Genomic DNA, 57,671 nt, shown 5'->3' on the forward strand with positions numbered 1-57,671 from the left:
TTAATGCTAAAGTAGATTTACTACTAGTAAAAACGCCTTTTTATAATGATGAAGACTTTAATGTTAGTAGTGAATTAGAAAGTATTATAACTAATATTACAAAATCTGAAAACCCTACTACTTACCAAGGTGTTTTAGAAAACTATAAAGCTAGTAATCCAGATATGTTATGCGTTGTAAGGCGTAAGCGTGGTTTTTTTAAAAAACTATGGGAGAAAAATATTATGCTTAAAAAAGATTTTCATGTAAGCGAGTTTCCAGTGCTTGTACTTAGTGGTTTAAAATAACCATTTTTACAGGTGTCTCTAATTTTATTTACATTTAAGCCATGATGGATAGGCTTTAAACCTTCCGCTTGTATAACATAAAAAAAATCAGTTTTGGAAATCTAATTACACGTAGCAATTGTTTTTAGCTTTTTCTATGATTTATTATTTTTAGTGACAGTAGTTTACTTGTTTTCTTTACAAGCTTATCGAATAAATGATTTCTATAGTATTTCCTTGTTTTCCACTGCGTTACTGTGGTCTGCTCTCGATGGTATGTTTTTCAATACCGATTGACTTTAAGAGGCTTTATAAATGAACAGACTATTTTAATTACTGTATTGTTAGCAATTTTTAAAAATAGAATATATAAGTAGAACTATTAAAAGTACTTTATGGTGTAATAATAGTATAAGGAGTGTTAATGTTTATTAATAACGAGACCAAAGCTTTTGTGATAGTGTTACGTATGTTTAATATTAGTTATGAATTAAGAATTTTTATTAATTCAATTATTGCTGTTACTGCAGATGCTACAGATGCGGCAAGGCAAAAAGTAATGGATGTTTGAATGGATAATTATATTACAAAACCTGTTAATAGAGAGATGCTATAAAGAAAGATTAATGAGTATATTAAAATGTTTTAAAGGTAGCATAGTCCTTATGAAATTTGCCCTATACACTTTTCTATAACTTGTGTTAGCGCTTTTGGAGGTAACTCTTCTATCCAAGGATGTTTAGCTCCAAAAACATGATCACTATTTTCAATAGGAATTAATATGCTTTTCGGATTCCATGAATGAAGAGATTCTGCTTCATAAAACTTAACAGATGGATCGTCTTTTGCATGAATTATAAGATGCGGAATTTGTAATGATTTTTCAGCCTTTTCTATATTTAACCTTTTTTCGTTTGCCTTAAAATTCGTGTAAAATTGATAGTTATGAGGCATTTGTTGTTTAGTTCTTCCATTTAAAACATATTTAACACCATCTATTTTCCATTGTTTTATATCTCCAATTGTTGCTGTGCGTTTTGCAAGGTCGCAAACACTAGCTAAAGTTATTAAATTTGTAATTCTTGAGTCTTCAGCAGCTTTAATAATAGAAATTCCACCACCTCGAGAGTGCCCAATTAGGGTTATGTTTTTTGAATCTATCTCATGTTTGTATTCGTAATTTTTGGATAAAAAATAATTTAAAATAGAATCTATATCGTCGAGTTCTTTAGTGTAATTGTTTTCCGCGAAAGCTTCTAAATCTGGAAAATCTATAGGATTTTCAGTTGTGCCTCCATTATGTGAAAAATTGAATTTAACAAAGAATGTTTCTGATTCTCTAAAAAGTTCGGCCATTAAATTCCAGCTTCCCCAATCTTTAAAACCTTTATAGCCATGACAAAAAATAACGAGAGGTTTTGGTTTTTTATTTTCATTAAAAAATACATCAAAAACAATTGGTTTTTGCTCTTTTCTGCTTAAAACTTGATTCTTTACATTCATTATACCTCTTTTTCAATAAAATTAACATCTGGATTACAAATTTCAATAATTAGGTTTTTTAATTCTTCAAAATAAAAATCTAAAGTTTCTTGGGTAATTAGAGTTTGTTTATTTCCGCCTCTTTGTTGTTCTTTTTTTGTGAATTTTAAAAAGCCTGCACTAAGGTTTTTAAATGAAATGATACCTGCCTCGATTGGGAAATCTAAAGGTTTCAATGCATTCATCATATAGGCATAAGCTAAAATTTGAAAACTCTTACTAAATTTTTTGTAATCTGAATTTATATCTTCCCAATCTACTATTGCAACCTGTCCAGAATCTACCTTTCCTGTTTTGTAATCAATAATCCTAGTTATCCCATTGTACTCGTCTACGCGATCTACAGTCCCTTTTAATTTAACTTCAAAATCTAATTCTGGAATGTTTAATGGTATTTCTGTACGAGACTCTAGAGCTATTATTTTAATTGTATTACCTGCTGTTAGGTCTTCGATTTCTAAATTTAAAAAGTTTAGAACGTAGCGTTTTGCAATTTCAAATACAATTAAATTTTTACCTTTTGTCATGTCTCCATCTGCATAAGCCTTTTGGAAAAATTTAGTAATATTACTATCGATTTTAGGTTTCATGTTCTTAATGTCCTGTACTTTTAGCTGCATACCAATAAAAGGTAAGTATAGTGCTTCTAGACTATCATGAACTACGGTTCCCATGGTGTTTGCTGCTACAGTTTCTTCTACATCTTCAAGATCCTTTATCCCTAATAGTTTTTGGTAATAAAAATCTAATGGGTTTCTTGTGTAATTTGTTAATGATGAAGGAGAGAAGCCTTGTTTAGCAATTTCTTTTAATTGATTTATAATAGCTTCTGTTTTAACAATTTCCTTTAATTCGACATTAAAAGTAGGTACTTGAGGTGTCATTATCTTATGGTTAAAATCATGAATATCTTCCAATTCTAATTGATTTATAAAACGACTTTTTTCTCCTCCAGTTAACACATCTGCTTCAGTGTTATAAAGTATATAAACGTTTTTTGCACGTTGAAGCAATCGGTAAAAGTGATATGTGTAAACGGCATCCTTTTCTTTGTATGTTGGTAGCTCGTTTTCTATTTTAACATCAAACGGTATAAATGAATTGTTAGATTTACCAGATGGTAATACGCCTTCATTAACACTTGAGATTATTACAGTCTCAAAATCTAGTACTCTAGATTCTAACATTCCCATGACTTGGAGGCCTTCTAGAGGTTCTCCTTGAAAGTCTAAAGTTTCGCTAGAAAGTAACTCTTTATAGATGCTAAATAATGCTGATATATCATTTATATGCTTATAGCTTTCATTAAGTCTAAAGAGCTCGTTAAATAGCTTATTAAAGCGATATAAGTATTCTAAAGAGATTAAGTTTTCTTCTTTTTTAAATGATAAGTGTTCTTTTACCTTATTAATTATTTCGAAACAGTTATTAATAGATTGATTTGCATTATTCTTCCAATTACTAAACAGAAGTTCTAATATTTCAGAATTACCATTGTTATATGTTTTTAAATCTTCAAGCGATAAATATACTAGGTTATTCTTTTTTATTATTTCTATTAGAATAGAGGCGTTGTTAGTTTCTTCATTAGCAAATAAAGGTCTTATAAACTGATGAGATAAAAGGCTAATAATATCTTTGTAATAGTATTTGTCTGATACTTTTTTATGGATAGCAAATAATTGTTCAAAAAGTGAGGCAAGTGGTATTGAGCTTAAAGGAAAGCCCATTGTAATATTAAGTTTATCTATAGTTTCGGGTATAGAGTTCAATACAGGGATCAAAAGGTTTTCATCGCCAAGAATAACAGCTGTACTTTTTAATTTTGGATTTTTTGTTTCTATTAATTTTAAAATAGAACCAATGGTTTTTGCTTGTCCAATATTTTTAGGAACACCTAATATTTCAATATTTTTAGATTCCGAATAATGATTAGTTATCCAATTAAATGGATTTTTTTCGAAATATTTCCAATTCTTTTTATGTGCTCTAGTAAATAATCCTGCATCATGAATTGGGTTTTCTATAAATACTTCGTCTATATCCCAAAACACTTCTGCTAATTCACTTTTAAGTAAAGCTTGGATAATAGTTTCCTCAGCAGTATTTAATGCGTTAAAACCTAAAAAAATGTGTTTTTGTGTACTTGCTAAGCAATAGTTATCTATGTTTTCTACAGCCTCTCTATAAATTAAACCTTGATAGCCTGTTTTTTTACTTATTAAGGCTTGAGTATAATGTTTGTAGTATAGTTTTAATTTGTCCCAAAACTTTAGATAGTTTTTTACAACTTCTGTTTTGTCATCCTCTAAAGACCAATGATCTAGTTCTTTAATGGCTCCTAAATAATCGAATATTTTATCTTGAGGAATAAGATAACGATCTATTTCATTAAAATCTTGAAGTAATATTTGTGCCCATTTAGAAAAGCTTTCGAATGGTTCTTGTTCCTTCTTTGGAGTTAATGCTAAGTAAGAGTTGTAAAACTCGAATAATAGTTCTGTATTCGTAATAGATTTTAACTGCGCTAATTCTTCTACAAATTCCTCTATACTAATAATAGTTGGAGAGAATATGGTTTTGTTAACAACAGTAGAAAGTTCTTGCCTTAAAAATACTCCAGCACGTTTACTAGGTAATACAAAGGTAAGAGTAGATAAGTTTTCTCCTTTGTCTTTAAGGTTTTTTAATACATCGAAAATAAATGATTTCATTGTATAAAAATAAAAAACGCTTCGGTAAACCGAAGCGTTTTTAAAAACTTATTTGAAAGTATTGAGAAACTTATTTTTTAAGTTTAATCTCAGTACGTCTGTTGTTAGCTCTACCGTTTTTTGTAGCATTAGAATCTACTGGGTAATCTTCACCAAAACCGTAAGATGTTAATCTAGCTTTAGAAATACCATTAGCGACTAAGTAATCTCTTACTGCGTTCGCTCTTCTTTCAGATAATAACTGGTTAGAAGATTTTGCTCCTACACTATCAGTATGACCTTCGATAGAGAAGTTAGAGTCTGGGTATTCTTTTAAGATTGCTGTAATATCTTTTAAAGATTGGAAAGCTTGTTGTTTGAAACTTGATTTTCCAGAGTTAAATAAGATAGTTCTAGCGTATGCATTTAATTTTTCGATTACTTCTTGAGTTGGTTGAACAACTTCAACAACTTCAGGACAACCGTTGTTTGCAACTGTACCTACAACTTTAGGACATTTGTCAACATTATCAGTTACACCGTCACCGTCAGTATCAGGCCAAGGACATCCATTGTTTGCAGCTGGACCAGCTTTTTTAGGACATTTATCTTTAGCATCAGTTACACCATCGCCATCAGCATCAGGACAACCGTTTAAAGATTTAAGACCTTTAACAGTAGGACAATCGTCGCTACCATCTACAACTCCGTCACCATCAGTATCAGGACATCCGTTAAACTCAGCTAAACCAGCTTCGTTAGGACAAGAATCTTTAGAATCTTCGATTCCGTCACCATCAGTATCAGGACAACCGTTGAAAGCTTCTAAACCAGCAACTTCTGGACAAGCATCATTCTTATCGAATATACCATCACCATCAGTATCAGTTCCTCCAAATTTCACAGCTATTCCTGCAGAATGTTGAAAGTGAGTATCTAAGTAATCTTCAAAAGCGTGCTTGTATTTAGACTCTACGAATAATCCAATGTTATCAGATACCCAGTAAGTTAATCCAACAGAACCATTTAAAGTACCAGCACCATTGTTGTTGCTACCACCATATCCGTTGCTATTTAATGGACCTTCTTCAACCCACGTGTAACCACCACCAATACCAACTGTAGGGTCTAATCTTTTACTTTTGATTATTTCAGCGAAATGATATCTTACGTTACCATCTACAGCATAATAATTTAAATTTGATACAGATACATCACCGTACTTTTCAATTTTGTTGATAGAACCACCAGCTTGTAAAGAAAAGTTGTTACCCATATACTTAGATACAGATATTGTAGATAATGAAGGAAGAATATTCCAGTGATCTTCTACATTAAAGTATTCATCAAATACTCCAGCATCAAACGAATCCTCTCCTGAGAAAAAGTCTACCGCGTTAATTCCAAAATTAATAGCCCAAGGATTGTCTTGGTCTTGTGCATTCACATTACTAAAACTTACTACAAGTACTAGAGTGAATAATAATCTGCTAAGATTTTTCATATTCAAAAATTTAATTTTTAAGTGTTAATTAAAAGCAAAAATAAGTTGTTAAACATTATTAACAAAGATAAATATATAAAAATATTTATTAATTTATTAAAATATCTTAATTATTGGTGCCTATTTAATAATTTTAAGTGTTTTTCCAACCTTTATAAAAGCTTCAATAGCCTTGTCTAGATGGATTTGTTCGTGTGCTGCAGAAAGTTGAACTCTAATACGTGCTTTTTCTTTAGGCACTACAGGAAAGAAGAAGCCAATAACATAAATACCTTCTTTTAATAGCATGTTTGCCATTGTTTGAGATAGTTTAGCATCATATAACATTACAGGAACAATTGCCGAGTCACCATCAATAATATCGAAACCAGCAGATTTCATTCCTTTTTTAAAGTAATTGGTATTGCTTTCTAGTTTATCTCTTAAAGAGGTATCGTTTTTAAGCATATCGAATACCTTGATAGAGGCGCCAACAATAGCAGGAGCTAAAGAATTAGAGAATAAATAAGGTCTTGAACGTTGACGTAAAAGGTCTATTACTTCTTTTTTTGCAGTAGTATAACCACCCATTGCTCCACCTAATGCTTTACCAAGCGTTCCAGTAATAATGTCTACACGACCCAATACTCCTTTTTCTTCTAAAGTACCTATTCCTGTTGCGCCAATAAAACCAGTTGCATGGCATTCGTCAATCATTACCAATGCATCGTATTTATCTGCTAAATCACATATCTTATCTAGAGGTGCTACTAATCCATCCATAGAGAAAACACCATCTGTTACTATTATTTTGTGTCTTGCTCCATTTTTATTAGCATCAATTAATTGTTGCTCTAAGTCTGCCATGTCGTTATTTTGGTAACGGTAACGTGCGGCTTTACATAAACGAACACCATCTATAATTGAAGCATGATTTAAAGAATCTGAAATTATTGCATCCTCTTTTCCTAATAAAGGTTCAAAAACACCACCATTAGCATCGAAGGCTGCTGCATATAATATTGTATCCTCTGTACCGTAAAAATCGGCTATTTTTTGTTCTAATTCTTTGTGAATGTCTTGAGTACCACAAATAAAACGAACAGAACTCATTCCAAAACCATGAGTATCCATAGCATCTTTTGCTGCTTGAATTACATCTGGGTGAGACGATAAGCCTAAATAGTTGTTTGCGCAAAAGTTTAATACTGTTTCTCCTGTACTTAAAGTAATCTCTGCACCTTGTGGTGATGTGATTATACGTTCTTCTTTGTAAAGTCCGTTATCTTTAATGTCTTTTATTTCTTGTTGTAAGTGTTGTTGTATTTTACCGTACATGCTTATTTTTTATTAATTGATTGTACAAATTTATAAAACATTAATTATAAGTTTTAATTGTTATGCCCTTATTAATGTATAAAAGGAGTTTTTTAGTGACTTTAAAATCCATTTCTTCTAAAACGTCTTGGTAATCGTGTAATTGGTGTTGGTATTTAGGATTATGTAATCCTGTTTTGTAATCTATAATTACTGCTTCATTTTTGTTGTTTATTACCAAGCGGTCTGGTCTGTATAATTTACCAGTTTTAGAAATAATATCACGTTCGTTATAAATGGTGTTACCTTCTGTATAATAAGATTTTAAATCAGGATGATTTATAATTTCTAGTATTGATGTTTTTAAAGCTTTTGCTTGGGTTGTATTTATTGTTCCATTGCTTTCAAAATCGTTAATTGCAAAATCAACATCGTTTTCTGTTTTTATGTGTTCCATAATATCATGGACCAAGTTCCCTTTTTCTATAGCATCTTCGTGTTTGGTGTCCCAAAGATATCCAGAGTTTGCAATTACTTTAATATTATGATCTTCTTTTGCTGTAGATATAAATTCTTGTTGTTCTATGGTTTTAATACTTAGTTCTTTCTCTTTTGATTCTGTTTTTTGTGGAGTTCCAAAACTATAAATGGTTTCGGTGTCTTTCCAATGTCCAGTATTCATTAAATAATCTATTAGTAGACCAGAGTAAGATTTTAAGTTTAATTCTCCTTTTTTATTAATGTCTTTTTTTCCTATAATATATAATTGTTCTACAGGCCTAGTTAATGCTACGTATAATAAATTTAGACTGTCTAGCTCTAATTCGGCTTGATGTCTTGCATAAATAGATTTGCCTTCTTCTCCATAAGATTCGAAAGTTTTATTGTAATTTAATAAAGCGTATTTAAAGCCGTTATAGTTTTCAGGATTTAAAGTAAACCATTCTTTAGGCTCAATGTCTTCATATATATTAATATCAGCATACGGGAAAATAACAACCGGAAATTCTAAGCCTTTAGATTTGTGAATAGTCATTATTTGTATCGCATCTTGCTCTTGTGGTGAAACAATACTAAGCTTATCTTTTTTAGAGTTGAAATACTCTAGGTAAGAAGATAAGTCTGAAATATTTTTTTGTGAATATTCTAAAACTGTATCCAAATAAAATTGAACATAAGCGTTTGATGTTTCTACTAATTTGAAGCTTCTTACAACCGTTTCAGCTAAATCGAATAACCCTTGTTGTACTAATAGGTTTGGGTTAATGTTAATTTCGAAAGTTTCAAAGCTTTTGAAAAAATCTTCTGAATCTAAAAATAAATGTTTCTTAAAAAAATCATGTTTGTCTTTAATGGCATATTTATCAGCTAAAAAATCTAAAATATTAACTTTGCATTCTGTATCATTTGGGTTTACTAACACCGTAAGTACATTATTTATTAGTTGTACTTCTGGTGCATTATTAATAAGCATTGTTTCACTAGACGTAATCTTTAGATTTTGACCACTAAGAAATTCAGCAATAGCAATTCCATGTTTTTTCTTTCTAACAAGAATACAAATGTCTTTTAAGGCGTAGCCATTTTTTTGACAAGCTTTAATTGTATCGTAAACGTGTTGCGTGTAAATTTCATCCTTATCAGTGTCTTCATCTTGAAAATCGATAAAATTAAGATTTACATATCCTTTTGTGTCTTTAGATGGTTCTTGATGTGATTGTTCATAAAGATTTGAATAGTCTTCCTTTGAGAGTGCATGAGTAGAAATATGCTTAAACAACGCATTATTAAAATTAACGATAGTTTCAAAACTTCTAAAATTAGAGCCTAGGTTTTTAACATCTTGTTCTATATAGAATGGTTTCGAAGTTTTATTAAACAACTCCATAAACTGTTCTGCTTTACCACCTCTCCATCTGTAAATTGCTTGCTTAGCATCACCAACAATCATGGCAGTTCCTTTTTCAGATTTAATATTTTCTCCAGATAAAGTGCTATCCACTAATGGTGTTAAATTTTCCCATTGCATTTCCGATGTGTCTTGAAACTCATCTATAAAATAATGCTTGAATTTTTCACCCATTCGTTCGTATATAAAAGGCGTAGGCTGACCTTTTATTTCCTTGCTAATAATTGCGTTAAACTCGCTAATTAGCATTTTGTTTTCTTCAGTTTTAATATCTATTAATTCCTTGTTGATAACTGTTAAAACAGATAGTGGTGTAAGATTTTTGTATATGGCTATTGGTAATAAATAGCGTTCTGGTAAGGTTTTAGATTTGTAAAACAATGTTTTTAGCTCTTCAATTATGCTTTCAATACTTTGTTTAGTGTCAGCTGTGGCTTTTGCTGTATAGTATTTTTCGTTCTCTAAATCAGTAGCTAACCTGCCTTCAAAATTTAAATCACTTATTTTGATGTTTTTCAGTTTAATAAAATGTTTTGGAAGGTCGCTATATCTAAAATGATTTTGAGGAATGTTATTATTTTCAATTAGAGTTAAAGCCTTTTCACCAATATCTATACATTCTTTTTCAATGTCTTTAATGGTCTCTTTTAAAGTTGTTTTAAGTAATGAGAAATCATTAAGAGATTTATCATTCAAGGTTTTTACATATTCTAAATCACTTTCTTTAGTTAATAGCTTTGCTATATTATTAAAATCTCTAGAAACGTCCCAACTTTTATCATCGTCAGCTTTTTCTATAGCAAAGTCTACTAGTATTTTTGTTAGCTCCTTATTGGTTCCTGCTTTAGCTATTAAACGATCTACAGCTTCATTTAATAAGGACTCTGTATCTAATTCTACTTCAAAATTTAATGGTAAATTTAAATCGTGTGCAAAGGTTCTAATTAGTCTGTGGTTAAAACCATCAATAGTAGAAATATCGAAAGCAGCATAATTATGCATAATGGTGTTTAAAATATCTTTAGCTTTTTTTTGAAGCACCTCAGGTTTCATCTTTAAATCTTCAACAATATTTGAAAACATTGGATGCGGATTTTTTAAAGAATCGTCTTCAGAAAAAGTCTTCAACATCTCTAAAATACGTGCTTTCATTTCACCAACTGCTTTATTGGTAAATGTAATGGCAAGAATATTTCTGAATTGATAATTTCCTGAAGCGGAAAATAAAATTTTAAGATATTCCTTAACTAAAGTGAACGTTTTACCACTTCCTGCAGAGGCATTATAGACTTGAAATGAAGAGTTTGACGACATTTAATATTTTTAGTACAAGATAAAAACAATTCGGGTGAAGATTGCTGAAATTTCATTTTTTTAAGAAGAAATCAGAACCGTTTAAAAATCACGTTGTTAAAGTATTATTAAAACAAAAGACATAATATGGGTTTAATTTTTAATTGATTTGTTAAAGTGTTAAATTTACACTCAAAGAATTATTAACATAAACATATAAAATTATGGCTTTCGAATTACCGAAATTAAAATACGCTTACGACGCTTTAGAACCAAATATCGACGCTCGTACAATGGAAATACATCACACTAAACACCACAATGGATATACATCTAAATTAAATGCAGCTATTGAAGGTACAGATTTAGAAGGAAAGACTATAGAAAACATATTAACTAATCTTGATATGGAAAATAAAGGCGTTAGAAATAATGGTGGTGGTTTTTATAATCATTCATTATTTTGGGATGTAATGAATCCAGAAGATAAAGGGCGTTTATCTGGAGATTTAAAAGATGCAATTGAAGCAGCTTATGGCTCTGTAGATGCTTTTAAGGACGCTTTTAGTAGTGCAGCTGCAACACAATTTGGTTCAGGTTGGGCTTGGTTGTGTGTGCATAAAGGAGGAAAGGTTGAAGTGTGTTCTACACCAAACCAGGATAATCCATTAATGCCAGGTGTAACTTGTGGAGGAACTCCAATATTAGGTTTAGATGTATGGGAACATGCTTACTACTTAAATTACCAAAACAGAAGACCAGATTATATTAATGCATTTTTTAATGTAATTAACTGGAACGAAGTTGAGAGACGTTATGCTTTAGCAAAATAATCTAAACATACTTTTAAAACAATATTTTAAAGGAGCTAATAATTTTATTAGCTCCTTTTTTTTGGATTAAATTAAGTAAAGTGAGGTTGTAATAAAAAAAGCCACAACATATGTTGTGGCTTTTTTCTGGTTTTAATAAAGTTGGTTAAACAGGTTATTAAGTTCTAATTGGTAGATGGTCCACCACTTATAATTTTAAAATCAGAACGTCGATTAAGTTGATGATCTTCTTCTGTACATGATTTTTTACAATCTATTAAAGGCTCGCTTTCTCCTTTTCCATTACCAGAGATTCTTTCAGCATTGATACCTTTTGAAATTACGTAAGCAACTGTTGATTGTGCTCTTCTTTCAGAAAGGCGAAGGTTGTATCCATCTTTACCTCTATTATCTGTATGAGAAGTAGCGTAAATAACCATATTAGGATATTTATTCATTACTAGTATTAACTTATCTAATTCGTTTGCTCCTTGTACTGTGATGTCAGATTTATTAAAGTCAAAATAAATAGGCTCTAATACTACACGGTCTTCAATAATAATTTTTTTAATTGGTGTTAAGTCAACACTTACATTTAAGGTTTCTTCTTTTGTACCTGAAACAGTTTGAGATGCATCTTCAAATTCTTCTTTTGTTATTTTTAAACTCGTTTCAATTTCACAATCTGTTTTAAAGCTTACAATACCTTGTGCATTTGTAGTTGCAGTATCTAACACGGTTCCTTTATCGTCGTGAAGTGCAACTGTTGCGTTAGGGATTTTTTCTCCTGTTTCTGCATTTTCTACACTTACAATCATGTCAACATCGCATAAAGGCTTTATTTCTTTTATTGCATAAATGTCATCGTTTCCTTTTCCTCCAGCCCTGTTAGAAGAAACATATCCATCTTTATCGTTGTTGATAACAAAAGCAAAATCATCGGCTTTACTATTAATAGGTGCTCCAATGTTTTTTACAGATTCTGTTCCTGATAAGTCTGTATAGAAAACATCAAGATTTCCTAGGCCTAAATGACCGTTAGAAGAGAAGTATAAATATTCACCATCACCTGCATAAGGAAACATTTCTTGTCCTTGAGTATTTACTTTTTCTCCAAGATTTATAGGTGTGCCAACCATTCCGTTATCTTGAATAGGAGCCATGTAAATGTCGAACATTCCAGAACCTCCTGGCATGTTAGATGCAAAATATAGTGTTTTTCCGTCTAAACTTACAGATGGATTTTTTACAGAGTAATCTTTATTATTAATACTTAAAGGCTGTATGTCTTCCCACTTGTTAACTCCAGATTTTGTAGCTTTAAATAAATGAATGACACTTATTTTAGTATTAGTTAAACTGTCTTTTTCGTATAGATTTTCAAAGAAACTTTCTCTTGAGAAATACATAGTTTTGCCATCTGGAGAAAAAGTAGTAATACCTTCATGGTATTTTGTGTTAATTTTACCTCCAATTAATACTGGTTCTGCATAAGTGTCTCCTGGAGTTGCCTCTGAAGTATATATATCTAAAAATGGCTCTTCGTTCCATCCATATTTTTTTCTACTATTATTTCTAGCAGAAGAAAAATATAATTTTCCATCTTGTATAACACCGCCGAAATCTGAAGCAGAAGAGTTAATGTCTAGGTTTTTAGCTGTAAACTTTTCTTCTTTGGCCTGAAGTTTTGTTAAATAGTCTGGATTGGCTAAAAACATAGTAGCTCTATCATCTTGAGGTTGCATCGCTGCAAACTTGCGCATTTGTACATTAGCCTCTTTATACTTTCCGTTTGCTTTTAGCATTTCAGAATATTTAAAAAGCATTTCTGGTTCTTGAGAGGTTTCTAAGGCTTTTGCATACCACTTTTCTGCTTCTACGGTGTTAAAAATATTGTAATTAGACTCTGCTAAGCGTCCATAAACGTAAGCATCTGCCTCTCCTTTTTCTGTTAATTTAGTATAATCCTCTATAGCTTCTACAAATTGATATTTCGCAAAATGCTTATCGGCTTTCTTTGTTGCCTTGGTTTGCGCTGTCACGCTAAAGCTACTTAGAATGACTAGTGTTATAATTAATTTTAAGTGTTTCATCTGGTCCTATCTTTTTTGTTAGCTTAAGTGGTTTAGAAATAACGTGGTGAACGTGATACTTTTTTTGGTAAATCGATATCGAAGTTTATAAAGATCTCGTGAGAAGCATCTGTAACGACGTTTAATTCTGATTGAATAGCATCGTAAGCATAGCCAATTCTCATTGATGGTGAAACCATAAAGTTTACCATACCACTAAAAGAATCGTCTAGTCTGTATCCTGCTCCAATTTCTACAACATCGTACATGAATAGATTTAGGTTTACATCATAACTTATTGGTGCATCGAAAGCAAACTTCATTAAAGCGTGTGGCTTTAATTTAAAGTTTTCTGACAAATCAAACACATAACCTGCAGCTGCAAATAAATGTTCCGTTTCAGATCCTATTTTTCTACCATCTTTATCTAAATGTGTTCCATTTAAAATGTTAGGCATCGAAGCAGATAGATACCAACGGTTAGGTTGGTATAAGTATAAACCTGCACCTACATTTGCTGTAGTCTCATTAACATCTTGCGAGAAAAATGGATCATCAGCATCTATAGTTTCTACACTTGTTAATCCAATATCATGGAAAGTAGCTCCGGCTTTTAAACCGAAAGCTAATTTTGTAATGTTTCCTACTGGTAATGTATAAGAGAAATCTACATAAGCGTTGGTTTCTCTTACTGGTCCAACTTCATCATTAATTAATGATAAACCTAATCCTACTCTGTTTCCTACTGGAGAATGAATCGCTAATGTTCCGGTGCTTGGTGAGCCTTCTAAACCTACCCATTGACTACGGTATAATGCGCCTATGGAAACACTTTCGCTTGATCCTGCGTATGCAGGATTAATGACATTCATGTTGTACATGTATTGCGTGTACTGCGGATCTTGCTGCGCTTGTACGCCTATAACTACTAGGAATACTATATATAGTATGTTCTTCATCTGTATTATTATTGGTTTCTAGTTGGTTTGATTATTTGTTTTCTCTATTAACATATACCCAAGCTGTTTTGCTTTTGTTTCCTTGGTAATCAATTACATAGTAATAAGTTCCTACTGGTAACTCATCACCATCTGAAGATTGACCATACCATTCGTTTGTATAATTAGTCTTCTCGTAAACCTTAACTCCATTTCTATTAAATATTGTTAAACGTTGAACATCAAAACTACTTAAATCAAATGTATCATTTAATCCATCACCATTTGGCGAAATACCTTGTGGTATAACACAAGATTCTAATTCATAAACCGTTACTTCTTGACTTGATGTACATTGAGCACCGGCTCCATTAAATGTTACCATTATTTCGTAATCTCCTGCTAAAAGCACTGTATCTAAAGTAAGACCTGTTTCTCCTGGAATCACAACACCTTCGTAAGACCATTGTATATTAACTTCAGATTCTGTATAGTTATCTGCAGTTGGCGCTAATGTAATAGGAGCGTTAGCATTAGGACATACCTCGTAAACTGTACTAGCATTAAACGTAGTACTAGGAACATCTTTAACTATTATATTAAAGGTTGTTGTTTTATAACAATCTGACGCTGCGTTATTTTGTATTCTAACAAAAATTGTTTGAGTACTAGAAGTATTCGAATATGGAGATACTAATGCATTTACTCCTGCATCTGCGTCTACTTCAGATTCATGGTAAGTAACCACAAATACAGTTGGATCCTGCCCATTAAGAACAGTTGCTGTGTTTTGTTCAAGATCGAATTCTTCAACACCATCTCTAGATTCGTCATCACATAACTCTAAATCATCTACATCAGTAATGTCAGGAAGTGCTCCTAAAACTACTAATTCGAATGTTGTGTTAGTACTTGCACAACCTGATCCTGATCCTACTGAGTCAACATCTTCTACTCTTACAAAAATTATTGTTCCATCTGTAGCAGAATATGGTGATACTAATGGGTTATTACCTGTCTGCGCATCATTTAAAGTTGCATGGTATGTTACTAAAAAGTCATTTGGATCTTGACCTGGAGCATTTAATATAATGCTTGAAAGTCCATTTAAATTAAAGTCTTCTACTCCATCACCAGATTCATCATCACAGGTTGTAATTGATACTTCATCTTGAGGAACAATATTTACTGTTGCTGCTTGGTATAAGTTAACAATTACTGTTTTGGTATCGTTACCCATACATTGATTATCGTAAGCAGTTACAGCATAAGTATTAGATTCTGTAACCGTAATTGAAGAACCTGTTAAAGCTGGATTTAAGATACCGTTTTCATACCACTCGTATGCATCGGCAAAAGGAGAATCTGCTTCTAAAACAATAGAATCATATCCGCATAAATTAGCTATAGATGGTGTAGTTTCATCGTTATCTTCGTCAATAAACACCGCATCAGCACTAATTATATCTACCTCTATTTCACCACTTAAAGTTCCTGCATTTGGATCTGGGTTATTAGGATCTAAATTTGTTTGGTTTATTTGTATAATTCCAGGATCTTGATCATAATTAGTAATAAGTACAATATAAATATCTCCTGCCACGGCACCAGTAATTATAAAATTCTCTACTGCTGCTGCAGAAAAACTACATGCAAAAACTGGAGTTGAAGGATAATCACCACCTGAACAATAATCATCTCCTGCATTGAATGGTCCCCAAACTGCAAAATCAACATCTAACTCATCTCCTATAGGGTTTCCTAAAGCATCAAATGCTGTGTTCTGGACCATTTCTATATCTATATCTCCCGAAGTACCAATTTCAACAATACTAAATGTTGGATTAGGCGAAGAACCTAAACAATCTATTGCACCAAGACCTGGAATAACACCAACAGTGTTGAAAGTATATAAATCGTCTCCTCCTGGACAAAGATTCTCTGTCGCATCACATGTTATGTTTGCTGGTGCTTCATATGGTGTAATACACAAATCGAAAGTTGTTGTTTCAGCATTTGAACCGCCAGAAAAGATTCTAATAAAATATGTATCTCCTATTGTTAAAGCTGGTGTAACACTTGCTAATTCTGCATCAGTACATGCTATCTCTACTAAAGCATCACAAGCACCTTCGTATAATGCATGATCTATATCAAAAGTATTACTTCCTTGTATGTTTGCTAATGCTATTAGTTGAAATTCGCTTGTAGCTACAAATTGAAACCAAACATCATCATCTGCATCACCTCCACAAGTAGAGTTAGGAACTCCAGAAGGCGTTGCTTCTAATAGCGTTCCTGGTGTACTCATTTCGCATAAAAAACTATCATTTACAGCAGCTACTGTTGCATTACCACAGTTATCATTTGCTGGCGGACATGCTGCTAATTGTAGTGCAGAACTTGTAATTATACAATTTACATCTTGATCGTTACTTACTGTAAAAATAATATCAACGTTAAAAGGATAAGGTCCAAATTGCGTTATTCCTGTTGCAGAAACTGACACAGCCGGATTACCTTGGTTATCTTCTATAGAAACTGAAGCTGCGTCTCCTAAAGATGTTACGCCTACATCTACTAAGAATTGATCACCATTAGCACAATCATCAACTACTTGATAAGTTGCTGTTGGGTTTATACAAGTTGCACAAGACACAGTAATATCTAAAGGATTAATGGTAGTACTACTTTGACAACTAACAGAACCATCTGATGCTATTGTGAAAGAAATAGTATCTCCTGTTGATTGAAAAGTTAAACCTCCTAAATCACCTCCGTTAGTATCATTAAATAATTCTGTACCATCAGTATCATAAACAACTAATTCATCACAACATGATTCTACATTTCCAGAATTAATTGTAAAGTTTAATGCAGAGCCATCTGTACTTGTAAATGTAAATACGTTAGTATCGTTACTGTCGTAACAATAGTTAATATTTTGTGGACCTACAGCACAATCTACCGCGAAGTTAAGTTGCACATCTGTATTAAAATTATAAGGTCCAGCCCAAACACTTTGAGCTCCTCCGCAATCTGCTAGTACATATACTTCGTAAACAGCAAGTCCAGATAAGCCTGAAGCCATAAATCCTGGCGTATTAGTTACTGTTCCTGGTCCTGTTGGAGTACCTGTTCCGGCTGGTTGTATTACATATTCCCATTGTGTTTCTCCACTGTTTGCTGTCCACGAGATATCAGCAGTTGTATCTGTTATATTAACTGCAACTATATTACTTGGTGCAATACAGAAACTACCACAAGTTTCTACTGTAATTTGATCTAGAGCAATATCACCCTCAAAACCATTACCTGTAGCGCCATAGCTAAATTCTAAATAAACTACTTGTCCTAAATAAGCATCTAAATTAATTCCTATAGGCACCCAAACTTCTGCATCTGTAGATTGATAATCTCCAATCCATGTGTATTCTGTTGTAAATGGTCCTGCAACACTTGTTCCTACATTAACATTTAATGTTCCAATATCATCACCAAAAGCATGCATAAAGAAGGCTAATTCTGCTCCATCTACTGCTGTAGTTAAATCGATTGCTGGTGATATTGCCGAAGCTATAGTAGATGCATTTCCAGAAGACTCATATTCTAAATGTACTCCTGCATTTCCGTCGAAAGAATTTGCTGGGCCTGTTCCTGTAGAGTTAGCATTTGAATTTGTAATTCTCCAGCTTCCATTTGCTCCGTCGAAACCAGTTCCTGTCCAACCTAATGGATCTACATTTTGAGTATCTCCAAAAGTTTCTGTAAATATAGTTGATGAAGTTCCACTTGCACAATTAACACCTAATGGTGCTGGTGGTGGCGTGTTTAATGTTGTAAAATTAATTGGGCCAAAATATTGACTTTGTCCATTACCACAATCTGCTAATATATAAAACTCGTAAGCTGTACTTGCGATAAGAGTTGTTACTGAGGTAGGATTTGTTGTAGTAACAGTTCCTGCTCCTGTAGGAGTTCCTGTTCCCGCTGGTTGAACAACGTATTCCCATTGTGTTTCACCATTGTTTGCTATCCATGAGATGTCTGCATTTACATCTGTTACATTAGTTACAACAATATTACTTGGAGCAATACAGAAGTTACCACAAGTTTCTACTGTAATTTGATCTAAAGCGATATCGCCTTCCCAATCATTACCTGTAGCACCATAACTAAATTCTAAATAAACTACTTGTCCTAAATAAGCATCTAAATTAATACCTATAGGTATCCATGCTTCTGCATCTGTAGATTGGTAATTTCCAACCCAAGTATATTCTGTTGTAAATGGTCCTGTAGCACTTGTTCCTACATTAACATTTAATGTTCCAATATCATCACCAAAAGCATGCATTAAGAATGCTAATTCTGCTCCATCTACAGCTGTAGTTAAATCTATTGCTGGTGATATTGCTGAAGCTATATCAGATGCATTTCCCGAAGCTTCATATTCTAAATGTACTCCTGTATTTCCATCGAAAGAATCTGCTGGGCCTGTTCCACCAGAATTCCCACCTGCGTTTGTAATGCTCCAATTACCATTTGATCCGTCAAAACCAGTTCCCGTCCAACCCAATGGATCTACATTTGGAGCATCTCCAAAAGTTTCTGTAAATATAGTTGATGATGTTCCACTTGCACAACTAACCCCTAATGGTGCTGGTGGTGGTGTGTTTAATGTTGTAAAATTTATTGGCCCTACCCAAATACTGTTACCATCTGCTCCTGTACAATTTGTTCTTACATAAGCTTCATAAGCTGTACTTGGTGTTAAGCCTGTAACATTGTATGGCATATTATTAGTTGTAGAAACACCTGTATCTGTATCTGCTGGTGTTCCTGTTCCTGCAGCTTGCACTACAATTTCCCATGCTGTTCCAATTCCCGCTACCCATGAAACATCGGCAGTAGACTCACCTAATGTCGTTGCTGTTAGACCTGTTGGACTTGGGCATGTTACATTAAAAACCGATACATCATCGAAAGCTACTCCTTCATCAGGAACAGATCCATCTGATCCAAAAGCAAAACGCAATATTACACTAGATTGCCCAGCTAAACCTGCTAAGGCATTATTAGCTGTTACCCAACCATTAGAACCTCCGCCATCTCGTCCAGTCCATCCTATTTGCTGACCTCCTGGATTTCCGTTTATAGTTCCATCGTTGTACCAGTTACCTGCATCTCCTAACGCCCCAACATTTACCCATGTTGTTCCTCCATCTATTGAAGATTGTAAAACTGTACCATCCCAACTATTTTCTGATTCCCACCAAATACTAAAAGAAATAGCAGGTGCTGTTACTGTAGAAAAGTCAAAAACAGGACTAGTAACTGTTGACGACTCTGAACTATTATAATTCCCAGTTAAATTTGTTGCCCAAGAATTTGCTCCTGAAGCTGCACTATTAATAACTGCAGAGGCTGGTGTTCCCAAAGCCCATGTTCCGCTTGTTGCATTATCTGCAACCCATCCTCCATCTCCAGATTCGAAATCCTCAGAATAAGGATAAGTAGTAATTTGTGCATTGACATTGAACCCAAAAAGCATGGTTGCAATTGCCAATAAAAGTGTAATTTTTTTCATCGTTGCTAATTTCAATTAGTTTAAGTAATGTACTAAACTAAATAAAAATTTAATCGTAGGTTATATAAGTTTGCCTTTATAGATTAAATACTCTTATTAACGATTAAAGGTGTTAATTTAAAAACTATTCGATTCCCTTATAAAAAAAAAAAAAAAAAACACACACACAACTGCTAAATTCTATTTTATGGTGCAGGATTTGGTAATATATTATGAATCTCATTGATAGCATCCAATAGCTCTTTACTTAAATCTATATTTATACTATTAATATTTTCTTTAAGTTGCTCTAAATTTGTTGCTCCTATTATATTACTTGTTAAAAATTCTCTTTGATTTACAAACGCTAAAGACATTTGAGCTAAAGACATATTATTAACTTCGGCTAACTCTAAATATTGCTGCGTAGCTTTTGTTGCTTGTTCACCACTGTATCTTGCAAATCTTGGAAACAGTTTTAATCTTGAATTTTCTGGTGCTGTATTTTTAATGTACTTTCCAGACAGTACACCAAATGCCATTGGAGAATACGCCAGTAGTCCTATATTTTCTCGCATTGCTATTTCGGCCATATCTCCTTCGAAAACACGGTTAATAAGTGAATATGCATTCTGGATTGTTATTGGTCTTGGTGCGTTATTTTTTTTAGACTCTTCTATAAAACGCATAGTTCCCCAAGCTTTCTCATTTGACAAACCAATATGACGAATCTTACCTGTTTTAATAACAGCATCTAAACTTTCTAAAACTTCTTTAAAGTTATCTTCCCATTTATCGTTTGGGTTATGTTTATAATCTCTAACTCCAAAAGTGTTTGTCTCTCTTTCTGGCCAATGCAATTGGAATAAATCTATATAATCTGTTTGCAATCTTATTAACTCATTGTCTACAGCTTCCTTAATACTTTGCTTAGTAAAACCTGATGTTCTAATATGTGCTGTATAATCTCCGTTTCCGGCAATTTTAGAAGCTAAAACTACTTTATCTCGATTTCCATTTTTTTTAAACCATGTTCCAATAATCTTACTTGTTGCTCCTTGTGTTTCTTTTGTTGCAGGCACAGGATACATTTCGGCTGTGTCTATAAAATTTACACCTTGATCTATTGCGTAATCTAACTGCAAATGCCCTTCGGCTTCTGTATTTTGGTTTCCCCAAGTCATAGAACCTAGGCAAATTTTACTCACTTTTATATCTGTGTTTGGAAGTTTTGTGTATTTCATAGTTTTAATAAATAGTAATTTTTCTCTAAATATAAAAAAAGACCTTTCTTTAATAATATAAAGAAAGGTCTAAATGTTTGTTAAGGTATATTTTTGTTTAGAAAATATCTGCTGGTAATCGCGTTAAGGATGGAGGCATTGTTGAAGCTCCTCGCAGAGAGCGACTGCCGAGAGCCTGACCGAGACAATGCTTTTTTTTAGCATTGTCTTGGTAACGCCTAAAAATTAAATTTCGTTTAACAACTTAGAAATCTTATCTAATTTTGGAGTTAAAATAACTTCTATACGTCGGTTTTTGGCTTTCCCTTCTGCGGTATCATTACTTGCAATTGGCAAAAACTCTCCGCGTCCTGCTGCTGTAAGATTTTCTGGATTGATATTATTATTTTCTCTAAGAATTTCTACGATTGCAGTTGCTCTTTTTGTAGATAAATCCCAGTTTCCTTTAATTTGACCTGACCCAGAATAAGGCGCATTATCTGTATGCCCTTCTATTAAAACAGCAATTTCTGGGTTATCACCCAATACGTTACCCAATTGTTTTACTGCCTTTTTTCCTTCTACACCTACTGCCCAACTTCCTGAATTGAACAACAATTTGTTTTCCATAGAAACGTAAACTTTCCCGTTGCGTTGCTCGATGGTAAGACCTTTTCCTTCGAAATCTGTTAATGCGTTTGAAATTGCATTTTTTAAGCTAGTCATTGCTGCATCTTTTGCTGCGATAACGCTTTCTAATTCTGCAACTCTATTAGATCGTGCTTCAAGTTCTTTTTTTAATTGTTCTAATCTCGCATTTTCTGAAGCTAATGCTTGCTCCTTCGCTTCTAACTGAGCTAATAATTCTCTATTTTTTTTAGAATTGGCTGCAATTGCAGATGAGCTATTAGATTCTAAAGCGTCGTAAGATGCTTTAAGGTTTTCATGCTCTTTAACTAATACCTTATAGTTGGCATTCAAAAGATCTTTATCTGCTGTTGTATTATCGAAATCTTCTTTCGTGAATTTTAGTTCGTTATCTGCTTTGGTTTTAGCTTTTAGTAAATCGTTATAATCGTCTTGTAAGCTTCTATTCTCTTTTTTTAATGCAGCGTATTTGTCTTCTAAATTTTTATAAACTTTTGGAGACACACATGATGTTGCTACGAGTAATAATAAGGCTATGACTGTGAATTTGTTTTTCATTTTTGGGACTGTTTTTATTTTTTATGCGTTTAAGTTTTCTAGTTCTACTAGTATAGGACAATGGTCACTATGTTTAGCTTCTGTTAGTATAACGGCTCTTTTTATTTTTTCTTGTAATGGTTTTGTAACCATTGCATAATCTAAGCGCCATCCTTTATTGTTTGCTCTAGAATTTGCTCTATAACTCCACCAGCTATACTCTACTCTTTCTGGGTTTAAGTATCTAAAAGAATCTACTAAACCACTTTCTATAAAATCGCCTATCCACTCACGTTCTACCGGTAAAAACCCTGAAACATTTTTCATTTTTGGATTATGAATATCTATTGCTTCGTGACATATATTATAATCCCCACAAACAACAAGATTAGGTACTGTATCTCTTAAACCTGTTATGTATTCTTGAATTTCTGCCATATAATTAAGCTTAAATTCAAGTCTTTCTATATTGGTTCCAGAAGGCAAATACATGCTCATTACAGAAACTCCATCGTAATCGGCTCGAATATTTCTACCTTCAAAATCCATGGTTTCAATGCCTGTACCGTATTCGACATGGTTTGGTTCTGTTTTACTTAAAATAGCAACACCACTATATCCTTTTTTTTGTGCGCTATACCAATAATTGTATTTGTAACCTGCCTCTACAAACAACGATAAATCTAATTGCTCTTCCATAGCCTTAGTTTCTTGAAGACATACAACATCTGCATCCGTACTAATTAACCATTCTATAAAACCTTTTTTAATTGCAGCACGAATTCCATTTACGTTATAAGAGATTATTTTCATGTGTTTGTTTTTTTTATTTTTTCTACTATTACATGTTGTTTGTTATTAATTGTAAATACAAGATAATAACGTTTTAACATGCGCGTTTCATTATATATTGTTGTTATTTCTGCTAAAATAAATAATGCGTTACTTTTACAACATTAAATAACTCCTAAATTAAACACAAACTATTAACAAAATATATTGCCTTGTTTTTAGTTTAACTACCATATGAAGTTTACCGCTACTCTTTTTATTTTTTTATTTGGAATTGCTGCTTTCTCACAAGATCGCAATGTTAATTTTAGACAAAAAACGGTAGCTAAAACCGAAACGATTACCATAGACAGTGTAAGCATAAACTCTAACAACTTCTCTATTAAACTTAAAGACTCTACAATTATAGACAGTACTTATTATTCTGTAGATTTCTCTAAAGCTATTTTAACTTTTAAAAAACCGATTACAGCCGATTCGTTAATAATAAACTATCTTAAATATCCAGAATATCTTACGAGAGTTTATCAGCAATTTGACGAAGCTATTATAGTAGAAAACAATGATAAAGTTAACAGGCTTTACAAAATAAAACAATCTAACACAGAAAATGATTTCAAACCTTTTGATGGCTTAACAACAAGTGGAAGTATTTCTCGAGGCGTTACTATTGGAAACAACCAAAACTCTGTATTAAATAGCGAGCTAGATCTACAAATTACAGGAAAACTAAACGATAAAGTTTCACTTCGCGCCTCTATTCAAGACGCAAATATTCCTTTACAAGAAACTGGTTATTCCCAAAGACTAGATGAATTTGATCAAGTTTTTGTGGAGATTTTTAGCGACCGATGGAATATAAGAGCTGGAGATGTAGATTTAGAAAATAACGATTCTTATTTTGCTGAATTTTCTAAACGCGTACAAGGTCTTTCGTTAAGAGCAAAATTAGGAGAAGAAGATGCCGAAACTAATCTTTTTGCAGCAGGCGCTTTAGTTCGTGGGCAGTTTACTACAAGCCAATTTACGGCACAAGAGGGAAACCAAGGTCCTTATAAATTACAAGGTCAAAATGGCGAATTGTTTGTACTAATTGTTTCTGGAAGTGAAATCGTTTATGTTAATGGGATTATAGTAGATCGTGGCGAAAACGAAGATTATATTATAGACTACAACGCAGGCGAAATTATCTTTAATTCTACATTTCCAATAACCAGCGAAATGAGAATTACTGTAGACTACCAATTTAGCGATAGAAATTACTCGCGATTAGTAGCTTATGGTGGTGGAAATTATCAATCTGAAAAATTTAAAATTGGAGCTTCTGTATATTCTGAAAATGATGCTAAAAACAATCCTTTACAACAAAATCTATCCACAGACCAAGTTAATGTTTTAAGCGAAGCCGGAGACGACAGATCTCAAATGGTAGCGCCTTCTAGCGTTCAAGAAGCCTTTAACGAAAACCGCATTTTATACAAAAAAGAGATAGTTAATGGTGTGGATATTTTTGAGTTTTCAAACAATGAAGACGATACTTTATTTAGTGTTCGCTTTACAAATGTTGGAGATAATATAGGTAATTATGTAATAAGTAATATTAATGCAATAAATACTATTTACGAATATATTCCACCAATTGCTGGAACTCCTCAAGGTAATTTTGAACCAATTATACAATTAGTTGCGCCTGTAAAACTTCAAGTTGCCGTTGTAAATGGAAGTTATACACCTTCAGAAAAAACAACCATAAATTTTGAATTTGCAGGAAGTAAAAACGATTTAAACTTATTTTCTAGTTTAGATGATAATGATAATAATGGCTTTGCAGGAAAACTTAGTGTTAACCAATATATTATTAAACAAGATAGTTTGTGGAATTTAGATGCTTTTGTTGACACCGATTTTATTCAAGAAGAATTTAGAAATATTCAAGGTCTATACAATCCAGAATTTAATCGCGATTGGAATATTAACGCAACAACCTCTAATGGATTGAACTCTAATTTTGGTGACCAAATTTTATTTACCGCTGGAACAAGAGCTTTTCACGATAAAAAAGGAAAAGCTGACTATTTGTTCGAGCACCTTGGTTTTCCTAATAATTTTAATGGTAATAAACATACCGTAAATGCTAAATTATTTCTGAAGGAAAAACTAACGTTAACTACAACCACTAGTCTTTTAAATAGTAACGCTACAGAAACAACCTCAACTTTTTTACGTACTTATAATGAAGCCCGTTACAGCCTTAAAAAGAGTTGGATTGGTGGAAGACTTTCTGCCGAAAATAACGAACAAAAAGATGTTACAACAGATGAATTTACGGAGTTGAGCCAACGTTTTAAAGCCTACGAAATTTTTACGGGAATTGGTGATAGCACTGGTGTTTTCACCGAAATTGGCTACAAATACAGAGTAAACGATAGTTTACGAGACAACAACCTACAGCGTGTTAACCAATCTAACACCTATTATTTAAACTCAAGATTAATAAAAAACGAGCGCACAAACCTCTCTTTATTTGCGAACTATAGAACGTTAAAAAACACTGACGAAAACGCAGAGGACGAACAATCCATAAATTCTAGATTATTATTTAGTCAGCAATTTTTCAAAAACATTATAAATTGGAATACGGTTTTCGAAACCAACTCTGGAACCTTAGCACAACAGGATTTCACTTACGTAGAAGTAGAACCTGGTCAAGGCGCTTACACCTGGAACGATTATAACGGTAATGGAATACAAGAACTTGAAGAATTTGAAATAGCACAATTTCAAGATCAAGGCTTATACATAAGAGTACTATTGCCAAACCAAGTTTTTATAAAAACACATCAAAATAGATTAAGTCAAGCATTAACTTTAAATCCAACCAATTGGATAAACGAAGACAATAAAAGCAAAAAATTCCTGTCTCATTTTTATAATCAAAGTAGTTATTTAATAGATCGAAAAATTAAACGCGAAGGCAATGCTTTTAATATTAATCCGTTTGAAAGTGATGAAGATAACCAACTAGGACTTCAGCTTAATTTTAGAAACGTTTTAAGTTATAATCGCAGTAAACAACATTACACAACCTCTTATACGTATTTAAGTAACCAATCTCGAAATGTATTAACTGTTGGTTTTATTGCTAACAGTTTAAAAAGTCATCAATTAAATTTCAATCATAAATTTGCCACAAGTTGGTTGGCTAATTTTCTTGCAGGCTTTGATAAAAACGAAAGTGAAAGTGAAAATTTTGTTACTAAAAACTTTAAAATAGATGAAGAACGCTTCAATCCAAAATTATCCTATTTACTAAACGACAATATCCGTTTCGATGTATTTTACCAATACACAAACAAAGGAAATACTATTGGTGATTTAGAAACTTTAAACCAACAAAAATATGGCTTCTCTTTTGCCGTAACTAAAAACGTGAAATCTGCTATTTCTGGAGAGTTTAATGTGTTTTCTAACGCTTTCGAAGGCAATGCTAATTCACCTGTGGGCTACCAAATGCTTGAAGGTTTACAACCAGGAAAAAACCTTACTTGGAGTTTATTAGCACAACAAAAAATTACTAAATTTTTAGATTTGAATTTGACTTATTATGGTAGAAAAACGGAAACTAGTAAGACTATCCATACTGGCAATGTACAGTTAAAGGCTTATTTTTAGTAATATTTTATTTTACGAGTCCAAACATAAAGTGATTTTCCATTAACTATCTTGGTGATTTTAGTCCAGTTTCCTTTACGGTCGAATTTATATTTAAAATCTAGTATTTTTGCTTTGTTATTTTCTAAAACGATTGTTTTTATTATGTAATCATCTTGATTGTAAAATGTTTTAACTGAATTAAAAATAGAATCCTTAGTTGCAGTTTCTTCTTCATATATTTTGCAACCTTTATCATTATAGCTGTATTTATCTGTTTTGTAATCGGTTGTGTCATTCATTATTCCAAAACGCTTCATCTCTATTAAGTTGTTTTGGTTATCATACTTCCATACAGTTTTTGAGTACACTTTATTTGAAGATTCATTATAATTTAATTGAAGAATTTTATTTCCGTTTTTATCGTAATCATACTCAAAGAGATTTCGCTCTTTCTCTTTAAATTTTAATTGAATATATTTCCTATACTTTCTAATAGTTTTCCCTTGCGTATTTAGCTCATTTATTAATGAATAATCTTCACCATCTTCATCAATAATTCTTGTTTCAATTATATTACCATTTTTGTCTAAAACAAAATACCAATGTGAAAACTCATTTGGTTCGTCGCTATAATAATAACTCATAACTATTGGTCTATTCTTTTTATTATAATGAAACTTAGTTAACCAAAATTCATCGTCCCAATACACTTCTTTTAATTCTATTAAGTTTTTATTTTCATCATAAGAATAAAGAAATGTTCTTTCTAATTCATTTGAAAAATCAAACCAAAATTCTTTTTCTTTTACACCTGTTTTTTTAAATATTATTTCACAATTTATGTAACTCATATCTCTATCTGTAAAGAAAGTCTTTAAATTAATATTTCTATACCTTATGGTGTTCCTAAATATATTGGAACGGTATTCGGTAAGTCTTTTAGGTACAGTTTTCTCTAAAAAAAACTAGTTCTTCTTTGACGGACCTAGGATTCCCATAAATTGTATCCATATTCTTTTGCGCAAATACAATTGAAACAAAAAAGAAGATAAAAAGGTTTAAAACTGATTTCATAACTGGTTTACATTAGTCTTTCAAAGATTGTAAAACTATTCAATTTTAAAAAGCTTTAATGAGTTAACAATCCTTTTTAGTGAGTAAAAGCTTATTTTTAAGTCATTTGTAACCTATGTTACCATTAAACATTTCAAATTTTGTAAATTTGTGTATAATTATGAGCAAAATTTTAGCCATCGCATATTCATTTTTGATTCTCATTCAGAGTTTCAACATAAATTTGGAAGATATTTCTAAGTTTAGTGCATTGCTAGAACATGCCGAATTTCATGAAGAAATGTATGGAGATACATTTTTTCAATTTTTAGCAGAACATTATGGAGATGCTAGAGACACACACGAAAATGACCACAAAGAGCATGAAGACTTACCATTTAAAGATGGTCATCACATGTGCACGCATATTAACACCTCTTTTATAAGCGTTACTAATAATTTTGAACTCATCTATCACGAGTTTATCGAAATCCCTTTCAACTTCAACTATAACGAATCAATTACAGATTCTGAAAAAACAGCTATTTTTCAGCCACCCAAATACGCATAATTTATTTTAGATTTTAATCCTGTTTTATAAAACAGGCATTTATTATTTCTTAAATTATTATGACTTATGTTAACAAACATTATCAAATTCAGCTTACATAACAAGCTGATTATATTCCTATTTACTGCCTTTATTGTAGGCTTCGGTATTTTTTCTTTAACCCAAATACCCATTGGTGCAGTACCAGATATTACCAACAACCAAGTACAAGTTATTACAACGTCTCGCAATCTATCTACTCAAGATGTAGAGCAATTTATCACCTATCCCGTAGAGCTAGAAATGGCAAATTTACCCGGTGTTGAAGAAATTCGTTCGGTTTCAAAATTCGGGTTATCTGTGGTTACTATTGTGTTTAATGATAACATGGGTACTTTTTTACCTCGTCAACTTATTGCAGAAAAAATAAAATCAGCATCAGAGCAAATACCAGATGGGTTTGGCTCTCCAGAAATGGGACCAATAACTACCGGTTTAGGCGAAATTTACCAATATATTTTAGATGTAAAACCTGGTTATGAAGATACATATACCACTACCGATTTACGCACTATTCAAGATTGGATTGTTAGACGTCAACTCTCAGGAATTCCTGGCGTGGTAGAAGTCAATACTTGGGGAGGTTTTTTAAAACAGTATGAAGTTGCCATTAATCCTAACAAGCTAACAGCAATGCATATTTCTATAGCAGAAATTTACGAAGCCTTAGAAAAAAATAACAGTGTGTCTGGAGGTGGTTATATTGAAAAAAACAACAAAGCTTTTTTTATTCGTGGAGAAGGTTTAGTGGGCTCGCTAAAAGATATTGAAGATATCGTTGTAAAAAATGATGGCTCACCTATCTATATTAAGGACATTGCAAAAGTTGGTTTTGGCAGTGCTACGCGTTTTGGGGCCATAACAGGAAATGGTGCAGGCGAAAAAGTATTAGGACAAATAATGATGATTAAAGATGGTAACTCTAAAGAAGTTATCGACACCGTAAAAAAACGCGTTGCATCTATACAAAGTACATTACCCGAAGGTGTTTACATCAATGGTTTTTTAGAACGTAGTGAATTGATTGGAAAAACCACTTTCACCGTTGCTGAAAATTTAATATTAGGATCCCTCATCGTCATTTTTGTAGTGGTATTACTTCTTGGTAATTGGCGTTCGGGTCTAGTTGTGGCTTCTGTAATCCCATTAAGTTTATTGTTTGCTATTATACTAATGAATCAATTTGGTGTCGATGCTAATTTAATGAGTTTGGGTGCTATCGATTTTGGTATTATTATAGATGGCGCAGTAATTATTGTAGAATTCATTGCGTTTCAAATCATGTCTAAAACGGAACATCTAAATGCCATAAGCAGGAGTGAAAAACAAACTGAAATTGATCAAATAACATTAAAAAGTGCTTCAAAAATGATGAATTCTGCCATTTTTGGGCAGTTAATCATCTTAATAGTGTTTATCCCAATACTCTCTTTAACCGGCATTGAAGGTAAAATGTTTAAGCCCATGGCCATGACCTTTAGTTTCGCTTTAATAGGCGCTATGATTTTGTGCTTAACGTATATCCCAGTGGTATCATCATTATTCTTAAAGCCTAGCAAACAATCTAACAAGAATATTTCGGTTAGATTAATGAAATGGCTAAACACTATTTACCAACCCATTATTAATTGGGCATTATCAAATAAACGTATAGTGCTTGTACTTTCTACATTTTTACTAACGTCTAGTATTTGGATATTTAGTAAAATGGGAGGTGAATTTATTCCCACTTTAGATGAAGGTGATTTTGTTATCCAACCTGTTTTAAAAACAGGAACTTCTCTTGGAAAAACTATAGAAGTTACCACTAGAATAGAACAAATACTGCTAGATAATTTTCCCGAAGTAGCTCAAGTAGTGAGCAGGATTGGAGCTGCAGAAGTACCCACAGACCCAATGTCTATGGAACAGAGTGATGTTATAATAAAACTGAAACCTAAAAGCGAATGGACGTCTGCCAAAAACAAAGATGAATTAGCCGATAAATTTAAAGAGGCTCTTGCTGTAATTCCAGGAATGGAAGTTGAGTTTACACAACCCATAGAAATGCGATTTAACGAACTAGTTACTGGAGTTAGAGCTGATGTTGCCATCAAAATTTTTGGTGAGGATTTAACTATTTTAGCTAATAAAGCAAATGAAATAAGGGAACTTATTGAAAATGTTGCTGGCGCTACAGATCTTTCAGTTGAAAAAGTAGAAGGCCTACCTCAAATGAGCGTAAAATTTAACAGAAATAAAATTGCACGTTATGGTCTTAATATTGCCGACGTTAACAATGTTATCTCAATGGGATTTGCAGGTGCAACCGTTGGAAATGTTTTTGAAGGCGAAAAACGATTCGATTTAGTCCTTCGTTTACAAGAAGGTAACAGAAAAGATATAGAAAGTCTTCAAAATTTATATGTGGATACACCTAACGGAAATAAAATTCCGCTAAGTGAATTAGCTACAATCAAATACACTACAGGTCCCGCTCAAATATCACGTGATGACACTAAAAGACGTATAGTGGTTGGTGTAAATGTGAGAAATCGAGATTTACAATCTGTGGTTCATGACATTCAAGATATACTAGATACCAAACTAAAATTACCTGCTGGTTATAGTATTACCTATGGCGGACAATTTGAAAATCTACAAAGTGCGAAAGACAGATTATTAATCGCTGTTCCTGTTGCATTATTACTGATTTTTATCTTGCTGTATTTTGCCTTTAATTCTGTTAAAGATGCATTAATTGTATACTCCGCCATTCCGCTTTCTGCAGTTGGAGGCGTACTATTACTTTGGATTAGAGATCTACCATTTAGTATATCTGCCGGTGTTGGTTTTATAGCGTTATTTGGAATTGCGGTTTTAAACGGAATTGTATTAATCGAACACTTTAAAGAACTAAAAGAACAAGGTTTCTCCAATATTAATGAGCGTATTAAAAAAGGAACTACCGAGCGTTTACGGCCTGTATTACTAACAGCCGCAGCCGCAGCGCTAGGATTTTTACCTATGGCTATTTCTACAAATGCTGGAGCAGAAGTACAACGTCCTTTAGCAACCGTTGTAATTGGCGGTTTATTTACTGCAACATTATTAACCCTAGTTGTTTTACCTGTTTTATATGCTTGGTTTGAAGAAAAAAAGACTTTAAAATGAAGAAAAAGAGTATAATCACAATTATAATATTACTACTTACATTTAACATTCAAGCGCAAAACAAACCATTAACAATACACGAAACTTTAGAATTAGCACTTGAAAATAACGCGAGTTTAAAAGCAGAAAACCTCAAAATTAATCAAGCAAACACACTAGTTCGCTCGGCTTTTACTTTTGATAAAACGAGTATCTATTATAACTATGACGAAAGTAATTTAGCAATAAACAACAAACCTTTAAAGGTTTTTGGTATCTCGCAAAACTTTAAATTTCCAACCGTTTATTTTGCTGAAAAAAAATTAAACGAATCTAAAGTTACCATACAAGAAACTAATTACAACTTGCAGTTACAGCAAATTAAAAAGCAGGTTTATGCTAATTATTATCAATTAAGTTATGCGAAGAATAAAGCAGAAAACTACAAATATTTAGATAGTCTATATCAAGATTTCGCAAGAAAAGCAGAACGCAGATTTGAACTTGGTGAAACTAATTATTTAGAAATGATTACTGCACAATCTAAGCAAAAACAATTAGAAACGTTTTATAAACAAGCCCTTCAGGAAGTAAACCTATCTAAAGCCCATCTTACAAAAGTGGTTCAAACAGACTCCATTACTATTGCAAATGGTTTACTTGAAAAACTTGAGATAGAGAATTTATCGGTAAATCAAAATATTGGTCTATCGGTTTTTGATGCCTCAATTAATTATCGAAAAGCAGAAACGAAATTAGAAAAGCAGAGTCTGTTACCCGATATATATGCTGAGTATTTTCAAGGGACAAACGCTAGTTTAAACGGCAATATAAAAGGTTATCAATTAGGCTTTAAAATCCCTATATTATTTGGTGGTCAACGTTCAAAAATTAAAGCTTCAAAAATTGCGAAGGAAGTTATTGTTGAGCAAAAACAAGATTACAAAGCGCAGTTAAATGCCGAACATCAATCGTTATTGGCGAAGCTTCAGCAGTATGAAGAAGCTATAACCTATTACGAAACACAAGGACAAACGCTTTCTGAAGAAATTATAAAAACAGCAAACAGAACCTTTAAAGAAGGTGAAATTGATTTCTTTCAATACATACAGAGTTTAGAAACTGCAAAAGATATTCAACTTAATTATTTAGAGCAATTAAACCAATACAACCAAACCGTTATCACCATCAATTACTTAATATTATAAAACTAACATGTTTTAACGTTTCTTATTAATTAAAAGGAATAATAGATAACAACTTGCGACCATTAAAAAACAATAAACATTCAACACATGAAAAACATATATATAATACTATTTTCAATACTTTTAGTAGCCTGCGGAAATTCAGAAAAAAAAGACACTAATATTCCTGAAACAGATACACATAATGACGAAATCACCATTACAAAAGCACAATTTAAAGGTGAAAAAATGGCATTTGGAACTTTGGAAGAATACGCTTTTAACCAAATCGTAAAAGTTAACGGAATGATAGATGTGCCACCACATAACAAATCTAGCGTGACAACTTTTATTGGTGGATACATTACCAAAACACCTTTATTAATTGGAGACAAGGTAAAAAAAGGGCAACTTTTAGTCACTTTAGAAAACACCGAGTTTGTCGAAATTCAGCAAAACTATCTAGAAGTTTCAGAACAATTAAGTTATTTGAAATCCGAATTCAACAGACAAAAAACGTTATTTAATGAAAAAATAACTTCAGAAAAAAACTATCTAAAAGCCCAAAGTACTTACAAAAGTAATTTAGCACATTACAACGGGTTACGTAAAAAACTACAAATGTTAAATATTAACCCAAGTAGCGTAGAACAAGGACGCATCTCTTCCTCTATAAATTTGTATGCTCCCATAAATGGAAGCGTTACAAAAGTAAATGTAAGTAACGGAACGTATGTGTCGCCAAGTGATGTGATTCTTGAAATTGTTGATATCGATCATATTCACTTAGAATTATCTGTCTTTGAAAAGGATATTATGAAAATAAAAAAAGATCAGAAAATCCAATTTAAAATCCCTGAAGCTTCTGATAAAACATACGATGCAGAAGTCCATTTAGTTGGAACCACTATTGATGAGCAAACCAGACGCGTAAAAGTACATGGGCATGTTGAAAATGATAAAGACAACTTTATAGTCGGCATGTTTGTAGATGCTGATATTATTATTGACAGCGTAAAAAGTCTGGGACTACCAACAGAAGCTGTAATAGAAGTTGGTGACGACTATTATGTTTTAATTTTAGAAGAACAAGATGATGCTGAATTTCATTTAGAAAAAATTAAATTAGAGCTTGGAAAGCAAGCTGAAACTAACGTAGAGATTTTAAATCCAGCTGCTTTAAAAAACAAACAAATAGTAGTTAAAGGTACAAGTATGCTATTAAATGATAGCGAAGGCGGACATAGTCATTAGTATTTATAAAAAATTAAATGAATAATCATAAAACAGAAGCACACAACCATAATCATAATATGATTTTTGGTAAAAAAACCGAACTTTATTTTGCTATACTTTGTGGCACTTTTTTAATACTTGGTTTTGTTATTGAAAAACTAACCAATTTATCAACATGGACGTCATTAACAAGTTACATAATCGCCTATTTTTTTGGAGGTTATTTTATATCTATTGAAGCCTTTCAAAAAATACGTAAAGGTGGTTTTGATATAGATTTTTTAATGATTGCAGCAGCAGTTGGCGCTGCATATATTGGTAGTTGGGCAGAAGGTGCTTTACTTCTGTTTTTATTTAGTTTAGGTCACGCACTTGAACATTATGCTATGAATAAAGCTAAAAAAGCTATTAAAGCTTTAAGCGATTTATCTCCCAAAACAGCACTAGTAAAAAAAGGTAATCAAATAATAGAAACAGTCATTGAAGACTTAAAAATTGGTGATATAATAGTTGTTAAACCAAATACAAAAATAGCAGCAGATGGTGTTATTGTTTCTGGAAATAGCAGTATTAATCAAGCACCAATTACAGGAGAAAGTATGCCTGTTGATAAAACTGCAATTACAACACTCGAAAACTTACCAGAATTTAAAAATATTGATAAAAAACATATTGCATTTACTGGTACAATTAACGGAGATAGCAGTATTCAAATACACGTTTTAAAACTAAGCCACGACTCTACTGTTGCAAGATTAATTAAAATGGTTAGCGAGGTAGAAACGCAGAAATCACCAACACAACGTTTAACCAAGAAATTTGAAAAATGGTATGTGCCAATTGTTATAATTGTGGTTATTCTTTTATGTTTTTCCTACTTAATTATAGACGAAACATTTAACGAAAGTCTATACAGAGCAATAACCGTTTTGGTAGCAGCCAGCCCTTGTGCTTTAGCAATATCTACACCAAGTGCTGTGCTTAGTGGAATTGCACGAGCAGCACAAAAAGGTGTTTTAATTAAAGGTGGAAAAGCGTTAGAAGATTTAGGAAGTATTACCACTATTGCTTTTGATAAAACAGGAACTTTAACCGAAGGAAAACCGAAGTTAACTAACGTTATTACTTTAAATAATTTTGATGAAAACAAATTTTTACAAATAGTTTTAGAGGTAGAAAGCTTAAGTAATCATCCACTCGCAAAAGCAATAGCCAAAGACATTGCAACACTACATAACATTAGTTTTAAAAACACTGCTACAAATATTGAGGCCATACAAGGCAAAGGAATTACTGCTTTATATGAAAACACTAAAGTTTTTATTGGAAATTTAAAATTGATGCAAGATGAAGCTATTACTGTTACTAATTCTGTAACCTTAAAAATGGACAGTCTTTTGCAAAATGGACATACAGTAATGCTTGTGGCTTTTAAAAAAGAAATTATTGGTATTATAAGTGTTATGGATCTACCAAGAAAAACAGCTGAAGCTACACTTAAAAAATTAAGCACTATTGGTATAAAACGCATGATTATGCTAACTGGAGACCATCAAAACGTTGGAAATACTATTGCACGGCAAATTGGCTTAACAGAAGCAAGAGGTAACTTACTGCCAGAAGACAAAGTTGCTGTTATTAAAAACTTATTAGCAACAGATGGAAAAATAGCAATGGTTGGTGATGGCGTAAACGATGCTCCTGCAATGGCCTTAAGTACGGTTAGTGTTGCAATGGGAGCTGCGGGAAGCGATGTGGCTTTAGAAACTGCAGATGTAGCCCTAATGTCTGATAAAATTGAAAACCTACCGTTTGTTATTGAATTAAGCCGTGCTTCTAAACGTATTATAAAAGAAAACATTTTTATAAGCTTAGGTGTTGTAGCTATACTTGTTCCTGTTACTATTTTAGGACTAACCAATATTGGTTTAGCAGTTATATTTCATGAAGGCTCTACTGTTATAGTCGTTTTAAATGCTTTACGATTATTAGCCTATAAGGAACATTTATAAAAGCAGAAAACAGCTTTAATAAAAACGCCAAATAATGTGCGTTTTTTATTTTTAATACTTCTGTTTCCACATAAGTTTTACATTTTCATTAACCACTCTTTTACATCAACTTCTTTTTTTATGATGTCCTTAAGCTCTGAAATAGCAACGCGCCTTTGATCCATTGTATCTCTATGACGAATAGTAACTGTTTTATCTTCTAACGTTTGGTGATCTACTGTAATACAAAATGGTGTACCATTTGCATCTTGACGACGGTAACGTTTACCAACGGCATCTTTCTCATCGTAAAACACGTTAAAATCCCATTTTAAATCTTCAATAATTTCTTTTGCTACTTCTGGTAAGCCATCCTTTTTTACTAAAGGAAAAACGGCTGCTTTTACAGGAGCTAAAACTGCTGGTAATTTTAAAACGGTTCTTGTTGTATTGTTTTCTAATTCCTCTTCCATTAAAGCATTAGAAAATACTGCTAAAAACATACGATCTAAACCAATAGAAGTTTCTAAAACATACGGTGTGTAGCTTTTATTTTCTTCGTGGTCGAAATACTGTAGTTTCTTACCAGAGAACTCTTCGTGTTGTTTTAAATCGAAATCTGTACGAGAATGTATTCCTTCTAATTCTTTAAATCCGAAAGGGAATTTAAATTCTATATCTGTTGCAGCATCTGCATAATGTGCTAATTTTTCATGGTCATGAAAACGGTAATTATCTTGTCCCATTCCTAAAGAAAGGTGCCATTTCATTCTCGTTTCTTTCCAGTGCTCGAACCATTTTTTCTGTGTTCCTGGTTTGATGAAGAATTGCATTTCCATTTGTTCAAACTCACGCATTCTAAAAATAAACTGTCTTGCAACAATTTCGTTTCTAAATGCTTTACCTGTTTGCGCAATACCAAAAGGAATTTTCATTCGTCCTGTTTTTTGAACATTCAAGAAGTTTACAAAAATACCTTGAGCTGTTTCTGGACGTAAATATAAATCCATTGCTGTTTCTGCAGAAGCTCCAAGCTTGGTTCCAAACATAAGGTTAAACTGCTTAACGTCCGTCCAGTTTCTACTTCCACTTAATGGACAAGCTATTTCTAACTCTTCAATTAATGCTTTAACATCTGCTAGATCTTCAGCTTCAAGAGATTTACCTAAACGTGATAGGATACTATCAATTTTTTCTTGATACCCTAAAACACGAGGATTAGTGGCTATAAATTCATCTTTATTAAAAGCATCTCCAAAACGTTTGGCTGCTTTTTTAACTTCTTTATGAATTTTCGCTTCAATTTTAAGGCAATAATCTTCAACTAAAACATCTGCACGATATCTTTTTTTAGAATCTTTATTGTCTATTAACGGATCGCTAAAAGCATCTACGTGCCCAGAAGCTTTCCAAGTGGTAGGGTGCATAAAAATTGAGGCATCGATACCTACAATATTATCATGCATTTGCACCATGGCTTTCCACCAATAGTCGCGAATGTTTTTCTTTAATTCTACTCCATTTTGTGCGTAATCGTAAACTGCACTAAGTCCATCGTAGATTTCACTACTTTGGAATACGTAACCGTACTCTTTTGCGTGAGAGATTACTTTTTTAAATTGATCGTCTTGATTTGCCATAGCTACAAAAATATAAAACCGTTCCAAATTTGGAACGGTTTATTTAATAATATTAATGGATAATTTTTATTTTAACTCAATAGTCGTTCTTCCTAATTTATTTCCTTGATGAAATATACTAATAAAATACGTTCCTTTTACTAGCGTTTCTGTTCCTTTTTCTATTAAAGCACAAACCTCTAAATCTTTATTATTATACGCTACTGTTTCTACATCAGAATAAATTAAAGAGGTATTACCAAAGTTAACTGTCCCCTTATCTGCAATAACATTCATTTTAGAATCTAACACTTGTATATATAATGACTTGTCTCCTTTAGCCAATAATTCATTTTTTAGCAATGTAAAGCACACTTGAAATTGATTTGTCTTAATTGCTTTTTTAGTATCTATTACCTTATTAGAAGACGAAACTCTTTTAACACCTTCTGCAACGATATTGATAATTTTAAACTGCTTTGCGATTTCTAAATCTTCTTTTAAATTTATATTTCTTTTTGAAAGCGTTTTATTTTTAGTCTGCAACGTATTCGCGACTCCTTTTGTCTCGTCTAAATTAGCTACAATACTATCTGTTACTAATTTAAGCTCGGCATTTTCCGACTCTAAAGAATCAACCATTGATAGTAATAGTAGATTCTCTTTTTTTAGCACTTTAATCTGTGCCTTATACTTAGAAATTTCACTAAAATTAAGGTCTGTTTGCTTAACAGAATCTAAAATTTTTATGATTTTATATTTTGTTTCCTCTAACTGTTTTCCTATCGATTCATTACTTACATCTATAGCATTGTAACTTGAAATCATTTCGGATAATTCACTTTGAACAAGATGTTTTTCTTGCTCAAGAAAAGCATTACTTTCTTTAGCGTTATAATAACTTGTATAGCCCAAAGCACCTATAACAATTAGTGCAACTGCTAAAGAACCTATAATTATTTTATTGTTAAATATTTGAGGGTTTATTATCATTTTATTCTACTAAATAGCAAGCGAATTTTTAGCGATGTAGATTCTTAAAATAGTTTTGTTTTAATATTTTAAGAGTATTGATTAATGGTTAAACAATTTTTAAAACTTAGGTTTGGTTGCACAATTATAGCTATTATTATTATTGATTATTAAATTGTTAGCGTATTTTCGATGAAATACAAAATTATTTCTTCTACAACATGTTTAGAGCTCTTATAAACCTATTTTTCCCTAAAGTATGCTTAACGTGTCAGCTACAATTAGTTGACAACGAAGAGCACTTATGTACAGATTGCAGACACTCTTTACCACTTACCAATTTTCATTTAACTCAAGATAATTTTATTGCAAAACTATTTTATGGAAGAGCTAAAATTGAAACAGGTACAGCTTTACTAAGGTTTGAAAAAAAAGGAATAACACAAAAACTTATACATCAATTAAAATACAAAGAGCAACAGCAAGTAGGTACCTTTTTAGGTTTATGGTTAGGCACAGAACTTGGTAAATGTGAAGATTATGCTAACATAGACATTGTTATTCCTGTGCCATTACATAAAAAGAAATTAAGAAGTAGAGGTTACAACCAAGTTACTAAGTTTGGAGAAGAAATAGCAATAGCTTTACAAGCTGATTATCTGGATAATGTATTACTTAAAGTTACTAATACTAAATCTCAAGTTACTAAAAACAGGTTCTCGCGGTGGACAGGTAAAAACGATACTTTTGCATTAGCCAACACTCAAAAAATAGCTGGAAAACATATTCTATTAGTAGACGACATTATTACTACAGGAGCCACTTTAGAAGCCTGTATGCTAGAACTAAATAAGGTAGAAAATTTAAAAATTAGCATTGCCACAATGGCAATTGCTTAACATTATTTATTTAAAATAGTTAAATTCTTTATAAATACACGCTTTAAAAAAGCGACTATTTATGTTACTTTATAAATATGTTGTTATTTTGCAAACAATTACAATAACTATGCAAAACAGATTTTACAATATTTTATTTTTTATTACAATTGCATTAATAATTGCTAGTTGTGCCAATAGAGGTACACCAAGTGGTGGAGAAGTAGATGTTGCTCCTCCGGTTATTGTAAAATCTGTGCCAGAAAATTATACTACCAATTTTAATGCTAAAGAAATTAGAATCTATTTTAATGAGTATATAAAAACAAAAAACTTATCTAAGCAGCTCGTTATTTCACCACCAATGCAAACACAGCCAGACATTACTCCTCTTGGTTCTGCAAGTAAATATATTACTATTAAAATTTTCGATACACTACAGCCAAATACTACTTATGCTTTTAATTTTGGGAATAGTATTGTAGATAATAACGAAGAAAACCCATTTAAATATTACAGATATGTTTTTTCAACTGGATCGTATATAGATTCTCTTTCTGTTAAAGGCGTTATTAAAGATGCATTAGTTTCTGAAGTAGATGATTTTGTTTCGGTTGCTTTATATGAAATGGATTCTACATATTCTGATTCATTAATATATAAAAGAGAACCAAATTATATCACCAATACATTAGATAGTACTACTAATTTTAAAATTGAAAACGTAAAGGCTGGTAAATATATGCTTCGTGCTTTAAAAGATAAAAATGGTGATAACAAGTTTCAACAAAAAACTGAAAAAATAGCGTTTTACGAAACACCAATTACGCTACCACAAGATACCTCTAAAACTTTTGAACTTGAATTATTTGCTGAAACACCTAGTTATAGAGCTGCTAAGCCCAGTTTAGTTGCTGGTGAAAAAATAATTTTTGGATACGAAGGCGATTATAAAAATACTAAAATAGAATTACTGTCTAAAGTTACCGATAGCTTTAAAGGACGTTATTATAAAGATGAAAAAACCGATTCGCTTTTATACTACTACAACCCAAAATTAAAGGTTGATTCTTTAATATTTAAAATAACCAATCGTAAGGTTATAGACACGTTTACAGTAAGAATAAAAGATAAAGAACGTGACTCTTTAATAGTAAGCTCTAGCCCTAAAGGAGCTATAGGCATTGAAAAAGACTTTTTTATAACATCTAATATTCCTTTTGAAAGCATTGATGAAACAAAAATTGCAATTCGTGACAAAGATTCTGCTTTAGTAGATTTTAAAACAGAATATGATAGCTTAAAAAACAGTTATGTACTTAAGTTTAACAAAACGGTAGATAACCAATATAAAATACAAGTTCTTCCAAATGCTTTAATCGATTTGTTTAACAACACAAACGACACACTTAGTTACAATGTTAAAACACTAACGAAATACAAGTACTTTGGTGCTAGAATAACAGTTCTTAATGCAAAATACCCTATAATTGTGCAGCTTACGGATTCTAAATTCGAGGTTATTGCAGAACAATACATTGATAAAGCACAACCAGTAGATTTTAATTTCCTGGAACCTCAAAAATTCTTTTTACGAGTTATTTACGATACTAATAAAAACGGTAAATACGACACAGGTGATTACTTAAAAGGGATACAGCCAGAACGTGTAAGTTATCAGCTAGAAGTTATTGAGGGCACAGCTGGTTTTGATGAAGTTATAACATTTACACTGTTAGATTAAAAGCATCCTTATCGTTTAAGAAGCCTAAATGCCTTCGATTTTTTTCGATGTGAGATTTATTTAATGTTACAATTTCTGTAATTTCTTTTCCGTTATTATCGTTGGTGAGTTTTTCACCTAAAACATCGTAAACTGCCGAATGTCCCGGATATTGAAAACTATTACCATCAAGCCCTACTCTATTTACACCAATACAATAAGTCATATTCTCTATTGCTCGTGCTTTTAACAAAGCATCCCAAGCTGCAATTCTTTGTTTTGGCCAATTAGCAACATAAAGCAATACATCGTAATTTTCAGTATTCCTAGCCCAAACAGGAAAACGAAGATCATAACATACTTGTGGACAAATACTCCAGCCTTTATACTCTATAATCACTTTTTTGGTTCCCGAAGTAAAGACTTTATCTTCACCGGCAAGGGAGAAACTATGCCTTTTATCATATTGTATTATTTCACCATTTGGTTTAACAAAAAGAAGTCTATTATAATATTTGGCGTTTTCTAAAACAGCAATACTACCAACAATAGCAACTTGCTTTTGCTTAGCTAAATCTTGCATCCAAGCAACAGTTTCACCTTGCATGGTTTCGGCAATAGCTTCAGCATCCATGTTAAAACCAGAAGTGAACATTTCTGGCAAAACAATAAGATCTACCACTTCAACTATTGCTTCTATTTTAGCTTGAAAGTTAATGCGGTTTTGTACCGCATTCTCCCAAACTAAATTAGATTGTATAATTGCTATGTTTAATGCATCAGCCATATTAAAGTTTCTCTAAACGTTTTTCTGCTTTAGTGATATTACTTCTTAATTTTTCGAATTTCTTCTCCCATTTTTCATGATCGTCTGGAGAAAGTTTCCCTTTTCTTTTAAGCTTTTCGAATTTTTTATTTTGAGACTCGTACTTGTCTTTTGCTTTGCTTAAACTCTTCTCGGCAGATTTCACCTTGTTTTCGGCTTTTTCCTTCTTTTTTAATTCTTTTGTAATCGCTTTACGTTCCTTTTCGGCTTTTTTAAGCGCTTTCTCAGTTTTCTCTTTATCTTTCTTAACCTTCTTTTCAGCGTCTTTTATTTTCTTTTCTTCTTTGTCTTTTGTTTTTTCAGCATCTTTTAATTCTTTCGCTACTCTTTTTTCTTCATCCTTAATTTTCTTAAGCTCACCTTCCTTTAACTCAATAGCATCCGAAACTTGCTTTGCTTGTTCAAAAATGGCTGCTTTTTCTTCTTCAGTAAAAGAAGTAGAAACATCCTCTCCATCTAAAAGAATTTTACTCTTTTTAACTTGGTATGTCTTACCATTACTTAAAACTTCTTGTGCACTAATAGTAAAGCTTAATCCTAAAAAGAAAGCTAGTAAAATTACTTTTTTCATTATTTATATATTTTAAAATTTTTAATTAAAATTGAATAATCAAATATATTGCCAAATAATAATATTGCTATATATTATTAATAATTTCTGCTGCTTTTTTTAATGTATCGTCTGTTTTAGCAAAGCAAAAACGCAATACTTTATCATCCTTATTATTATCGTTAAAAACTGATAATGGTATTGCAGCTAAACCGTGATTAATTGTTAATCGTTTTGCAAAATCGACATCGTTTTCTTTGGTGATTTCAGAAAAATCTAACACTTGAAAATACGTTCCTTTTGCTGGAATATATTTAAAACGAGAGTCTTTAATTAGACTTAAAAACAAGTCTCTTTTAGTTTGATAGAATTCTGAAAGTCCCAAATAGTTATTCGGTTCTTTTAAATAGTCTGCTAATGCTTTTTGAGTTGGATGATTTACACTGAACACATTAAACTGATGCACTTTTTTAAACTCATCCATTAATTCTTTTGGAGCACAACAATAACCAACTTTCCAACCTGTATTGTGAAACGTCTTACCAAAAGAGGCTGTTATAAAACTTCTCGATTTTAAACCCGGAAACTTACAAGCGCTTTCATGCTCGAGACCATCATAAATAATATGCTCGTAAACTTCATCACTCAAAACAATGCAATTGGTGTTTTCTGTTAGTTTTTGAAGTGCTAACATATCGGCTTTAGTAAAAACACTTCCACTTGGGTTTTGTGGTGTATTTATAATAATCATTTTAGTTTTTGAAGAAAAATGAGTCGATACTTCTTCCCAATTCACTTTATAATGTGGCGCATTTAATTGAATAGAAATGGTTTTTCCGCCATTAATTTCTATTGCAGGTTCGTAACAATCGTAAGCTGGACGAAAAATTATTACTTCATCGTTAGGTCTTATAAAAGTAGAAATTATAGTATAAATAGCCTGCGTTGCTCCGGCAGTTACCGTTATTTCGGTTTCAGGATTATAAGTCGAATTGTACAACAACTCCATTTTCTTTGCAATGGCTTCGCGTAATTCCATATTTCCAGGCATTGGTGCATACTGATTGAAACCAGAATTCATGGCTTGCGAGACTAAATCTATTAGTTTTGAATCACTTTTAAAATTAGGAAATCCTTGAGACATATTAATAGCATTATGCTCATTCGCCAAAGCACTCATTACTGAAAATATAGTTGTCCCAACATTAGGGAGCTTAGATAGATGTTTCATACCCTAAATATAACTAGAAATTCGATGAATTTTAACAAATTTTAGTTCTCGATTTTTTATATTTGAGGCTATTCAAAAAAACAAATCGACTATGAAATTTTTAAAATTCATTTTACTATTAATTACAGTTAACGTTTCGGCGCAGCAAGGCGGAATGTGGATTCCTTCACTTTTAGAAGGCATGAACGAAGACGAAATGACAAATCTTGGTAGTAAACTAACAGCCAAAGATATTTACGATGTTAATAATTCTAGCTTAAAAGATGCAATTGGCCACTTTAATGGAGGTTGTACTAGTGAAATTATTAGTGATCAAGGATTAATTTTAACCAATCACCATTGTGGTTTTGGTCAAATACAATCGCACTCATCTTTAGAAAACGATTATTTAAAAGATGGTTTTTGGGCAATGAATCTTGAAGACGAATTACCAAACGAAGGTTTATACATAGAGTTTATAGTTAGCATTCAAGATGTAACGTCTAAAGTTCTATCTGGCGTAACTGAAGCTATGACAGAAAAAGAGAAGCAATCTCAAATTAGCAAAAACAGTAACGCAGCAGAAAGCGCAACTACTAAAGAGGATTGGCAAGACACTAAAGTAAAATCTTTTTACAATGGTAACCAGTACTTTCTATTTGTAACAGAACGTTTTGAAGATATTCGTTTAGTTGGTGCACCACCAACAAGCATTGGGAAATTTGGTAGTGATACAGACAATTGGGTGTTCCCAAGACATACTGGCGATTTTTCTATGTTTAGAATTTATGCAGATGCTAATAATAAACCAGCAAAATATAGTAAAGACAACAAACCATACAAGCCAAAACACTTTTTACCAATCTCTTTAGATGGTATTGAAGAAGGTGATTTTACACTTGTTTTTGGTTTTCCTGGACGTACAAACGAGTATTTACCAGCAGTAGCTATCGAGCATATTACAAAAGATTTTAACCCAAGTAATATTGCTATTCGTGAAGCAGCTTTAAAAGTAATTGACAATGCAATGAAATCTAGTGATGATGTACGTATTAAATACGCATCTAAGCAAGCAAGAATTGCAAATGCATGGAAAAAATGGATTGGCGAGAATTTAGGAATTGAGAAAAGTAATGCAGTAGCAGAACGTCGCAAATTTGAAGCTGAATTTACCACTGCTTTAACAACAAAAGATTTAGTTAACAAATACGGAAGCATTTTACCAGAATTTGAAAACCTTTATAAGGATTTTGCTGATGTAAATATTAAACGTAGAAACTTTATTGAAGTGTTTATTGTTACTAACGAGTTAATGCAAATGACGTTTAGAGCTTACCAAATGGAAGCTGCCATAACGAGCAATCCAGATATTTTTGAGCGTGCTAAAACAGGAACGGTTGATATTTTAAAAGGTATTCATAAAAATTACGATGTTACTGTAGACAAAGGTGTTTACAAGGCTGTTATGCCAATGTATACTTCTAATGTAGATGCTTCAATTTACGATAAAACAGCTTTTACAAATTTAGAATCTACTTTAGCTTTATTTAAAGGTGACCAAAAAAGCATATTAAAAAAGCTAAATAAAGATGCAGCTTACAAATATGCTAAGCCAATTATTGAAGATTATTACAAAAATATTGATCCTCAATTTCAAGAAAAAAATGAGGTCATAACAGCATTACAAACTAAGTACATGACTGCCTTAATGGTGGCTTTACCAGATGCACGTTATTTTCCAGATGCTAACAGTACATTGCGTGTTACTTACGGTCAAGTACGTGGTTATGCTCCAAGAGATGCCGTTTACTACGAGCCTGTAAGTTACCTTGATGGTGTTATTGAGAAGTTTGTACCTGGCGATTACGAATTTGATGTACCAAAAAAATTACGCGATTTACACGCAGCTAAAGATTACGGACAATATGCAGATAAAAACGGAAAAGTACCTGTTTGCTTTTTAGGAACAAACCATACTACAGGTGGAAACTCTGGAAGTCCTGCTATTGATGCACACGGAAATCTTGTTGGTTTAAACTTTGATAGAGTTTGGGAAGGCACAATGAGTGATATGAACTACGATCCTGAAATTTGTAGAAACATAATGGTAGACGCACGTTACGTGCTATTTATTGTAGATAAATTTGCAGGTGCAACTCGTTTGATTGATGAGATGAAATTAGTACATCCTAAGAAGAAGTAAACTCTTTTTAAATAAATTAAAAAACTTCGTAAGTACTATTCTTACGAAGTTTTTTGTTTTTAAATATGATTACAAGCTATAAAAAGTACGATTTAAACTTAAGTAATCTTTAATCGTTTTAGCAACTCTTGCTTAAAGCTTCTTCCTATTGGTAATTTGTTACTACCAATATAAATAATGTTACCAGCTATTTTATCCACACAGTTACTGTTTATAATAAAGGATTTATGAATTTGAATAAAATTGGTTTCTGGTAGTTTTTCAACCCAACTTTTAAGTGAATCTATATAAGATAACTTTTGTGTTCTTGTAACTATTGTAATATAATTTCTATCGCTTTCTAAAAACAAAATATCATCTACAATAACTTTATGATGTGTCTTATCTACGTTTAAAAATAAGATTTCACTATTGGTTTCTTCGGAAGTGTTTTGTGATTTGTCACTAAATTTTTCGGTTTTATTAATAGCTTTTAAAAACCGATCAAACGAAAATGGCTTCACTAAGTAATCTACAATTGTTTCTAAAGAGAAACTCTCTGCAGCATAATCAGGATATGCAGTCGTCATTATTATAGCAGGCGGATTTTTTATGGTTTTAATAAAATCTATTCCTGAAATATCAGGCAAATTAACATCTAAAAAAACAAAATCTACTGTTTCATTTTTTAAAAACGAACGTGCTTCGGTAGCCGACTGAAAAGCGCCTTTTAATTCCACATTTGGCAGCTTCCTTAAAAAGTTTTTTAGGATGTTTTGAGCCGGAATTTCATCTTCTATTATTATACAGGTCATTGTTTATTATTTTAAATCCTCTATTTGTCATTCCTGCGAAGGCAGGAATCCATTTGTAATTATATCTCTTTATCTTGTGGATTCCTGCCTTCGCAGGAATGACAGAAAAGTTATTTCAAATTTAATTTTAGAGTCACAACAAACTGTTCGGCTTTTTTAATATCGAAACTATAAGTGTCTTTATAAATTAATTGCAATCGTTTTTCTAAATTCTGTAAGCCTATTTTAAAATCTGTTGAACTTACTTTTTGTTTATTGTAATCGTTACTACACACACATTCTAAAACACCATTCTCTTCAATAATACTAATAGAAATATCGCTATTTAATGTACTATGTTTAAAGGCATTTTCTATTATCGTAATTAATAATAAAGGTGCAATTTTCACACTATTAGAATGGGCTTCCGTTTTATAAAAAATCTGTTTTACACCTTCTGTTCTAATGCGTTGAAACTTGATATAATTATCTATAAACTGAAGTTCTTTTTCTAGTGAAATAGTTTTAGCATTACTTTCGTATAACACATGTTTTAAATTATCTGAAAGCATTAAAATAAGCTCTGGTGTTTCTGCTGGTTTTTCTATTGAATACGAGTAAATAGTATTCAAATTATTAAACAACACATGCGGATTTATTTGCGACTTCAAGAATTTTAACTCCATCTCTGCATGCTCTTTTTTCACATGCTCCACTTCGGCTTGCTTATCAATAAAACGATACAAGACCCAAACAAAAGAGAAAAATATTAATGGAACCAAGGTTTGCCATAGGTAATCACTAAGGCATTTCATTATCGAACAACCACATTGTGCAAATACATTACAATACAATTGTGTTGCAAAAAAGAAATTATAGCGAATACAAACACATAAGGTATGTACCATTTTTTCTTAACAATAAAAGGCAACAACACGAAGTTATTAGCATAAACAATAACAACAAGTATTGATAAATACTGTAAAAACGGATTCTCTTTCCAGTAATACTTAGAAAAAATGGATAACGACACAAACACAAAAAGCATCCAAAATAGGATGTGTACCAATAGTTGCGAGCCGTGTTTTTTAAAGAAGAATTGTTTCACAATTGAAATGTACTTAGAATTGGCTTAACCGTCAAAAAAGGGAGTATAAAAACCACATTTAATGATGCAAACAGCATCTTTAAGAACTCTTTCTAAACAATCTCCATCTTCTTCAACAGAAAACTAGCATTCATATTCTGACAAATTCCTTTTTTAAAGGTATAATCGAAATACAACTCATCGTCAATAATCTGCGCATCGAAATAATGGTTTTTAACCTCTTCTAATTCTTTTTCAATTTCGCAAAGACTTAAATCGTGCGTAGCAATTATCCCTGTAGCGTTACTTGCTACTAACTTCTCCACAAATTTGCGAGACCCTATTGCTTTATCTGTACTGTTAGTACCTTTTAAAATTTCATCTAAAATAATAAAGTAACTATCCGTTTTAATAGCATCTACAATGTATTTTAAACGTGTTAATTCCGAAAAGAAATATGAACTATCATCTGTTAAAGAATCGCTTGTACGCATGCTTGTAATTAGTTTTACAGGAACATACTCACTAGATTTTGCGCAAACAGGCAATCCAATGTTAGCCATAACAATATGTAAAGAAACCGTTCTTAAAAACGTACTTTTTCCAGCCATATTAGCACCTGTGATAATAAAAAACTGTTCGGTTTCTATATTAAAATCGTTATCTACACGTTTCTCTGTTTTTAATAAAGGATGGCCTAATTCTATTACTGTTGTTTTTTTACCAGCTTCCAAAATTTTAGAATACACATACTCTTTATGATTAAAAGCGTAGTTTCCTAAACTGTTATAAGCATCGAAAAAGGTAACCACTTCAAACCAATCTTCCACTTTATCATGATACATTTCAATCCATTGCTCGATAGCAAAACTATTTTTTATATCTGTTAGAAAATAACCATTTCCAAAAATAGCAGAAATAAGATTGTTTCTATTATCTAAAGCATCCATTGTCTTAGACAAATCGGTTAAAATAGCTGATGCCTTTTTACCTTCTAATTGAATGTCGCTTTGTTTCTTTTGAAGTATTTCTGAAGTAAAATTTTCGTTTTCGATAGCATTTAAAAGCTGAGCATATTGTCTAAACGTATCACGAATTTTGTCTGTATTTGAAGCTAAATCGTTAATTTTTTTTAGATACTTGCCAGTAACCGCTAGCCCTATTAATAACCAATACCCAAAAAATTCTATAGAAATTATTTTTGTAATACCTAAAATAAGTAGCAATGCTGAAACACCAACAAATACTATAGGCAATCGCTTTAAAACTTTAGGCAAAAACGATTTGTGTTTGTGTAACCAAGAAACAATTTGGTCTGGTTTTGTTTCTACTTTTATCAAGTTTGCAGTAGCCTGAAATTGCTGTCTCCATTTTGGCTTTGCAGACAATTCTTTTATTGCCTCCTGCCTTTGTTCTATGTTTAAAATATTGTTAGCCTTAAGCACATTTGATAAAGCTAAAGCTCCGATTTTTGTTGCTGTTCTGTTTATAAATTGAAAGAAAGAACCACGACCAAACAAATCGATATCTAAAGCATAATTATGAAGCGGATCTTGAAATTCTAAGCCTTCATTTCTATCAAAAAAGTCACCAGAACCAATTTTCAGTTCTTCTTCATTTATAGCAAGTAATGCTTTTTTTAAAGCATATTCAGACTTTAAAGCAGTGTGTTTGGATAATAAAAACAGAAACACAAACACACCAATTAAACCACATCCTAAAGCTATTTGCCAATTACTAAACGTAAAATAAACAACTACAATTGTAGCTATAAAAGCTAATAGTCTAGCAGTACTTAAAACTGTAAGTTGCTTATGTAATTTTGAAACCTCTGCCTTATAAGTTTCGAGTTGTTGTTGATAATATTGAGTTGAATCTTGCATTTTTTTATAATTCTATAGCATCAAATTTTGTAAAAACTTGAATAATTGTTTCTACTGCGTCCTGGTAAAATTGGTTATCAATTCTTTCAAAATCATCAGTTGGTTTGTGGTAATCTTCATGATCCGCAACTCCAAAATAGATAAAAGGAATATCTGCTTTATGAAACGCAGCGTGATCACTAGAATTAGTCCAGTTATCTCCATCACCCAATCCTTCGTGACCAATTAGTAAATCTACTTTACCTAAATCCTTAAAGTTTTCTATTGTTGGTTTTAAATGTGGATAATATCTTGAGCCCACTGCGAAGAGTTCGTTTCTATCGCTTCGGCTAATCATATCCATATTTAAGTTTAAAACTATATTTCTTTGCTGAATAACGTTATCGTTCACAAAATGATAAGCGCCTTTTAAACCTAATTCTTCACCATCGAAAGCAGCTAAAATAACATTATGCTTTGGTGGGTTTTTCTGGAAGTATTCCGCGAAAGCGACTAATGCACTTATACCTGAAGCATCATCGTCTGCACCATTATATATCTTTCCGCCTTTTACTCCTTCGTGATCGTAATGTGCCGATAAAACTATATACTTATTTGTATGTTCTGTACCTTCAATTAATCCTAAAATATTTTCAGCGTCATATTTACCAAAAGTAAATGGCTGACCAAAATCTAATCCTAAAGGTTTTACATCTTCTTTTTTGAAAGCTTTAATAATATAATCTTTAGCTTTTTTTGCACCTTCAGTTCCCGTTCTTCTTCCTTCAAAAGCATCAGAAGATAACGTTTTAATGTTTTTAAGTAAGGTTTTAGTTGAATATGAATAATTCGCTATTGGAGTTATATTCTGAACCTTTTTTGGTGTCTCTGCTGTTTGTGTTTTACAACTTACAAGCGAGATACCTAATGCTAATATATATAGTGGATATGTTCTTTTCATAGTAAAAATAATTATAGGTAAAGCTAACAAAAAAACCCAAGCGATTGGCTTGGGTTTTTAATTATTTAAGACTCTTCGCTAATGCGATGAGTAACATTCCTGTCCTTATTATCCTTTTAAGCTAGCTGCTAAATACTCACGGTTCATACGTGCAATATTCTCTAAAGAAATTCCTTTAGGGCATTCAACTTCACAAGCTCCAGTGTTAGTACAGTTACCAAAACCTTCGTCGTCCATTTGCTTAACCATGTTTAATACACGATCTGTAGCTTCAATTTTACCTTGTGGTAATAATGCAAACTGAGATACTTTTGCTCCAACAAATAACATTGCCGATGAGTTTTTACAAGACGCTACACAAGCACCACAACCAATACAAGTTGCTGCTGAAAAAGCATCGTCTGCATCTTCTTTGTTAATTGGAGTTGCATTAGCATCGATAGTATTTCCTGATGTATTTACAGAAATAAATCCTCCTGCATGTTGAATACGATCGAAAGAACTTCTATCTACAATTAAATCTTTTACTACTGGAAATGCAGTTGCTCTAAAGGGTTCGATAGTAATAGTATCTCCATCTTTAAACATACGCATGTGTAACTGACATGTTGTTACACCACGATCTGGTCCATGAGCTTCTCCATTAATATATAAAGAACACATTCCGCAAATTCCTTCACGACAATCGTGATCGAAAGCTACTGGCTCTTCATCGTTATTAATTAATTGTTCGTTTAAAACATCTAACATTTCAAGGAAAGACATATCTGGAGAAATATCGCTGACTTTATAATCAACCATACTTCCTTTATCACTAGCGTTTTTTTGACGCCAAATTTTTAACGTTAAATTCATATCCATAGCTTTCCTTATTTGTATGATCTTTGTTTTAATTCAATATCCTTGAACTCTAATTCTTCCTTGTGTAACACAGCGTCGCTAGGTTCTCCTTTATATTCCCAAGCAGAAACATATGCGAAATCTTCATCGTTACGTTTTGCTTCTCCTTTTTGCTCACCATCTAACTCTACTGCATCCTCTCTAAAGTGTCCTCCACAAGATTCTTCTCTGTTTAAAGCATCTTTAGCGAATAATTCTCCTAATTCTAAGAAATCTGCAACACGACCAGCTTTCGCTAATTCTTCGTTGTATTCTTCGTTAGTTCCAGGCACTTTTACTTCTTTCCAAAATTCTTCTCTTAACGCTTTAATTTCAGCAATAGCTTCCGTTAAACCTTTTACATTTCTAGACATCCCTACTTTGTTCCACATGATTTTCCCTAATTTCTTATGGAAATAATCTACAGAGTGAGATCCTTTATTCGTTACAAAGAATTCTAATTGTTTTCTAACATCGTTTTCAGCTTCTTCAAATTCTTTCGAATCTGTAGAAATTGGTCCTGTTCTAATATCGTGAGATAAATAATCACCAATAGTATATGGTAATACAAAATAACCATCTGCTAAACCTTGCATTAATGCCGAAGCACCAAGTCTGTTTGCACCATGATCAGAGAAGTTTGCCTCTCCAATACAGTATAAACCAGGAACAGTTGTCATTAAGTTATAATCAACCCAAACACCACCCATTGTGTAGTGTACTGCTGGATAAATCATCATTGGTGTGTTGTATGGATCTTGATCTACGATCTTCTCATACATTTGGAATAAGTTTCCGTATTTATTTTTGATTACTTCTTGTCCTAATTTTTTAACAAGAGCAGCATCATTTTCGTCTAAACCTTTAACGTGAGCCGTTTCCTTACCGTAACGTTGAATTGCCGAAGCAAAATCTAAGAATACAGCTTCTCCTGTTGCATTAACTCCAAAACCAGCATCACAACGTTCTTTTGCTGCACGAGAGGCAACATCACGAGGTACTAAGTTTCCAAATGCAGGATAGCGACGCTCTAAGTAATAATCTCTATCGTCTTCAGCTAATTCTCTAGGCTTTAATGCACCAGATTTAATAGCCTCAACATCTTTCATGTGTTTTGGTACCCAAATACGTCCATCATTTCTTAAAGACTCAGACATCAATGTTAATTTAGACTGATGATCTCCAGAAACAGGAATACATGTTGGGTGAATTTGTGTGTAACAAGGGTTTGCAAAATAAGCACCTTTTTTATGCGCTTTCCAACCTGCTGTTACATTAGATCCCATCGCGTTAGTCGATAAGAAAAATACGTTACCATAACCACCAGTTCCAAGAACTACAGCGTGAGCCGAGTGACGTTCTACTTCTCCAGTAATTAAGTTACGTGTTATAATGCCTCGAGCTTTTCCATCAACCTTAACAACGTCTAACATTTCGTGACGGTTGTACATTTTGATTTTTCCACGACCGATTTGACGGTTCATAGCAGAATAAGCTCCTAATAATAATTGTTGTCCTGTTTGTCCTGCTGCGTAAAAAGTACGAGATACTAATACTCCACCAAACGAACGGTTATCTAATAATCCACCATATTCTCTTGCAAAAGGAACACCTTGAGCAACACATTGATCGATAATATTCGCAGACACCTCAGCTAAACGATATACATTAGCTTCACGAGAACGGTAATCTCCACCTTTTACAGTATCGTAAAATAATCTGTAAGTAGAATCACCATCTCCTTGGTAATTTTTTGCTGCGTTTATTCCTCCTTGCGCTGCAATAGAGTGTGCACGTCTTGGAGAATCTTGAAAGCAAAAAGCTTTTACGTTATATCCAAGCTCTGCTAAAGTAGCAGCAGCCGATCCACCAGCTAATCCTGTACCAACAACAATAACATCTATGTTACGTTTGTTTGCAGGGTTTACTAAGTCGATATGATTTTTATAATCTGTCCATTTATCTTTAATTGGACCTTGAGGTACTTTTGAATCTAAACTCATAGTAACTATATTTTTTAGTGGTTTAAAAAGTGAAAAACAGCAATAAAGATGAATCCTAATGGAATCCCAATTGCATAAATTTTACTAAATCTTTTTAACCCTTTTGTGTATTTGTTATTTGCTCCAACAGACTGAAAAGCCGAATCGAAACCGTGTAGTAAGTGTAATGCTAAGAATACAAATGCAACTACATAAAGTACAACTCTCCATAAATCTACAAATTTATGTTGTAGCTCTTCGTAGTATCTAAACCCACTCTCTGCGTTGTTTGGATCTATAAGACCAGACATATCACCAACAATAAACTTTGTGTTTATTTCTGGAAACCAGAAATCGTAAAAATGAAGACAAACAAATGCTAAAATTGCAGCACCACTCCAAATCATGTTTCTACTCATCCAAGAAGAATTTGCTCCTCCATTGTTTTTTGCATAACTAATTCGTCTTGCCTTGTTGTTTTTAATTTCTAAAACAAATCCCATTACAAAATGAAAAACAACACCGAAAATTAATACCGGTTGCAATACATATTGTACTAACGGAAAAGTTCCCATAAAATGAGAAACATCGTTAAAAGTCTCAGGACTAAATACCGAAAGTATGTTTATTGAAAAATGTTGAAGTAAAAAAAACATTAGAAAGAGTGCTGAAAGTGCCATCGCAAACTTTCTTCCTATTGAAGAATTTAAAATTCCGCTCATTATTTTTTATAGTTTGATTATAATATATACAAATATACTAAGCCATGCTTAGTCAAACAAGTTTTACTAGTTTTTAAAAATTTATTTAGAATGAGTTTACTTTAGATAATATCTAATCTATTTCTACAGGTATAAAATTAATCCAAAGCTGATTCCTATCTCTAAATCGATTAAAATTGCGCATCATAAAAGGTGCATTATAAGTTAGTTTATTATTAAAATAAAGCTTCCCATTTACATATACTTTTATTGCTTTATTTAAATCTACCATTTCTGGCGAAATATTAATATTTATCGATTTAATTCTTGAAGTTTCTAACCTAAATTCGTTATTACTATAACTTGCTTTTATTTTTCCTGATTGCCTTGGAAAATCGAATGCTTTCTCATTAACCTCAACTTCTACTAAGCTATCATTATCGGTAAGCTTAAACCATTTGTTAATATCAAAATTCAAGGTTTTTTGCCATTCTTTTTTAGGCTGAAGCGTATCTAATTTTGCATTTGCAATCCAATCTAAAGCTCCATAATTATTGTCATCAAACTCCCATTGAATATCTTTTGGAAAAGGATTCCTTTTTCTACTAACAAGATCTTTAAATAAAATATCGTAAGCTGGTTCAGAGGCTTCGAAAGCCGGAAACCAATGCGGAAAACCATTATAGCGATAATCTTTATAATCGACATTTAGAGATACCATTAACTTATTTAAACTGTCGTTTGCATTTGGCGGATAGTAATAATCTTGGTCTGTAGAAAAATTAATATAAGAACGTGATAACACATTTTCTATAAAAGTGCCACCTGTATACACTTTTGGATGTGTATTAAAACCATAAAAGCCTGCAAATTGAGTTGGCTGCTTTACCAAGTATGAAAAAGAACCGGTTGCTCCATTAGAATGCCCTGAAATGTGAATTCTATTATCGTCTATATTTAATGCCGTTTTAAGTTGATTTACCATTTCTGGAATCATAAAAAAACCATCATCTCCAACCATCCAATTAAAATTCTTATCACCTTTCGGAAAAACTAAAATAACATTATCAGCTTCTGCTCTTTTAGTATATCTAGCATTATCGTAAATTAAATTGAGTTTTGTTTCAAACTCTGAAAGCACATTACCTCTAACCGCTCCATGTAAATAAAACAATACAGCGTGTTTCTTTTCAGGATTATAATTCTTAGGCAAATGCACAAAATAAGAAGTACTTGTTGTATCGTTTATTTTAAATGAAATGGAATAATCCTGCTTTTGCTTAGGCAAATAATTGTTTGATGATTTGAGGTATTCATACAATTCGGGAGTTTCAAAACCACTTATCTCTGCACCTTTTTTAGCGCTAAAAAATTCAGCTTCATCCGTTTTTAATTTTTCAAAAAACAGCTTTTTATCCAGTATCGCTTTTTCTTTTAACGCTACCCATCGATCCTCTTGCATTAGGTTTTTATAATCACCTTCAGCATATTCACCTAAAATATAATCCCAACCAGGATAACCAAACATATCTTCTTCAAGCTCTGCTATTGGCTTTAGGTATTTAAAAGCTTTATCAAAGTCATTTATACCACTAGCAACAACACTCGCTTCGTAAACCGAATAGTCGTCTATGCTATCTGGATATTTAGCAAATGCTTTTTCGTAAAGCTGAAGTGCTTTTATATGTACCGTAGAATCTTTATCTAGAGACAACTCTTGAGCCGTTTCAATAATTGATGTGTAAGATTGTTGTTTAGCACAGCCAAACATCACGAAACAAAAAGCAAAACCAATAAACAATGTCTTCATAATAAATATATTTATTATTAAGGATAGATTTATTCCTCTATTGTTACAGTTTTAAAACTATTCGACCTCCAAACCTTTAGTAACATTTTCTATAGAAATTAAATAACTTCCTTTTGGGAGATAATACTTATCGTTTTTAGCCTTATTAATGTCTATTGTAGTATTCTCTTTTAATAGTTTTTTTCTTCCTTTTTCTGAAATTGTTAAATCGTAATCAACATAATTAAAACCTTTATCAACATCGACTTCTATCGTTTGTAAAACTGAGTTTTTATCACTTTTAATTTCAATCGTTTTTTTGCCAGAATTATTAGCATAAAACTTAATCTGCGTTGAAGGCTCATAAGGCTGCATCCATTTACTCCAGCTATTTCCCCAACGTCCGTTAGCTCTTATTTTTTCGGTTTCAAAAATTGTAATTGTATTGTTTTTTAAACTCGCATTCATTTTTTGAAGCGGCTCGACATTGGTTTTGTAAATACTTCTTCCGTGTGTTGCAATTAACAAATCGTTACTCCCTTCGTGCATTACAATATCGTGTACTGCTACCGTTGGTAATCCGTTAGAAAAAGCCTCCCAAGATTGTCCGCTATTAAAACTAACGTAAACTCCATTATCTGTACCTAAATACAGTAGTTCTTCATTTACAAAATCCTCTTTAATTACATTAACTGGCGAAGTAGGAATATTTGACGCAATAGACTTCCATGTTTGTCCGTAGTTGTCTGAAACATAAACGTAAGTTGAAAAATCATCAAATCGGTAACCGTTTAAAGTAACATAAACACGTTCCTTTTTATGTTTTGAAGCAATAACTCTAGTCACCCACAAATCCTTAGGCAAACCATTACTAATATTATCCCATGTGTCTCCAGCGTTTTTAGTTACTTGTATTAGTCCGTCGTCACTTCCTGTGTACATTAAACCAAACTCGAAAGCCGATTCGCTAATTGTAGTTAAAGTACCGTAAGCTACATTTCCTTTTTTTCCGCCTTGCGTTAAATCTGGAGAAATTGACTTCCAAGTATCTCCTTTATCCATAGAACGCATTAATTTATTGCCTCCTAAATATAAAATATCTTGATTGTGTTTTGATAAATGAATAGGTGTTTGCCAATTAAAACGGTAAGGTGTCTCTCCTAATTCATGCTTTGGCTGAATGTATTTTTGTTCACCTGTTTCTCTATTAATTCTATAATAATTACCAAATTGATAACCTGTGTACACAATATCCGAATTACGATTATCAATCTCAATTTGCATACCATCGCCTCCCATTAAAGACTCCCAAGGATACATACCGGTTTGGTGCCATCTTTTATCTTCTGGCGCATTATGTGCACCAACCCAAACACCATTATCCTGCAAACCACCATACACACGGTAAGGCTCTTGGTTATCTACATTTATAGCATAAAATTGCCCAACTGCTGGCGAGTTGTTTTTTATCCAGTTTTCACCATCATCGTAACTTATATTTACACCACCATCGTTACCATTTACTAAGTGTCCAGATTTTTTAGGATTTACCCAAAGTGCTTGATGATCTGCATGTACATTCTCTTTACTAATAGATGTAAAGGTTTTTCCGCCATCTTTAGATTTTAAAATCGGCACTCCCATTACGTAAATCCCATCTACATTCTGTGTATCTACTCTAATTTCACCAAAGTAATAC

At 32.3% G+C, this 57,671-nt stretch carries 38 protein-coding genes (2 of these 38 running past the window's edge); 12 read left to right on the forward strand and 26 right to left on the reverse strand.

The annotated features are described in order from the left end of the window. Together ASC41_RS09000 and ASC41_RS16915 are read left to right on the forward strand one after the other, a co-directional pair. Positions 1-287 carry the 3' portion of a universal stress protein gene (locus ASC41_RS09000; RefSeq protein ID WP_055436308.1) on the forward strand. Its footprint begins 511 nt before the window's first position, so the window shows 287 of its 798 coding nt (coding positions 512-798); its start codon lies off the left edge, out of view; the stop codon is at positions 285-287. A gap of 403 nt (positions 288-690) precedes the next feature. Continuing rightward, complete coding sequence (locus ASC41_RS16915; protein ID WP_160318800.1) at positions 691-837, forward strand: hypothetical protein; 147 nt, start codon at positions 691-693, stop codon at positions 835-837. Positions 838-929: 92 nt separating this feature from the next. Here the strand turns inward: ASC41_RS16915 and ASC41_RS09005 are convergent, their stop codons facing one another. The 5 genes from ASC41_RS09005 to ASC41_RS09025 form a co-directional block, all read right to left on the reverse strand. Beyond that, on the reverse strand, positions 930-1,769 hold the full coding sequence (locus ASC41_RS09005) for an alpha/beta hydrolase family protein (protein ID WP_055436309.1): 840 nt from the start codon (positions 1,767-1,769) through the stop codon (positions 930-932). Further along, positions 1,769-4,522 carry a PD-(D/E)XK nuclease family protein gene (locus ASC41_RS09010; protein WP_055436310.1) on the reverse strand — a complete coding sequence of 918 codons (2,754 nt, stop codon included), beginning with the start codon at positions 4,520-4,522 and terminating at the stop codon, positions 1,769-1,771. The genes ASC41_RS09005 and ASC41_RS09010 overlap by 1 nt, the downstream gene beginning before the upstream one ends. A gap of 70 nt (positions 4,523-4,592) precedes the next feature. Next, entirely contained in the window at positions 4,593-6,005 is a 1,413-nt protein-coding gene (locus ASC41_RS09015; protein WP_055436311.1) for an OmpA family protein, read from the reverse strand. Positions 6,006-6,125: 120 nt separating this feature from the next. Continuing rightward, positions 6,126-7,322: a glycine C-acetyltransferase gene (kbl, locus tag ASC41_RS09020; RefSeq protein ID WP_055436312.1), complete on the reverse strand. Its 1,197-nt coding sequence runs from the start codon at positions 7,320-7,322 to the stop codon at positions 6,126-6,128. Between the two features lie 40 nt (positions 7,323-7,362). After that, entirely contained in the window at positions 7,363-10,524 is a 3,162-nt protein-coding gene (locus ASC41_RS09025) for a UvrD-helicase domain-containing protein (RefSeq protein WP_055436313.1), read from the reverse strand. A gap of 203 nt (positions 10,525-10,727) precedes the next feature. On the opposite strand from ASC41_RS09025, the gene ASC41_RS09030 reads away from it, so the two are divergent. After that, positions 10,728-11,336 (forward strand): superoxide dismutase, encoded by a 609-nt coding sequence (locus tag ASC41_RS09030; protein ID WP_055436314.1) that lies wholly within the window; start codon positions 10,728-10,730, stop codon positions 11,334-11,336. A gap of 164 nt (positions 11,337-11,500) precedes the next feature. Here the strand turns inward: ASC41_RS09030 and ASC41_RS09035 are convergent, their stop codons facing one another. The 6 genes from ASC41_RS09035 to ASC41_RS09060 all read right to left on the reverse strand — a co-directional run bounded on the left by ASC41_RS09035 (position 11,501) and on the right by ASC41_RS09060 (position 23,115). Further along, positions 11,501-13,408: an OmpA family protein gene (locus tag ASC41_RS09035; RefSeq protein WP_055436315.1), complete on the reverse strand. Its 1,908-nt coding sequence runs from the start codon at positions 13,406-13,408 to the stop codon at positions 11,501-11,503. A 32-nt stretch (positions 13,409-13,440) separates the two neighbouring features. Further along, positions 13,441-14,346 carry a PorP/SprF family type IX secretion system membrane protein gene (locus tag ASC41_RS09040; protein WP_055436316.1) on the reverse strand — a complete coding sequence of 302 codons (906 nt, stop codon included), beginning with the start codon at positions 14,344-14,346 and terminating at the stop codon, positions 13,441-13,443. Between the two features lie 31 nt (positions 14,347-14,377). Beyond that, on the reverse strand, positions 14,378-19,915 hold the full coding sequence (locus tag ASC41_RS09045) for a T9SS type B sorting domain-containing protein (RefSeq protein ID WP_055436317.1): 5,538 nt from the start codon (positions 19,913-19,915) through the stop codon (positions 14,378-14,380). A gap of 185 nt (positions 19,916-20,100) precedes the next feature. After that, positions 20,101-21,138 carry an aldo/keto reductase gene (locus ASC41_RS09050; RefSeq protein ID WP_055436318.1) on the reverse strand — a complete coding sequence of 346 codons (1,038 nt, stop codon included), beginning with the start codon at positions 21,136-21,138 and terminating at the stop codon, positions 20,101-20,103. Between the two features lie 225 nt (positions 21,139-21,363). Beyond that, the gene (locus ASC41_RS09055) at positions 21,364-22,323 is read right to left on the reverse strand and encodes an OmpA family protein (RefSeq protein ID WP_055436319.1); all 960 of its coding nucleotides are present in this window, start codon (positions 22,321-22,323) and stop codon (positions 21,364-21,366) included. A gap of 21 nt (positions 22,324-22,344) precedes the next feature. Next, positions 22,345-23,115 carry an exodeoxyribonuclease III gene (locus ASC41_RS09060; RefSeq protein ID WP_055436320.1) on the reverse strand — a complete coding sequence of 257 codons (771 nt, stop codon included), beginning with the start codon at positions 23,113-23,115 and terminating at the stop codon, positions 22,345-22,347. Between the two features lie 213 nt (positions 23,116-23,328). Between ASC41_RS09060 and ASC41_RS09065 the strand changes: the two genes are divergently transcribed. Then, the gene (locus ASC41_RS09065; RefSeq protein WP_055436321.1) at positions 23,329-26,766 is read left to right on the forward strand and encodes a hypothetical protein; all 3,438 of its coding nucleotides are present in this window, start codon (positions 23,329-23,331) and stop codon (positions 26,764-26,766) included. On the opposite strand, the gene ASC41_RS09070 is transcribed toward ASC41_RS09065, so the two are convergent. Continuing rightward, a complete protein-coding gene (locus ASC41_RS09070) occupies positions 26,763-27,599 on the reverse strand; it encodes a hypothetical protein (RefSeq protein WP_055436322.1) in 837 nt (278 codons plus the stop codon). The two genes, ASC41_RS09065 and ASC41_RS09070, sit on opposite strands and share 4 nt — an antisense overlap. Positions 27,600-27,982: 383 nt before the next feature. On the opposite strand from ASC41_RS09070, the gene ASC41_RS09075 reads away from it, so the two are divergent. The 5 genes from ASC41_RS09075 to ASC41_RS09090 all read left to right on the forward strand — a co-directional run bounded on the left by ASC41_RS09075 (position 27,983) and on the right by ASC41_RS09090 (position 35,978). Next, positions 27,983-28,372, forward strand: a complete 390-nt coding sequence (locus ASC41_RS09075; RefSeq protein WP_055436323.1) for a hypothetical protein — start codon at positions 27,983-27,985, stop codon at positions 28,370-28,372. Between the two features lie 66 nt (positions 28,373-28,438). Beyond that, positions 28,439-31,564, forward strand: coding sequence for an efflux RND transporter permease subunit (locus tag ASC41_RS09080; protein ID WP_420835923.1), 3,126 nt, complete (start codon positions 28,439-28,441; stop codon positions 31,562-31,564). Next, positions 31,561-32,751 (forward strand): TolC family protein, encoded by a 1,191-nt coding sequence (locus ASC41_RS17325; RefSeq protein ID WP_420835924.1) that lies wholly within the window; start codon positions 31,561-31,563, stop codon positions 32,749-32,751. Before ASC41_RS09080 ends, ASC41_RS17325 begins: the two co-directional genes overlap by 4 nt. A gap of 87 nt (positions 32,752-32,838) precedes the next feature. After that, positions 32,839-33,984: an efflux RND transporter periplasmic adaptor subunit gene (locus tag ASC41_RS09085; RefSeq protein ID WP_055436324.1), complete on the forward strand. Its 1,146-nt coding sequence runs from the start codon at positions 32,839-32,841 to the stop codon at positions 33,982-33,984. A 17-nt stretch (positions 33,985-34,001) separates the two neighbouring features. Continuing rightward, a complete protein-coding gene (locus tag ASC41_RS09090; protein WP_055436325.1) occupies positions 34,002-35,978 on the forward strand; it encodes a heavy metal translocating P-type ATPase in 1,977 nt (658 codons plus the stop codon). A gap of 77 nt (positions 35,979-36,055) precedes the next feature. Here the strand turns inward: ASC41_RS09090 and ASC41_RS09095 are convergent, their stop codons facing one another. Next, positions 36,056-37,597: a glycine--tRNA ligase gene (locus tag ASC41_RS09095; protein ID WP_055436326.1), complete on the reverse strand. Its 1,542-nt coding sequence runs from the start codon at positions 37,595-37,597 to the stop codon at positions 36,056-36,058. 66 nt (positions 37,598-37,663) lie between these two features. Beyond that, positions 37,664-38,569 carry a hypothetical protein gene (locus tag ASC41_RS09100; protein ID WP_055436327.1) on the reverse strand — a complete coding sequence of 302 codons (906 nt, stop codon included), beginning with the start codon at positions 38,567-38,569 and terminating at the stop codon, positions 37,664-37,666. A 200-nt stretch (positions 38,570-38,769) separates the two neighbouring features. Between ASC41_RS09100 and ASC41_RS09105 the strand changes: the two genes are divergently transcribed. Together ASC41_RS09105 and ASC41_RS09110 are read left to right on the forward strand one after the other, a co-directional pair. Next, complete coding sequence (locus tag ASC41_RS09105; RefSeq protein WP_055436328.1) at positions 38,770-39,447, forward strand: ComF family protein; 678 nt, start codon at positions 38,770-38,772, stop codon at positions 39,445-39,447. 109 nt (positions 39,448-39,556) lie between these two features. Then, the gene (locus ASC41_RS09110) at positions 39,557-41,170 is read left to right on the forward strand and encodes an Ig-like domain-containing domain (RefSeq protein ID WP_055436376.1); all 1,614 of its coding nucleotides are present in this window, start codon (positions 39,557-39,559) and stop codon (positions 41,168-41,170) included. Here ASC41_RS09110 and ASC41_RS09115 read toward each other — a convergent pair. From ASC41_RS09115 to ASC41_RS09125, 3 genes are all read right to left on the reverse strand, one after another. Beyond that, positions 41,154-41,936 (reverse strand): amidohydrolase, encoded by a 783-nt coding sequence (locus tag ASC41_RS09115; protein WP_055436329.1) that lies wholly within the window; start codon positions 41,934-41,936, stop codon positions 41,154-41,156. The genes ASC41_RS09110 and ASC41_RS09115 overlap by 17 nt on opposite strands. 1 nt (position 41,937) lies before the next feature. After that, positions 41,938-42,546, reverse strand: a complete 609-nt coding sequence (locus tag ASC41_RS09120) for a hypothetical protein (protein WP_055436330.1) — start codon at positions 42,544-42,546, stop codon at positions 41,938-41,940. Positions 42,547-42,613: 67 nt separating this feature from the next. After that, positions 42,614-43,756, reverse strand: a complete 1,143-nt coding sequence (locus ASC41_RS09125) for a methionine aminotransferase (RefSeq protein ID WP_055436331.1) — start codon at positions 43,754-43,756, stop codon at positions 42,614-42,616. A 91-nt stretch (positions 43,757-43,847) separates the two neighbouring features. On the opposite strand from ASC41_RS09125, the gene ASC41_RS09130 reads away from it, so the two are divergent. Then, entirely contained in the window at positions 43,848-45,938 is a 2,091-nt protein-coding gene (locus ASC41_RS09130; protein WP_055436332.1) for a S46 family peptidase, read from the forward strand. A gap of 98 nt (positions 45,939-46,036) precedes the next feature. Here the strand turns inward: ASC41_RS09130 and ASC41_RS09135 are convergent, their stop codons facing one another. The 9 genes from ASC41_RS09135 to ASC41_RS09175 all read right to left on the reverse strand — a co-directional run. Then, a complete protein-coding gene (locus ASC41_RS09135; protein WP_055436333.1) occupies positions 46,037-46,732 on the reverse strand; it encodes a LytR/AlgR family response regulator transcription factor in 696 nt (231 codons plus the stop codon). A 110-nt stretch (positions 46,733-46,842) separates the two neighbouring features. Beyond that, complete coding sequence (locus ASC41_RS09140) at positions 46,843-47,619, reverse strand: sensor histidine kinase (RefSeq protein WP_241489645.1); 777 nt, start codon at positions 47,617-47,619, stop codon at positions 46,843-46,845. Between the two features lie 292 nt (positions 47,620-47,911). Further along, positions 47,912-49,681 (reverse strand): MutS-related protein, encoded by a 1,770-nt coding sequence (locus ASC41_RS09145; RefSeq protein ID WP_055436334.1) that lies wholly within the window; start codon positions 49,679-49,681, stop codon positions 47,912-47,914. Positions 49,682-49,685: 4 nt separating this feature from the next. Then, entirely contained in the window at positions 49,686-50,621 is a 936-nt protein-coding gene (locus ASC41_RS09150; protein ID WP_083477176.1) for a M28 family peptidase, read from the reverse strand. Positions 50,622-50,729: 108 nt separating this feature from the next. Continuing rightward, a complete protein-coding gene (locus ASC41_RS09155; RefSeq protein WP_055436378.1) occupies positions 50,730-51,476 on the reverse strand; it encodes a succinate dehydrogenase/fumarate reductase iron-sulfur subunit in 747 nt (248 codons plus the stop codon). 14 nt (positions 51,477-51,490) lie between these two features. After that, positions 51,491-53,503 carry a fumarate reductase/succinate dehydrogenase flavoprotein subunit gene (locus tag ASC41_RS09160; protein ID WP_055436335.1) on the reverse strand — a complete coding sequence of 671 codons (2,013 nt, stop codon included), beginning with the start codon at positions 53,501-53,503 and terminating at the stop codon, positions 51,491-51,493. A 14-nt stretch (positions 53,504-53,517) separates the two neighbouring features. Then, positions 53,518-54,204 carry a succinate dehydrogenase cytochrome b subunit gene (locus ASC41_RS09165; protein WP_055436336.1) on the reverse strand — a complete coding sequence of 229 codons (687 nt, stop codon included), beginning with the start codon at positions 54,202-54,204 and terminating at the stop codon, positions 53,518-53,520. 112 nt (positions 54,205-54,316) lie between these two features. Further along, positions 54,317-55,993 carry an alpha/beta hydrolase-fold protein gene (locus tag ASC41_RS09170; protein WP_055436337.1) on the reverse strand — a complete coding sequence of 559 codons (1,677 nt, stop codon included), beginning with the start codon at positions 55,991-55,993 and terminating at the stop codon, positions 54,317-54,319. 57 nt (positions 55,994-56,050) lie between these two features. Then, positions 56,051-57,671 carry the 3' portion of a WD40/YVTN/BNR-like repeat-containing protein gene (locus tag ASC41_RS09175; protein ID WP_083477177.1) on the reverse strand. Its footprint extends 1,220 nt past the window's final position, so the window shows 1,621 of its 2,841 coding nt (coding positions 1,221-2,841); the start codon falls outside the window, past its right edge; its stop codon occupies positions 56,051-56,053.

The sequence above is a fragment of the Lacinutrix algicola genome, from assembly GCF_001418085.1.
Taxonomy (GTDB): domain Bacteria; phylum Bacteroidota; class Bacteroidia; order Flavobacteriales; family Flavobacteriaceae; genus Lacinutrix; species Lacinutrix algicola.

Coding starts and splice junctions, on each gene's coding strand:
- ASC41_RS16915 (WP_160318800.1), top strand. CDS start 691: ATGTTTATTAATAACGAGACCAAAGCTTTTGTGATAGTGTTACGTATG.
- ASC41_RS09005 (WP_055436309.1), bottom strand. CDS start 1,769: ATGAATGTAAAGAATCAAGTTTTAAGCAGAAAAGAGCAAAAACCAATT.
- ASC41_RS09010 (WP_055436310.1), bottom strand. CDS start 4,522: ATGAAATCATTTATTTTCGATGTATTAAAAAACCTTAAAGACAAAGGA.
- ASC41_RS09015 (WP_055436311.1), bottom strand. CDS start 6,005: ATGAAAAATCTTAGCAGATTATTATTCACTCTAGTACTTGTAGTAAGT.
- kbl (WP_055436312.1), bottom strand. CDS start 7,322: ATGTACGGTAAAATACAACAACACTTACAACAAGAAATAAAAGACATT.
- ASC41_RS09025 (WP_055436313.1), bottom strand. CDS start 10,524: ATGTCGTCAAACTCTTCATTTCAAGTCTATAATGCCTCTGCAGGAAGT.
- ASC41_RS09030 (WP_055436314.1), top strand. CDS start 10,728: ATGGCTTTCGAATTACCGAAATTAAAATACGCTTACGACGCTTTAGAA.
- ASC41_RS09035 (WP_055436315.1), bottom strand. CDS start 13,408: ATGAAACACTTAAAATTAATTATAACACTAGTCATTCTAAGTAGCTTT.
- ASC41_RS09040 (WP_055436316.1), bottom strand. CDS start 14,346: ATGAAGAACATACTATATATAGTATTCCTAGTAGTTATAGGCGTACAA.
- ASC41_RS09045 (WP_055436317.1), bottom strand. CDS start 19,915: ATGAAAAAAATTACACTTTTATTGGCAATTGCAACCATGCTTTTTGGG.
- ASC41_RS09050 (WP_055436318.1), bottom strand. CDS start 21,138: ATGAAATACACAAAACTTCCAAACACAGATATAAAAGTGAGTAAAATT.
- ASC41_RS09055 (WP_055436319.1), bottom strand. CDS start 22,323: ATGAAAAACAAATTCACAGTCATAGCCTTATTATTACTCGTAGCAACA.
- ASC41_RS09060 (WP_055436320.1), bottom strand. CDS start 23,115: ATGAAAATAATCTCTTATAACGTAAATGGAATTCGTGCTGCAATTAAA.
- ASC41_RS09065 (WP_055436321.1), top strand. CDS start 23,329: ATGAAGTTTACCGCTACTCTTTTTATTTTTTTATTTGGAATTGCTGCT.
- ASC41_RS09070 (WP_055436322.1), bottom strand. CDS start 27,599: ATGAGTTACATAAATTGTGAAATAATATTTAAAAAAACAGGTGTAAAA.
- ASC41_RS09075 (WP_055436323.1), top strand. CDS start 27,983: ATGAGCAAAATTTTAGCCATCGCATATTCATTTTTGATTCTCATTCAG.
- ASC41_RS09080 (WP_420835923.1), top strand. CDS start 28,439: ATGTTAACAAACATTATCAAATTCAGCTTACATAACAAGCTGATTATA.
- ASC41_RS17325 (WP_420835924.1), top strand. CDS start 31,561: ATGAAGAAAAAGAGTATAATCACAATTATAATATTACTACTTACATTT.
- ASC41_RS09085 (WP_055436324.1), top strand. CDS start 32,839: ATGAAAAACATATATATAATACTATTTTCAATACTTTTAGTAGCCTGC.
- ASC41_RS09090 (WP_055436325.1), top strand. CDS start 34,002: ATGAATAATCATAAAACAGAAGCACACAACCATAATCATAATATGATT.
- ASC41_RS09095 (WP_055436326.1), bottom strand. CDS start 37,597: ATGGCAAATCAAGACGATCAATTTAAAAAAGTAATCTCTCACGCAAAA.
- ASC41_RS09100 (WP_055436327.1), bottom strand. CDS start 38,569: ATGATAATAAACCCTCAAATATTTAACAATAAAATAATTATAGGTTCT.
- ASC41_RS09105 (WP_055436328.1), top strand. CDS start 38,770: ATGTTTAGAGCTCTTATAAACCTATTTTTCCCTAAAGTATGCTTAACG.
- ASC41_RS09110 (WP_055436376.1), top strand. CDS start 39,557: ATGCAAAACAGATTTTACAATATTTTATTTTTTATTACAATTGCATTA.
- ASC41_RS09115 (WP_055436329.1), bottom strand. CDS start 41,936: ATGGCTGATGCATTAAACATAGCAATTATACAATCTAATTTAGTTTGG.
- ASC41_RS09120 (WP_055436330.1), bottom strand. CDS start 42,546: ATGAAAAAAGTAATTTTACTAGCTTTCTTTTTAGGATTAAGCTTTACT.
- ASC41_RS09125 (WP_055436331.1), bottom strand. CDS start 43,756: ATGAAACATCTATCTAAGCTCCCTAATGTTGGGACAACTATATTTTCA.
- ASC41_RS09130 (WP_055436332.1), top strand. CDS start 43,848: ATGAAATTTTTAAAATTCATTTTACTATTAATTACAGTTAACGTTTCG.
- ASC41_RS09135 (WP_055436333.1), bottom strand. CDS start 46,732: ATGACCTGTATAATAATAGAAGATGAAATTCCGGCTCAAAACATCCTA.
- ASC41_RS09140 (WP_241489645.1), bottom strand. CDS start 47,619: ATGGTACATACCTTATGTGTTTGTATTCGCTATAATTTCTTTTTTGCA.
- ASC41_RS09145 (WP_055436334.1), bottom strand. CDS start 49,681: ATGCAAGATTCAACTCAATATTATCAACAACAACTCGAAACTTATAAG.
- ASC41_RS09150 (WP_083477176.1), bottom strand. CDS start 50,621: ATGAAAAGAACATATCCACTATATATATTAGCATTAGGTATCTCGCTT.
- ASC41_RS09155 (WP_055436378.1), bottom strand. CDS start 51,476: ATGAATTTAACGTTAAAAATTTGGCGTCAAAAAAACGCTAGTGATAAA.
- ASC41_RS09160 (WP_055436335.1), bottom strand. CDS start 53,503: ATGAGTTTAGATTCAAAAGTACCTCAAGGTCCAATTAAAGATAAATGG.
- ASC41_RS09165 (WP_055436336.1), bottom strand. CDS start 54,204: ATGAGCGGAATTTTAAATTCTTCAATAGGAAGAAAGTTTGCGATGGCA.
- ASC41_RS09170 (WP_055436337.1), bottom strand. CDS start 55,993: ATGAAGACATTGTTTATTGGTTTTGCTTTTTGTTTCGTGATGTTTGGC.